At 66.6% G+C, this 56832-nt stretch carries 51 protein-coding genes and 4 pseudogenes (1 of these 55 only partly in view); 29 read left to right on the top strand and 26 right to left on the bottom strand.

Translation table 11 applies throughout. From position 1 onward, the window contains the following. From D3872_RS01150 to D3872_RS01115, 8 genes and pseudogenes are all read right to left on the bottom strand, one after another. Nucleotides 1-842, bottom strand: partial view of an outer membrane protein assembly factor BamB family protein gene (locus tag D3872_RS01150; protein ID WP_119809075.1) — the beginning only. The gene continues 1177 nt to the left of window position 1, outside the view; the window shows 842 of its 2019 coding nt (coding positions 1-842); it begins with the start codon at nucleotides 840-842; its stop codon lies off the left edge, out of view. A gap of 155 nt (nucleotides 843-997) precedes the next feature. After that, entirely contained in the window at nucleotides 998-2050 is a 1053-nt protein-coding gene (locus tag D3872_RS01145; protein ID WP_119809074.1) for a LacI family DNA-binding transcriptional regulator, read from the bottom strand. A 141-nt stretch (nucleotides 2051-2191) separates the two neighbouring features. Then, nucleotides 2192-2606 (bottom strand): annotated as a pseudogene (locus tag D3872_RS01140) (DDE-type integrase/transposase/recombinase); the annotation flags it as partial. A gap of 68 nt (nucleotides 2607-2674) precedes the next feature. Further along, the gene (locus D3872_RS01135) at nucleotides 2675-3424 is read right to left on the bottom strand and encodes a FadR/GntR family transcriptional regulator (RefSeq protein WP_119809073.1); all 750 of its coding nucleotides are present in this window, start codon (nucleotides 3422-3424) and stop codon (nucleotides 2675-2677) included. 202 nt (nucleotides 3425-3626) lie between these two features. Beyond that, on the bottom strand, nucleotides 3627-4115 hold the full coding sequence (locus tag D3872_RS01130) for a hypothetical protein (protein ID WP_119809072.1): 489 nt from the start codon (nucleotides 4113-4115) through the stop codon (nucleotides 3627-3629). Beyond that, nucleotides 4115-4453 (bottom strand): DUF6152 family protein, encoded by a 339-nt coding sequence (locus tag D3872_RS01125; RefSeq protein WP_119809071.1) that lies wholly within the window; start codon nucleotides 4451-4453, stop codon nucleotides 4115-4117. The genes D3872_RS01130 and D3872_RS01125 overlap by 1 nt, the downstream gene beginning before the upstream one ends. Nucleotides 4454-4498: 45 nt before the next feature. Then, entirely contained in the window at nucleotides 4499-5920 is a 1422-nt protein-coding gene (locus D3872_RS01120; RefSeq protein ID WP_119809070.1) for an aminotransferase-like domain-containing protein, read from the bottom strand. Then, complete coding sequence (locus tag D3872_RS01115) at nucleotides 5917-6129, bottom strand: DUF2970 domain-containing protein (RefSeq protein WP_119809069.1); 213 nt, start codon at nucleotides 6127-6129, stop codon at nucleotides 5917-5919. The genes D3872_RS01120 and D3872_RS01115 overlap by 4 nt, the downstream gene beginning before the upstream one ends. A 212-nt stretch (nucleotides 6130-6341) precedes the next feature. Here D3872_RS01115 and D3872_RS01110 point away from each other — a divergent pair, with 212 nt between their 5' ends. The 11 genes and pseudogenes from D3872_RS01110 (at nucleotide 6342) to D3872_RS01060 (ending at nucleotide 16669) form a co-directional block, all read left to right on the top strand. Continuing rightward, nucleotides 6342-7055 carry a c-type cytochrome gene (locus tag D3872_RS01110; RefSeq protein ID WP_119809068.1) on the top strand — a complete coding sequence of 238 codons (714 nt, stop codon included), beginning with the start codon at nucleotides 6342-6344 and terminating at the stop codon, nucleotides 7053-7055. Between the two features lie 17 nt (nucleotides 7056-7072). Beyond that, nucleotides 7073-8359 carry a c-type cytochrome gene (locus D3872_RS01105; protein ID WP_119809067.1) on the top strand — a complete coding sequence of 429 codons (1287 nt, stop codon included), beginning with the start codon at nucleotides 7073-7075 and terminating at the stop codon, nucleotides 8357-8359. A 166-nt stretch (nucleotides 8360-8525) separates the two neighbouring features. Then, complete coding sequence (locus D3872_RS01100; protein ID WP_119809066.1) at nucleotides 8526-8828, top strand: flagellin; 303 nt, start codon at nucleotides 8526-8528, stop codon at nucleotides 8826-8828. Between the two features lie 118 nt (nucleotides 8829-8946). Further along, on the top strand, nucleotides 8947-9351 hold the full coding sequence (locus tag D3872_RS27210; protein WP_307719385.1) for a flagellin: 405 nt from the start codon (nucleotides 8947-8949) through the stop codon (nucleotides 9349-9351). A 326-nt stretch (nucleotides 9352-9677) separates the two neighbouring features. Then, on the top strand, nucleotides 9678-11831 hold the full coding sequence (locus D3872_RS01090; protein WP_119809065.1) for an alpha-amylase family glycosyl hydrolase: 2154 nt from the start codon (nucleotides 9678-9680) through the stop codon (nucleotides 11829-11831). A 100-nt stretch (nucleotides 11832-11931) separates the two neighbouring features. Continuing rightward, entirely contained in the window at nucleotides 11932-12663 is a 732-nt protein-coding gene (locus D3872_RS01085; RefSeq protein ID WP_119809064.1) for an SDR family oxidoreductase, read from the top strand. Nucleotides 12664-12687: 24 nt separating this feature from the next. Further along, nucleotides 12688-13146, top strand: coding sequence for a universal stress protein (locus D3872_RS01080; protein WP_119809063.1), 459 nt, complete (start codon nucleotides 12688-12690; stop codon nucleotides 13144-13146). A 114-nt stretch (nucleotides 13147-13260) separates the two neighbouring features. Next, nucleotides 13261-14472, top strand: a pseudogene (locus D3872_RS01075) (sensor histidine kinase); the annotation flags it as partial. Between the two features lie 95 nt (nucleotides 14473-14567). Next, nucleotides 14568-14822 (top strand): annotated as a pseudogene (locus D3872_RS27330) (PAS domain-containing protein); the annotation flags it as partial. Between the two features lie 124 nt (nucleotides 14823-14946). Next, nucleotides 14947-16020: a PAS domain-containing sensor histidine kinase gene (locus D3872_RS01065; RefSeq protein ID WP_119809060.1), complete on the top strand. Its 1074-nt coding sequence runs from the start codon at nucleotides 14947-14949 to the stop codon at nucleotides 16018-16020. A gap of 16 nt (nucleotides 16021-16036) precedes the next feature. Beyond that, nucleotides 16037-16669 (top strand): response regulator, encoded by a 633-nt coding sequence (locus tag D3872_RS01060; RefSeq protein WP_182915634.1) that lies wholly within the window; start codon nucleotides 16037-16039, stop codon nucleotides 16667-16669. 20 nt (nucleotides 16670-16689) lie between these two features. Here D3872_RS01060 and D3872_RS01055 read toward each other — a convergent pair whose 3' ends face one another. Next, nucleotides 16690-17649, bottom strand: coding sequence for a DMT family transporter (locus tag D3872_RS01055; RefSeq protein WP_119809058.1), 960 nt, complete (start codon nucleotides 17647-17649; stop codon nucleotides 16690-16692). 267 nt (nucleotides 17650-17916) lie between these two features. Between D3872_RS01055 and D3872_RS01050 the strand changes: the two genes are divergently transcribed. After that, nucleotides 17917-18201 (top strand): hypothetical protein, encoded by a 285-nt coding sequence (locus D3872_RS01050; protein WP_119809057.1) that lies wholly within the window; start codon nucleotides 17917-17919, stop codon nucleotides 18199-18201. A 117-nt stretch (nucleotides 18202-18318) separates the two neighbouring features. On the opposite strand, the gene D3872_RS01045 is transcribed toward D3872_RS01050, so the two are convergent. Both D3872_RS01045 and D3872_RS01040 read right to left on the bottom strand, forming a co-directional pair. Next, entirely contained in the window at nucleotides 18319-18639 is a 321-nt protein-coding gene (locus tag D3872_RS01045; RefSeq protein WP_119809056.1) for an EAL domain-containing protein, read from the bottom strand. A gap of 211 nt (nucleotides 18640-18850) precedes the next feature. After that, nucleotides 18851-20173: a hypothetical protein gene (locus D3872_RS01040; protein WP_220476848.1), complete on the bottom strand. Its 1323-nt coding sequence runs from the start codon at nucleotides 20171-20173 to the stop codon at nucleotides 18851-18853. A 112-nt stretch (nucleotides 20174-20285) separates the two neighbouring features. Between D3872_RS01040 and D3872_RS01035 the strand changes: the two genes are divergently transcribed. Further along, nucleotides 20286-21266: a diacylglycerol/lipid kinase family protein gene (locus D3872_RS01035; RefSeq protein WP_119809055.1), complete on the top strand. Its 981-nt coding sequence runs from the start codon at nucleotides 20286-20288 to the stop codon at nucleotides 21264-21266. Nucleotides 21267-21270: 4 nt separating this feature from the next. On the opposite strand, the gene D3872_RS01030 is transcribed toward D3872_RS01035, so the two are convergent. Then, a complete protein-coding gene (locus D3872_RS01030; RefSeq protein ID WP_119809054.1) occupies nucleotides 21271-22938 on the bottom strand; it encodes a L,D-transpeptidase family protein in 1668 nt (555 codons plus the stop codon). A gap of 159 nt (nucleotides 22939-23097) precedes the next feature. Between D3872_RS01030 and D3872_RS01025 the strand changes: the two genes are divergently transcribed. The 5 genes from D3872_RS01025 (at nucleotide 23098) to D3872_RS01005 (ending at nucleotide 29385) form a co-directional block, all read left to right on the top strand. Continuing rightward, on the top strand, nucleotides 23098-23418 hold the full coding sequence (locus D3872_RS01025) for a hypothetical protein (RefSeq protein WP_119809053.1): 321 nt from the start codon (nucleotides 23098-23100) through the stop codon (nucleotides 23416-23418). A gap of 107 nt (nucleotides 23419-23525) precedes the next feature. Beyond that, nucleotides 23526-25982 carry a penicillin-binding protein 1A gene (locus tag D3872_RS01020; RefSeq protein ID WP_119809052.1) on the top strand — a complete coding sequence of 819 codons (2457 nt, stop codon included), beginning with the start codon at nucleotides 23526-23528 and terminating at the stop codon, nucleotides 25980-25982. Between the two features lie 175 nt (nucleotides 25983-26157). Next, on the top strand, nucleotides 26158-27192 hold the full coding sequence (locus D3872_RS01015; protein WP_119809051.1) for an SGNH/GDSL hydrolase family protein: 1035 nt from the start codon (nucleotides 26158-26160) through the stop codon (nucleotides 27190-27192). Next, a complete protein-coding gene (locus D3872_RS01010) occupies nucleotides 27180-29027 on the top strand; it encodes a carbamoyltransferase family protein (protein ID WP_119809050.1) in 1848 nt (615 codons plus the stop codon). Before D3872_RS01015 ends, D3872_RS01010 begins: the two co-directional genes overlap by 13 nt. Continuing rightward, complete coding sequence (locus tag D3872_RS01005) at nucleotides 29014-29385, top strand: hypothetical protein (protein ID WP_119809049.1); 372 nt, start codon at nucleotides 29014-29016, stop codon at nucleotides 29383-29385. Before D3872_RS01010 ends, D3872_RS01005 begins: the two co-directional genes overlap by 14 nt. On the opposite strand, the gene D3872_RS01000 is transcribed toward D3872_RS01005, so the two are convergent. The 3 genes from D3872_RS01000 to D3872_RS00990 all read right to left on the bottom strand — a co-directional run bounded on the left by D3872_RS01000 (nucleotide 29370) and on the right by D3872_RS00990 (nucleotide 31915). After that, entirely contained in the window at nucleotides 29370-29882 is a 513-nt protein-coding gene (locus D3872_RS01000) for a hypothetical protein (protein WP_119809048.1), read from the bottom strand. The genes D3872_RS01005 and D3872_RS01000 overlap by 16 nt on opposite strands. A gap of 139 nt (nucleotides 29883-30021) precedes the next feature. Beyond that, on the bottom strand, nucleotides 30022-30546 hold the full coding sequence (locus tag D3872_RS00995) for an acyltransferase family protein (RefSeq protein ID WP_119809047.1): 525 nt from the start codon (nucleotides 30544-30546) through the stop codon (nucleotides 30022-30024). Nucleotides 30547-30679: 133 nt separating this feature from the next. After that, nucleotides 30680-31915, bottom strand: a complete 1236-nt coding sequence (locus D3872_RS00990; protein WP_119809046.1) for a metal-dependent hydrolase — start codon at nucleotides 31913-31915, stop codon at nucleotides 30680-30682. Nucleotides 31916-32041: 126 nt separating this feature from the next. Between D3872_RS00990 and D3872_RS00985 the strand changes: the two genes are divergently transcribed. Continuing rightward, the gene (locus D3872_RS00985) at nucleotides 32042-33004 is read left to right on the top strand and encodes a ribose-phosphate diphosphokinase (protein WP_119809085.1); all 963 of its coding nucleotides are present in this window, start codon (nucleotides 32042-32044) and stop codon (nucleotides 33002-33004) included. 13 nt (nucleotides 33005-33017) lie between these two features. Next, nucleotides 33018-33665: a dienelactone hydrolase family protein gene (locus D3872_RS00980; protein ID WP_119809045.1), complete on the top strand. Its 648-nt coding sequence runs from the start codon at nucleotides 33018-33020 to the stop codon at nucleotides 33663-33665. A 24-nt stretch (nucleotides 33666-33689) separates the two neighbouring features. Here D3872_RS00980 and D3872_RS00975 read toward each other — a convergent pair whose 3' ends face one another. The 3 genes from D3872_RS00975 to D3872_RS00965 all read right to left on the bottom strand — a co-directional run bounded on the left by D3872_RS00975 (nucleotide 33690) and on the right by D3872_RS00965 (nucleotide 35718). Then, complete coding sequence (locus D3872_RS00975; protein ID WP_119809044.1) at nucleotides 33690-34004, bottom strand: pyrimidine/purine nucleoside phosphorylase; 315 nt, start codon at nucleotides 34002-34004, stop codon at nucleotides 33690-33692. Between the two features lie 82 nt (nucleotides 34005-34086). Continuing rightward, nucleotides 34087-35127: a hypothetical protein gene (locus D3872_RS00970; protein ID WP_229459097.1), complete on the bottom strand. Its 1041-nt coding sequence runs from the start codon at nucleotides 35125-35127 to the stop codon at nucleotides 34087-34089. 81 nt (nucleotides 35128-35208) lie between these two features. Next, entirely contained in the window at nucleotides 35209-35718 is a 510-nt protein-coding gene (locus D3872_RS00965; protein ID WP_119809083.1) for a SixA phosphatase family protein, read from the bottom strand. A gap of 115 nt (nucleotides 35719-35833) precedes the next feature. On the opposite strand from D3872_RS00965, the gene D3872_RS00960 reads away from it, so the two are divergent. The 5 genes from D3872_RS00960 (at nucleotide 35834) to D3872_RS00940 (ending at nucleotide 42111) form a co-directional block, all read left to right on the top strand. After that, nucleotides 35834-36427, top strand: a complete 594-nt coding sequence (locus D3872_RS00960; protein ID WP_119809043.1) for an ANTAR domain-containing response regulator — start codon at nucleotides 35834-35836, stop codon at nucleotides 36425-36427. A 259-nt stretch (nucleotides 36428-36686) separates the two neighbouring features. Next, nucleotides 36687-37988 (top strand): MFS transporter, encoded by a 1302-nt coding sequence (locus D3872_RS00955; RefSeq protein WP_119809042.1) that lies wholly within the window; start codon nucleotides 36687-36689, stop codon nucleotides 37986-37988. 14 nt (nucleotides 37989-38002) lie between these two features. Continuing rightward, nucleotides 38003-40537: a nitrite reductase large subunit NirB gene (nirB, locus tag D3872_RS00950; protein WP_119809041.1), complete on the top strand. Its 2535-nt coding sequence runs from the start codon at nucleotides 38003-38005 to the stop codon at nucleotides 40535-40537. Between the two features lie 15 nt (nucleotides 40538-40552). Continuing rightward, nucleotides 40553-40900, top strand: a complete 348-nt coding sequence (gene nirD, locus D3872_RS00945; protein WP_119809040.1) for a nitrite reductase small subunit NirD — start codon at nucleotides 40553-40555, stop codon at nucleotides 40898-40900. Next, nucleotides 40897-42111 carry an NAD(P)/FAD-dependent oxidoreductase gene (locus D3872_RS00940; protein WP_119809039.1) on the top strand — a complete coding sequence of 405 codons (1215 nt, stop codon included), beginning with the start codon at nucleotides 40897-40899 and terminating at the stop codon, nucleotides 42109-42111. The genes nirD and D3872_RS00940 overlap by 4 nt, the downstream gene beginning before the upstream one ends. Before the next feature lie 13 nt (nucleotides 42112-42124). Here the strand turns inward: D3872_RS00940 and D3872_RS00935 are convergent, their stop codons facing one another. Then, nucleotides 42125-43171: an RNA-guided endonuclease InsQ/TnpB family protein gene (locus tag D3872_RS00935; protein WP_119809038.1), complete on the bottom strand. Its 1047-nt coding sequence runs from the start codon at nucleotides 43169-43171 to the stop codon at nucleotides 42125-42127. Between the two features lie 119 nt (nucleotides 43172-43290). Between D3872_RS00935 and D3872_RS00930 the strand changes: the two are divergent. The 4 genes and pseudogenes from D3872_RS00930 (at nucleotide 43291) to D3872_RS00915 (ending at nucleotide 51157) form a co-directional block, all read left to right on the top strand. After that, nucleotides 43291-45979: pseudogene (locus D3872_RS00930) on the top strand (molybdopterin-dependent oxidoreductase). An 87-nt stretch (nucleotides 45980-46066) separates the two neighbouring features. Beyond that, on the top strand, nucleotides 46067-47176 hold the full coding sequence (locus D3872_RS00925; protein ID WP_119809037.1) for a DUF3667 domain-containing protein: 1110 nt from the start codon (nucleotides 46067-46069) through the stop codon (nucleotides 47174-47176). Between the two features lie 155 nt (nucleotides 47177-47331). Then, nucleotides 47332-48105, top strand: coding sequence for a hypothetical protein (locus D3872_RS00920; protein ID WP_119809036.1), 774 nt, complete (start codon nucleotides 47332-47334; stop codon nucleotides 48103-48105). A gap of 106 nt (nucleotides 48106-48211) precedes the next feature. Then, the gene (locus D3872_RS00915; protein WP_119809082.1) at nucleotides 48212-51157 is read left to right on the top strand and encodes a putative bifunctional diguanylate cyclase/phosphodiesterase; all 2946 of its coding nucleotides are present in this window, start codon (nucleotides 48212-48214) and stop codon (nucleotides 51155-51157) included. A 15-nt stretch (nucleotides 51158-51172) separates the two neighbouring features. Here the strand turns inward: D3872_RS00915 and D3872_RS00910 are convergent, their stop codons facing one another. The 7 genes from D3872_RS00910 to D3872_RS00880 form a co-directional block, all read right to left on the bottom strand. Further along, nucleotides 51173-52519, bottom strand: coding sequence for an erythromycin esterase family protein (locus D3872_RS00910; protein ID WP_119809035.1), 1347 nt, complete (start codon nucleotides 52517-52519; stop codon nucleotides 51173-51175). 6 nt (nucleotides 52520-52525) lie between these two features. Beyond that, nucleotides 52526-53575 (bottom strand): SRPBCC family protein, encoded by a 1050-nt coding sequence (locus D3872_RS00905; protein WP_182915633.1) that lies wholly within the window; start codon nucleotides 53573-53575, stop codon nucleotides 52526-52528. Continuing rightward, nucleotides 53559-54281, bottom strand: coding sequence for a phosphoribosyltransferase (locus tag D3872_RS00900; RefSeq protein WP_119809033.1), 723 nt, complete (start codon nucleotides 54279-54281; stop codon nucleotides 53559-53561). The genes D3872_RS00905 and D3872_RS00900 overlap by 17 nt, the downstream gene beginning before the upstream one ends. Before the next feature lie 102 nt (nucleotides 54282-54383). Then, nucleotides 54384-54860: an Hsp20/alpha crystallin family protein gene (locus D3872_RS00895; RefSeq protein WP_119809032.1), complete on the bottom strand. Its 477-nt coding sequence runs from the start codon at nucleotides 54858-54860 to the stop codon at nucleotides 54384-54386. 127 nt (nucleotides 54861-54987) lie between these two features. After that, nucleotides 54988-55827: an S-formylglutathione hydrolase gene (gene fghA, locus D3872_RS00890; protein WP_119809031.1), complete on the bottom strand. Its 840-nt coding sequence runs from the start codon at nucleotides 55825-55827 to the stop codon at nucleotides 54988-54990. Between the two features lie 85 nt (nucleotides 55828-55912). Next, on the bottom strand, nucleotides 55913-56494 hold the full coding sequence (locus D3872_RS00885; RefSeq protein WP_119809030.1) for a chromate transporter: 582 nt from the start codon (nucleotides 56492-56494) through the stop codon (nucleotides 55913-55915). Next, nucleotides 56491-56832 (bottom strand): chromate transporter (locus D3872_RS00880; RefSeq protein WP_147373752.1); only part of this gene is annotated, 342 nt, incomplete at its 5' end. The genes D3872_RS00885 and D3872_RS00880, both read right to left, overlap by 4 nt.

Here is a 56832-nt window from a genome sequence, read left to right as displayed (position 1 = left end):
TCCAGGCGAATTGCAGCGATCGCCGAGGAGCCGGAGGCGCCGGCCACGAGCCGGTCGCCGACCAGCTTGACCCAGCGCACGCTGCTACCCTCCAGCATCTCCTTTGGCGTGATGTTGGTGAACTTGCCGCTGGCGCGATCATACGCAAACAGCGCTGCACGTGTCGCTGCCGTCCCGTCGATCATCAAACCGGTGCCGATAAAGACCGTGGTCGCCGTCGCCGCCACCGAGCGGATGCCGACGGGCGTGTTCGCCGCCGGGTTCGGTACACCCAGACTGCGGATGGCGCCGGTCGCCGGATCATACTCCCACAGCGCCGGGCCGGGGATGTCCTTCCCCTGAGTGGTACCGGCCGCGTAGACGCGGCCATCCGGGGCAACGGTGATCGCCCGGAGATTGGGATCGCCCGTCTTGCCGAGCGTGACGGCTGGCATCTGCGGGTTCGAGACATCCCAACGGAAGAGGTTCGGACCATGATCTTTCTGCAGGACGCCCGCATAGACGTACTTGCCTGACGGGTCGGCTGCGATCGCCTGGATCGAGTGACCGCCCGCGAGGTCGGTCCTTGCGGTGACGCGGCCGGACGGGACGTGGAATGCGATGATCCTGGGCGGTTCGACATTGCGCGAGCCTATATAGACCGTGTCGCCGATCATCACGCCGCTCATCAAAGAGAATTGGCGCACCGCGGGGCCGAGGTCGAGAATCTCGGGACCACGCGCCTCTGGAGATGCCGCCCAGGCGCAAGCGGCGCCCAGCGACAATGCTCCGGTGGCAGCGATGGCCGCGGATGCCCCGGCAGCCCGCAACAGCGTCCGGCGGTGAATGGTTGAATCGGTCATGGTCGCTCCTCTGTGATTTTGGCGCCTTCAAGCAGCGAGCTTCGGCGCCTCCCGCACGGCGCGATCACTGCATGTCGCAGTAAAATCGCGCCGCGTTACCAAGTTTTGTGCAAATAGTGACTATGGAATGTTATTCCATGCCCTTGCCGGTTGCTTCAGGCCCCGGCGCGGCGTGTGCGGGGACGCTTGCCGGCGACCGGTCCCGCGGATTCGCGAATAATGAATTCGCTTGGAAATTCAATGCGTTGGCGACGTCCCGGTTGTCCCTGGATACGGCGCATCAATTCCTGAACCGCAGCATGCGCCATCGCGCCTATCGGTTGGCGCAAGGTGGTCAGGCCGGGCTGCACAGCGCGTGCCATTGGAATGTCATCGAAGCCGATGATCGAGACATCTTCTGGAATGCGCAGTCCTTTTTCGCGCACGGCAGTCATGGAGCCAATTGCCATGCAGTCGTTTGCGGCAAAAATCGCCGTGGGAGGATCGGGCAGGGCCAGCAGGGCGCGTCCAGCCTCCAGCCCGGAAGTTTCATTGAAGTCGCCTTCCTGGATCAGTTCCGGCGCCAGTGGCAAACCAGCGCCTTCAAGCGCACTGGAGTAGCCGAGCTCGCGCTCCGGACTTTGCCCGGTGTGCGCCGTACCTCTGATAAATGCGATCCGGCGGTGCCCCAGTTCTATGAGGTGGCTGACCGCATCGTGCGCACTACTTTGGTTGTCGGCCCGGACTACCGGCAAGCTGGTCTCACGGCAGTAATTCAACAGCACGATAGGGTGATCTGCATCCGTTTCCAGCTGCTTCAGGTAATCGGGCGATACGCGCGGGAGTACATAAATGAGCCCGTCCCATAAGCCGTGCAGCAACTGGCTCGCTTTCTGCCCCTTGCCATGCTCCAGTCCGCTTTGCGAGCTGTAGATGAACAAGTCCATATCGTACTTCCGGACCTCGTCGCTGACCGCCGTAGCGAACGCGTTCACGACAACGGATGAAAGGTCATTGACGATCACGCCGATCACGTTGGTGCGCCCCCCCTTCATCAGCCGGGCCAGGGCATTTGGCGCATACCCCAGTTCCTGGACGGCCTGGCGCACCATTTCGCGTGCTTTCTTGGATGCGCTTTCATCTTCATTGAGCGCGCGCGAGGCAGTCATGACGGATACCCCTGCCTTCTTCGCCACATCCACCAGGGTGACAGCCTTTTTCTTCTTCATTGCACTTTCTCTCAAATCCAGTTCGCTATTTCTGTTAACGTTACCGAACTTCGTTTAAAATTGCAAGCTGATCTTTTTCCTGTGCGTCCACCAACGTTGGCCTGGCACTGAGGTGAACTGTCAATAACGGACACTCGTGTTTCAAGCCGCCAGCTTGGTTTGCTGAAATTCTTTAGCAAACAAAGCTGGCGGAACATTTCCAAGTCGCGAATGCCGTCGCTGGCGGTTGTAGAAGCGATCGATGTATTCATGGATTGCGGCCTGCGCCTGTGCTGTCAAGGCTTGCGTCATTCGCTCTCCCATCGCATAACCCAACCAGTTCACAAGTGAACACATCCTTTACGCCAGCGACGTAGAGCCAACCTTCGCCAGTGGCCACGTGCGTAATGTCGGTCACCCAGGCCTCGTTCGGGCGGCATGGTGCGAAGGTCTGATTCAACAGACTGTCAGCGACAGGCAGGTCGTGATTCGAGTTGGTGGTGGCCTTGAACTTGCGCTTCTGCTTGCAGCGCAGGGCTAGCTCCTTACGCAGGCGGGCAATGCGGTCACGGCCCAGCTCAGGTGGTGTGGCAGGGGAGCAGTTTAAAATAGCTGCCCCCTATGCCGATGACAGGAGGGAACCGGTCAGGCTTTGCCGCCCTCGGCCATTTCCTGCGCGCGGCGCAGCCGTTCGCGGCTGTTGCTGAGGTGGGTACGCATCGCGGCGCGCGCCGATTCCGGATCCTTGCGCGCGATGGCATTGAAGATGTCTTCGTGCTCGTTGATCACCCTCTCCATGTAGATCACCGGGTCCTCCTGCGCCAGCCTGGCCGAATTGAGGCGGGCGCGCGGGATGATGTTTTTCCCCAGGTGGCCCAGGATGTCGTGGAAGTAGCGGTTCGACGAGGCCTGCGCGATCATCAGGTGGAACTGCTGGTCGGAGGCGACGGTTTCGCCGCCGGTGCGCACGCACGCTTCGAAGCTGTCCAGCGCGGCTCGCAGTTGCTGCAGCTGTTCATCGGTGCGGCGGCTTGCGGCCAGCCCGGCCGCTTCGGTTTCAAGGCTGATGCGCAACTCGAGGATGGCCAGCACGTCGCGCATGGTGATCACGGTGTTCGGGTCCAGGCCCAGCATGCCGGCGGGAGGGGGCTCGAGCACGAAGGTGCCAATGCCGTGGCGCGTCTCGACCAGGCCGGCGGCCTGCAAGTGCGAAATCGCTTCGCGCACGACGGTGCGGCTGACGCCCTGCAGCCGCATGATCTCCGATTCGGTCGGCAGCTTGTCGCCCGGATCGAGTGCGCCGTCGCGGATGCTGTCGGTGATGTAGGCGACCACGCCCTGAGCGAGATTGCGGTGCTTCTTTGGCGGCGCCGATGGCAGGGTGGTAGAGTTCATATGGGCTGGGAGGGGGATAAAAACGGGAAGATCCCGGATTGCCGTTTCCGAATGTGCAGATTATACAATGACATCCGTTGTCGGATGTCTGGTGACGATCCCGGATAGATCGGGGACAGACCGGGTCACGCTGACCTCGATCTCGACCAGATGGTGGTCTGTCCCCGATCCTAAGCGCCTTGACGCCCAGGCAGAGGAGCGGCTAGGTATAGGCCAGCAAGCGCCCGCAGCAGATCACGGCGATCCAGATTGCCAGCGATGCCGCCGCCTGGACGCGCGCCAGCGGCGGCGCGGCCACTTGCGTATTCCACGACGCCGCGCCCCGGTACACCCCGAGGTGAAACCATGCCGCATTCAGCCCGGCCAGCGCAATGAGAGAGAGCTTCAGCTGGAAGACCGGGTTGCCGGCGAAATCATGGGGATGGGCCGAAAACATCATCAGCCCGGCCGGCACGATAAGCCCCAGGCTTGCGACCGCCCACGGAAGCAGGTGGCGCGCGAGCGCCTGCACCGGCAGCGCGCGGGCGAAGCCGAGCACGCGCAGGTCGAACAGCGCGACCGACCCCACCAGTATTGCGAAACCGGTGATGTGGAAGATCTCGACGATCGGGTACATCCAGGTGCTGCCGCGCATCGCGGCGGCCAGCGGGGTCGCTTCCAGCCAGCCAAGGAGGCCGGCCGCGCCTTCCATCAGCGCAGCTCCGTGGTCTTGTCGCCTATGGTGATGCGTTCGGCGCGAAGTTCATCCGGCTTGGTGCGGTGGGGGTAGCCGTGCACGGTGGCGGTGTTCCCTTTTGCCAGGGCGTCCTTCGCCAGCCCGCGGTTTTCCATGCGGCTTGGCGGCGCCAGCACGACCAGCCAGGTCTTGGCGGCGGTCTTCAGGCGTACGTAGCCGTGCGGGTGGGTGTAGCCGGATTCTTCGATAGTGCCCTTCAGCTGCAAGGGCTTGTCGGCATCGTATTCGCTCCAGCCATGGTGGGCGCTCGCCTGGGTGGCGAACAACAGCGTTAACATGGCAAGCCATTTCATCGCGCTTTCTCCTTGAGGTGAACCAGCGCGGTCAATTCTATGCCACTACTGGCCGCCACGGGTGGAAAGCAGGCGCCCCAGCGTTGCCATCGCCGCTTCGGCGCGCGCATCCCAGGGATGGCCGTAGTTCAGGCGCAGGCAATTGGAGAACTTGCGCTGTGCGGAAAACATCGGCCCCGGCGCCACGCTGATGCCGAGCGACAGCGCGCGGCGGTGGATTTCCAGTGTATTGACGTCGCCCGGCAGCTCGATCCACAGGAAGTAGCCGCCGGACGGACGGGTGGCGCGCGTGCCAGCCGGGAAGTGGCGCACCACGGCCTGCATCATTGCTTCCTGCTGGACCGCCAGCGCGTGGCGCAGCTGGCGCAGGTGCTTATCGTAGCCGCCCTTGGCGAGGTAGTCGGCGATCGCAGCCTGCGCCGGCGCGGACGCCGACAGGGTGCGCGTCAGCTTCAGCCGCGCCACCGCCTTGGCATAGCGGCCGGGAATCGCCCAGCCCACGCGGTAGCCCGGCGCCAGGCTTTTCGAGAACGAGGAGCAGTGCATCACCATGCCGCTTTTGTCCCAGGCCTTGGCGGGCAGCGGACGCCGGTTGCCGAAATAGAGTTCGCCGTAGACGTCGTCCTCGATCAGCGGCACGCCGTGCGCTTCCAGCAGCGCGACCAGCGCCTGCTTTTTCTCGTCCGGCATCACGGCGCCCATCGGGTTCTGGAAGTTGGTCATCAGCCAGCACGCCTTCGGCTTGTGCCGTTCTAGCGCCGATGCCAGTCCCGCCATGTCGATGCCTTCGCGCGGGTGGGTCTGGACCTGGATCGCCTTCACGCCGAAGCCTTCCAGCGCCTGCAGCGCGCCATAGAACGCGGGCGACTCCACGATGACCGAGTCGCCGGGACGGGCCACCGTGTGCAGGCACAGGTTCAGCGCCTCCAGCGCGCCGTTGGTGATGACGATTTCGTCGGTGTGCACATGGACGCCGTCGGCCAGGTAGCGCAGCGCGATCTGGCGCCGCAGGCTGGCGTTGCCGGGCGTGAGGTCGTCGACCGTGCTCCACGGGTCCATCGCCTGCACGCTGGACGCCATCGAACGGGCCAGGCGCGGCAGGGGGTACAGCAGCGGGCTGGGGAAGGCCGACCCGAACGGGACGACGTCGCGCATCTTGGTCGATTCGAGGATCTCGAATACCAGCTCGCTGACCTCGATGGGCGTGGAGTCGTCGTCCGGGCGCGCCGCCGTTTCCGGTTCCGGCAGCAGCGTCTTGGCGCCGGCGGTGACGTAGTAGCCCGAGCGTTCGCGCGCGCGGATCAGGCCGCGCGCCTCCAGCAGGTAGTAGGCTTCGAACACCGTGGACGGGCTCACGCTGCGGCTGGCGCTGGCCTGGCGCACCGATGGCAGGCGGTCGCCCAGCTTCAGTACCCCGGTACGGATCGACTGGGCGATCTCCTCGGCGAAAGCCTCGTAGCGTTTCATGCCACTGCCGACTGGGCCACGAAGACCAGCAGGGCGATGAACAGCGCCGCGCCAATCAGGGCGGCGATGATGACGTAGAACGGGTTCATGCCGCCCTCGACGTCGTCGTCGAAGTCGCTTTTGCGGCGCAGCCCGATGAACGACCACGCAATGGCCTTCATCGTCCCGCCAAAGGAGCGGCCCCTGGGTTTGCTGTCGGTTTGTTTCATGGTAGACCTCCTGTAGCCACCGATTATCCCGGTTGCCGCTGCGCTGGTACAGATGCAGTTTGTATTGAAAACAGCATATCAGATGAATGTGTGCCGGGCGTGGCGCGAGGAGCTAGGGAGTTGGTCGAACCATATCAGTAAGCAACTGATACGCAAAAATAAGGCACGGCTGCCTCTGTTCTGCCGGGCTCGCCGCATCGAAAATGGAGGCCATGAACATTTCCAAACAATTCCTGCGAACTTGCGCGGCCCTGCTGGCGCTGGTGACAAGCGCCGCCATGGCGGCGCCGGCCCGGTCGCCAGCCGTTCCCGACACGATCGCCCAGCGCGCCCTGGCGTGCGCGGCCTGCCATGGCAAGGAGGGCCGCGCCACCAGCGAAGGCTTCTTCCCCCGCATCGCCGGCAAGCCGGAGGCCTACCTGTACAACCAGCTGCTCAATTTCAGGGACGGCAAGCGCCAGTATCCGGCGATGACCCACATGGTGGCCCACCTGTCGGACGCCTACCTGCGCGAGATGGCTGCGTATTTCTCGGCCCAGCATCCGCCGTATCCCGCCCCACAGCCGGCCGGCGCGGCGCCGGCCGAGCTGGCGCGCGGGAAGGCGCTGGCACTGGCCGGCGACCAGGCCAGGAAAATCCCGGCCTGTGTGGCGTGCCACGGCCAGAAGCTGGCCGGCGTGCTGCCCGCCATTCCCGGCCTGCTGGGACTCCCGCGCGACTACCTGAATGCCCAGTTCGGCGCATGGAAGACGGGCGCGCGCAAGGCTGCCGCGCCCGACTGCATGGCGCAGGTAAGCCGGCGCTTGACGCCGGACGACATCGCGTCCGTGTCGGCGTGGCTGGCGTCGCTGCCGGTTCCCGCCGACATGGCCCCCGCGCCCGCCTCCCCGGTCAAGCTGCCGCTCGCTTGCGGCAGTGCCCATTGAACACGAAGAGCCGTGATATGAAACGTATTTTGATTGGCGCCCTTGTGGCGATCATCCTTGTGCCGCTGGCGATCGTCGGCGTCGAACTGGCCAGCGAGCCGCAACGCGCCCATGCGGCGGCGCCGGTTGCCGACCAGGCCGCGCAGGCGGTGCGCGGCGCCTACCTTGCGCGCGCCGGCAACTGCATGGCCTGCCATACTACGCGCGGCGGCAAGGAATATGCGGGCGGGCGGGCCATCGAAACCCCGTTCGGCAACATCTATGCGCCCAACCTCACCCAGGACCAGGAAACCGGCATCGGCAGCTGGACCCCGGACGACTTCTGGCGCGCCATCCACAACGGCAAGTCGAAGGACGGCAGCTTCCTCTACCCGGCCTTCCCGTATCCGAACTACACCAAGGTCACGCGCGCAGATTCCGACGCGCTGTACGCCTACTTCAAGACCATCCCCGCCGTGCGCCAGCCAAATCTGGAGCACGAGCTGGCATTCCCCTACAACCAGCGCATCCTGCTGGCGTTCTGGCGCACGCTGTACTTCACGCCGGGCGAATTCGAACAGCAGCCGGCGCGATCGGCCGAGTGGAACCGGGGCGCCTACCTGGTGCAGGGCCTCGGTCACTGCAGCGCGTGCCACACGCCGAGGACGGCGCTGGGCGGCAGTATCGGCGAGGCCGTTCTTGGCGGCGGCATGATTCCGGCCATGGACTGGTACGCACCGGCGCTGGGATCCGGCGATGAAACCGGGTTGGGCGAATGGGAAGCGGCCGACATTGCCAGCCTGCTCAAGACCGGCGTGTCGGCGCGCGGCGCCGTGTTCGGCCCGATGGCGGAAGTGGTCAGCGGCAGCCTGCAACACCTGAGCGGCGCCGACGTCGATGCGATGGCGGCCTACCTGAAGTCGCTGCCGACGACCGGCGCCACGGTGCACGCCAAACCGGCGGCGGCGCTGGCGGGCGACGCCGAGGCGGTGCTGCGCGCCGGCGCGAAGCTGTACGAGCAGAACTGCGCCGCATGCCACGGCGCCGGCGGCAAGGGCGCCGCACCGGCCTACCCGCCGCTGGCCGGCAACCGCTCGCTGGCGCTCGATACCGCCACCAATCCGGTGCGCATGGTGCTTAACGGCGGCTTCGCTCCCAGCACCGCCGGCAATCCGCGCCCCTACGGCATGCCGCTTTTCGGCAGCACCCTGAACGACAGCGAAGTGGCGGCGGTGGTCTCGTACATCCGCACCAGCTGGGGCAACGAGGGCAAGCTGGTGTCGCCGCTCGAGGTCAGCCGGCTGCGCGGGGCGCCGGTGCACTAAGCGGCGCACCGATTGCGGCCTTTCTTGCAAAGGCCTCAAGATTTCCGGGGAGGTGCCGTTACTGATGCAAGATTGCAAACGGTTCTTCCCCTGATGTCGATATCGATTTCAACCAACGTCATATCGCTGCAAGCGCAGCGGCGCGCCTCCGGCATGGGGGGAGGATATGGCGCGGACCATCAACCGGCTGTCTTCCGGCTTGCGCATCCAGAGCGCATCGGACGACGCGGCCGGCATGGCCATGGCGGAACGGATGTCGGCAGGCTTGCGCGGCAACGCTGAAGCAAACCGCAACATTAACGAAGCGGCATCGACATGGCGGACTTCCCGTCGACCAACCAGCCGGACGGCGGCACCGCGCCGATGTACAGCGACCGCATCATCGCGCACGAGATGGCGCATGCCATCATGTCGCGCGCGACCGGCTTCCAGTTCCCGCAGTGGTTCACCGAAGGCACAGCCGAACTGATTCACGGCGCCGACGAGCGCCTGCGCAATGCGGTGTCGGGCCTGGGCGCCGCCGCCGTGGTGGCCGAAGTCGCCGGCGGCTTCAGCTACGGAAGCGCCTATGCGGCCCTGCGAAAAGCGTGGTGCAGGACAGCAGCACGCGTCCGTGGAACGACCCGCTGGAAGGCTTCACCGAGATTTTCCCCACAACCACCGCCAGTACCGGCATGCGCGACATCCAGGTGCAGGTGGGCGCGAACGCGAGCGACACCATCAAGCTGAGCCTGGCCGCGATGAACGCCTCCGCGCTCGGGCGCGACGACCTCAACCTGAAGCGCAGCGCGATCGCCATCGCCCACATCGACGAGGCGATCGCCTTCGTCACTCAGCAGCGGGTGGTGGTGGGGTCGTCCAGCAAACGGCTGGAAGTGGCGGCCAGCGCGGGGGGCACGAACACCGAGGCGCTGCAGGCCAGCCGCTCGCGCATCGTCGACACCGACTATGCTGCCGAAACGGTGGCGCTCACGCGCAGCCAGATCCTGTAGCAGGCCGCGAATGCGATGGTGGCGCAGGCCAACAACCAACCGCGCACCGTGCTGGCGCTGCTGCGCTGACCGTGAAGCGATATTCGCCGATGCCACGAACCCGCTGCAACGCGGGTTTTTTTTCGTCTGTCCGTCCTGAAATGGTAGGGAAACTACGGCAATAATAGGTGACAATCGCAACACTATATGCGAATTCAATTGCCGAAGTAGTTAAACTACGGCATTCTTTACTAGCCCTCCAGGACCTGTCCATACGACGCGGCCACCAGAGCCACGTGGCGGGAACCGGCGGCGACAACCGACAACACTACAAAAGGAAGAAGGTTATGGAGACAAGACTGACCACATCGTTCCGCACCATCGGGCTCACGGCCGCAGCACTGGCCGCCGCAGTGGCCGCAATCCCCTCGTACGCCGCGCCCGACACCAGCGTGACCAACAAGCAGGGCTACAACACCGACGTCATCTACCAGATCGTCACCGACCGCTTCGTCGACGGCAACGCGGCCAACAACCCCACCGGCGCCGCGTTCAGCGCCGGCTGCACCCAGAAGCGCCTGTTCTGCGGCGGCGACTGGAAGGGCATCCAGAACAAGATCGACGACGGCTACCTGACCGGCATGGGCATCACCGCGATCTGGATTTCTCAGCCGGTCGAAAACATCACCGCCATCATCAACTACTCCGGCACCGACAACACCGCCTACCACGGCTACTGGGCGCGCGACTTCAAGAAGCCCAACCTGGCCTACGGCACGCTCACCGACCTGACCAACCTGATCAATGCGGCCCATGCGAAGAACATCAAGGTCATCATCGACTTCGCGCCCAACCACACTTCGCCAGCCTCGCAGTCCGACCCCAGCTTCGGCGAAAACGGCAAGCTGTACGATAACGGCGTGCTGAAGAGCTCCTACAGCAGCGACAGCGGCAACTGGTTCCATCACACCGGCGGCACCAGCTTCGCTAACCTGGAGGACGGCATCTACCGCAACCTGTTCGACCTGGCCGACATGAACCACAACAAGACCGAGGTCGACGCCTACTTCAAGGCCGCCATCAAGACCTGGCTCGACCTCGGCATCGACGGCATCCGCATGGACGCGGTCAAGCACATGCCGTTCGGCTGGCAAAAGAACTTCATGGCCTATGTGCACGGCTACAAGCCGGTGTTCACCTTCGGCGAATGGTTCCTGGGCGAGAACGAGGTCGACCCGGCCAACCACTACTTCGCCAACCGCAGCGGCATGAGCCTGCTGGACTTCCAGTTCGGCCAGAAGGTGCGCCAGGTGTTCAAGGACGGCAGCGCCGACATGACCAGTCTGAACCAGATGATCAGCGACACCGCGGCCCAGTACAGCCAGGTCAACGACCAGGTGACCTTCATCGACAACCACGACATGCCGCGCTTCAAGGCGGCCGGCGCCAACAACCGCAAGCTGGAACAGGCGCTGGCGTTCACCCTGACCTCGCGCGGCGTGCCGGCGATCTACTACGGCACCGAGCAGTACATGGAAGGTACGGGCGACCCGGACAACCGCGCCAAGATGACCGCCTTCGGCACCGCCACCACCGCCTACAAGCTGGTGGCGAAACTGGCGCCGCTGCGCAAGTCGAACCCGGCGATCGCCTACGGCAGCACCACCGAGCGCTGGCTCAACAACAACGTCCTGATCTTCGAGCGCAAGTTCGGGCCGAACGTGGCGGTGGTCGCGATCAACCGCGACCTGGTCAACGCCACCAGCATCACCGGCTTCATCGCGGGCCTGCCGGCCGGCAGCTACACCGACGTGCTGGCCGGGATCGGCATGAACGGCAACAACATCACCGTCAATGCGGGCGGCGGTGTCAACAACTTCTCGCTGGCGGCGGGCGCGGTCGCAGTGTGGCAGTACACCGCGGCCACTACCACACCGACCATGGCCCACGTCGGTCCGATGATGTCGATGCCCGGCAAGACCGTCACCATCGACGGGCGCGGCTTCGGCGCCACCACGGGCACCGTGATGTTCGGCGCCACAGCCGTCACCGGCGCCGCGATCCTGTCGTGGGAAGATACCCAGGTCAAGGTGCAGGTGCCGGCGGTGGCGGCGGGCATCTACGCGGTCGGCGTCAAGAACGCAGGCGGCGTCGCCAGCGGCGTCTACAACGCGTTCGAGATCCTCAGCGGGCCGCAGGTGTCGGTGCGCTTCGTGGTCAACAACGCCACCACGGTGCCGGGCGAGAACATTTACTTGTCGGGCGACAAGTTCGAGCTGACCAACTGGAGCGCGGCTACCCCGATCGGGCCTTTGTTCAACCAGGTGATGTACAGCTACCCGACCTGGTATACCGATGTCAGTGTCCCAGCCTCGTCCACGGTCAGCTTCAAGTTCATGAAAAAGAGCGCGAACCCGACAGTATGGGAGGGCGGCAGCAACCATACCTTCGCCACGCCGGCCAGCGGCAGCGCGACGGTGAACGTGAACTGGCAGCCGTAGCCGGGACTTGCCTGTCCGGTAGCCTTACGCAAGGGTACACACGTCCGTTTGCGGTGCTAGTATGTATCTATAGACATCGCAGTCACAACGAGGTGCAGCCATGAAAGCTATCGTTACCGGACACACCAAAGGCTTGGGCATGGCCCTCGCCGCCGACCTGCTTGCGCGCGACATCCCGGTGCTCGGGCTGGCGCGCACTTTTTCCAACGAAATGGCGGCCCGCGTTCCCGGCCTGCTGCAGCAAATCGCCCTCGACCTGGCCGACACCCACGCGCTGTCGGGCTGGCTCAACGGTGGCGACCTGCGCCGCTACCTGGCCGGGGAAACCTCGGTGCTGCTGATCAACAATGCCGGCACGGTACAGCCGGTCGGCGGCCTGGCCGACCAGGACCTGGCCGCCGTCGGCAACGCGGTGGCGCTCAACGTGGCCGCGCCGATGATGCTGTCGGCGGCGGTGGTGGCCGCCAGCCCCGGCGCCGAGAAGCGCATCCTGCACGTATCGAGCGGGGCGGGGCGCAGCGCCTACCCGGGCTGGAGCGTCTATTGCGCCTCCAAGGCGGCGCTCGACCAGCATGCGCGCGCGGTGGCGCTGGACGCGCTACCCGGCGTGCGCATCTGCAGCCTGGCGCCGGGCGTGATCGACACCGCCATGCAGGAAGAAATCCGCGCCACGCCGGCCGAACGCTTCCCGATGCGCGAGCGCTTCGTCGAGCTGCAGCGCGCGGGCGAACTCAGCCCGCCCGAAATGACGGCCCGCGCCGTGATCGAATACATGCTCGGCACCCGTTTCGGCATCGAACCGGTGGACGACCTGCGCACCGCCACTCCCTGAGCGCCGGCACAGCTGGAGGACGCCATGTACAAGCATATCCTGGTGCCCAGCGACGGCTCGGCACTGTCGCGCAAGACGGTCCACAGCGCCATCCTGTTCGCGCGCGAGGCGGGCGCGCGCATCACGGCGCTGCACGTGCTGCCCGAACCCGGCGCGGCCGAACTCGAAGCCTGGCTGCACCACGACCCCCACTACGCCGAGCACCGCGCCAAGCTGTTCCAGAACCTGGGGCGGGCCTGCCTGGCCTACGTCACCGACCTCGCCGCCTCCGAAGGCGTGCCGTGCAATGGCAAGCTGGTGTCGGGCCAGGAACCCTACCGCGCCATCGTCGATACCGCGCAAAGCGAGCAATGCGACCTGATCTTCATGGCCTCGCACGGCGCCCGCGGCGACGGCGCCGAGGTGCCGGGCGGCGAAACGCTCAAGGTTCTCATCCACAGCAAGGTGCCGGTGCTGGTCCACAAGCCGTCCCTGCACGCCTGAACCAGGGCGCCGTTCGCTTCCCGCCCGCTCCCTTGAGCGGCGCAGGCGAACACGGTATGCTACGGGCGCGCTGGCAGATTCGCCGCGCCTTTCCGTCAACCCTACACGCGTCCCATGCCCGAGCAGCCACATCCGATCACGCAGCATGGCGGCGACCCGGATTCCTGCTACTTCACAGGCGAGGGCGACATGGTGCGCCTGGTTAACGAACTCGACTGGGAAAATACCGCGCTCGGCCCGATTTGCAGCTGGCCCGAGAGCATCCGTTCCGCGGCAAGCATCGCGCTCGGCTCCACCTTCCAGCTGGTGGTGCTGTCCGGGCCCGAGATGATCTATATTTACAATGACGCGTCCAGCAGCATCTTCGGCGCGAAGCACCCCTGGGCGCTGGGCAAGGCGGCATCGGAGGTATGGGCCGAGGCCTGGGACACGATCGGCCCAATGCTGCATTCCGTGGTCGACAGCGGGCGGGCCCTGCGCCACGACGACATGCTGATGGTGCTTGGCCGCCATGGCTTCCCCGAGGAGTGCTACTTCACCTTTTCGTACAGTCCGATCCGCGGCGCGGAGGGTATCACGGGCATCTTCATTTCCGTGCTGGAAACCTCGGAACGGGTGGTCAACGAGCGCCGCCTGCGCACGCTGGGCGAACTTGCCGCCGCCGTCGCCAGCGCCCGCGGCGCGCTGGCGCAGAACCTGTACGACCTGCCTTGCACCGCGCTCTACCTGGTCGATGCGGACAGCGGGCGCGCCAGGCGCTCTTTCGTGACCGGCGTGGTCGGGGAGGATAGCGCTTTTCCCGGAAAAATCGACCTGGACGAGTGCTGCGTGCCGGTCGCGCGCGCGTTCGCTACCGGCACGCCACAGGAATTCGATGCGGCCGGCATGCTGGTTGCGGGCGCCACCTGGCCGGAGCCGCCGCGGCAGTTCATCGCCTATCCGCTGCGGCCGCCCGGCGCGTGCCGGCCATGCGGGATCTTCGTAGCGGCCGCCAATCCGCGCCAGCCTTTCGACAACGCCCACCGCTGCTTCCTCGACTTCGTCGCCGGCCATGCCGCCACCGCTGTCGCGAATGCCGAGGCGGCGCGCTTCGAGCAGGAGCGGCTGGACGCGCTGGCCGAACTGGCGCGCGCCAAGAACGCCTTCTTTGCCAACGCCAGCCACGAGCTGCGCACCCCGCTGACCCTGATCCTGGGGCCGCTCGAATCGCTGCTGGCGTCGCCGGCGGCGCAGGCGTCGCCGGACATGCGCGAGATCGTCGGCATGGCGCACCGCAACGCGCTGCGCATGAAGCGGCTGGTCAATTCGCTGCTTGATTTCGCCAGCATCGAGGCCGGCCGCATGGCCGTCCAGCTGGTCCCAAGCGACATCGGCGAGCTGACGCTCGGCCTGGCCGGCCTGTTCCCACGCTCGATAACGTCATCGAGGGCACCAGCGACGCCTTCATCGGCGTCGACAACGAGCTGCGCATCGTCGCCATCAACGCGGTCGGCGTGTCGATCATCGCGCAGCCGCGCGAGGCCATCATCGGGCGCACGCTGGCCGAGCTCGAGCCGGAAGCGGAGCCGGTCGACGAGGCGATCAGGCGCGCGATCCGCGAGCGCCGCACCATCGGCCTGCAATTCCTGCAGGCGCGCTCGGGGCGCTGGTTCAGTGTGCGCTGCTATCCGTCGGCCATCGGCGTGATCGTCTTCGCCAACGAAATCACCCGCCAGAAGCAGGCCGAGGAGCGCCTGCTGCTGGCCCACCAGGAGCTCGAACACCGGGTCGAGGCGCGTACCCATGAACTGAACAGCGCCAATGCGCTGCTGGAAGCGGTGTTCGGGCGCCCCCCCGGCCGCGATCGCGATCTCCGACCGCAGCGGGCGCATCGTGCGCACCAACGCCGCCTTCGAGCGCCTGTCCGGCCTGAGCGGGCCGAAACTGCGCACGCTGGCGATGGACCGCCTGGCCGATCCGCAGGGCGCCGCCGGGCGCCAGGCCCGCATCGCCAAGCTGCTGGCGGGCGAGGTGCAGGACACCGTGCTTGAGATGCGCTACCGGCGCGCCGACGGCAGCATGCTGTGGGGCGAGGACTTCGCCGCCACCATCGGCGGCGACGACGGCAGGCCGCGCCTGGTGGTCGAGATCCTGCGCGACATCACCGGCCGCAAGCGCGCCGCCGACGAGATCCTCGCTTCGCGCCACGAGCTGCGCTGGCTGTACGAGTGGCTGCAGCGGGTGCGCAACGACGAACGCATCGCGCTGGCGCGCGAAGTGCACGACCAGCTGGGCCAGATCCTGTCGGCCGCCAAGATCGACATCAAGCTGCTGCTGGAGGGCATCCAGGCCAGCAGCACCGGGCTGCCGCGGCGGCGCCTGCTGGCGGAGCTGCGCAGCGCCACCCGCACGCTCGACCAGGCGATCGACTCGGCGCGCTCGATCGCCACCGAGCTGCGGCCGCCCGAGATCGAGAACCAGGGCCTGTACTCGGCGGTGCAGTGGCACGCGCGCGATTTCGAACGGCGCACCCGGGTGCGGGTCGAGCTGCGGCTGCCGGCGCCGCGCGGCGGGCCGGATTGTCCGGCGGCGGTGGCGCTGTTCCGCATCATGAAGGAAGCCCTGACCAATGTGCTGCGCCACGCGCGCGCCACCGAGGTGGCGATCAGCCTGCACCGGCGCGGCGGGTGCATCCTGCTGCGGGTGCGCGATAATGGCGTCGGCATCGCCCCCGAGCGCGTGCGCGCGGCCGGCACGCTCGGCCTGGTCGGCATGTGCGAACGGGCCGAGCTGGTGCACGGGCGGGTCGCAGTGCGCCGGCTGGCATCGGGCGGCTCGCTGGTGTCGGCGCTGCTGCCGGTGCCCGCCGCGAGCCATGAGAAGCACCCATCGTAAGAATATGGAGACCAGATTGACCAGGATAGTAATCGCCGACGACCATGCGCTGATCCGCGAAGGCGTTAAAAAAATCATCCGCTCGTCCAAGGACCTGCGCATCGTCGGCGAGGCCGCCGGTTTCGAGCAGCTGGTGGAACTGGTGCCGGCCGCCGCGCCCGACCTCGTGATCCTCGACCTGTCGCTGCCCGGCTACGAAGGGCTGGCCGGGCTGGTGGAGCTGAAGAAGAATTTTCCCGCACTGCGGGTGCTGATCCTGTCGATGTTCCCGGAGGAGCAGTACGCGGTGGCGGCGCTGCGCGGCGGTGCCGCCGGCTACGTCACCAAGGCGATGGCGGCGGAGGAACTGATCCTGGCGATCCGGCGCGTGATGGGCGGCGGCAGCTACATCAGCGAGCACCTGGCCGGCCTGCTGGTGATGGATGCGGTCAACCCGCAGCAACAGGCGGTGCACGAAGCGCTGACCAAGCGCGAGCTGGACGTGCTGCGCGTGATCGGGTCGGGCCGCCAGGTCAAGCAGGTGTCGGCCGAACTTGGCATCAGCGTCAGCTCCGTCAATACCTACCGCGCCCGCATCTTCCGCAAGATGGGGCTGGCGTCGAACGCCGCGCTGATCCGCTATGCGCTAAAGTACGGGCTGGTCGCGTAGGCAGTTTCGCCGGCGCCGGGCTAGGCCGACACCGGCAGCGCCTGTTCCTCGCTGGCGTGGACCCGCACCGACCAGGCCACGCCGATCACCAGCAGCACGATGGCGGCGATTTCCAGCGGGCGCGGGAACTGCTGCTTGTAGATGAAGCCGTACAGCAGCGCGAACAGGGTCTCGAACAGGATCAGCTGGCCGGACAGGGTCACCGCCACGCGCCGGCTGGCGACGTTCCACAAATGGTTGCCGATCACCGAGGCGCCCAGCGCGAGCAGGGTATTGACGGTCCAGAACAGTGTCCAGTCGCGGCCGCTGGCGGTGCCCGCCGCGCCGGTCACGTCGCCGTGCCAGATGGCGAACGCCGGCGCCGCGAGAACCAGCGCGATGGCGCCGGTGGCCAGTCCGTACAGGGCCGACCATTCGGCGCTGCTGAAGTGCGGGTTGCGCTTCAGGTAGCGCGCGTTGTCGAGGGTGTACCAGCTCCAGCAGGCCAGCGCGCCGGTGGCGCACAGCACCCCGGCCAGGGTCTGCCACAGGCTGGCGCCGGCAGCCTGGGCGTGGCTCAAGGCGTCGATATTGATGCAGGCGATGCCGGCCGCGGCCATCGCCAGCGGCAGCGCCAGCCGGCGCAGCGGCACCGAGCCGTGGTCCTTGTGGCCCATCAGCGTGACGGCGATCGGCAACATGCCAATGATCAGCGAGGTCGGCGTCACGCCGGCCAGCTTGACCGCCACCGCAAGCAGCATGTAGTAGACGATGTTGCCGGACAGGGCGTGGCGCGCCAGCGCCGCGTAGTCGCTGCGGTCGAGGCGGGCGAACAGCGAACCGAGCCGGGGCGCCATCAGGCCCAGCGCGATGGCGCCGTAAGCGGCGTAACGGCCGAGTGCCATTTCCAACGGGGAAAATGCCTTCAGTATTTCAGGCGCGATGAACACCATGCCCCACAAGGCTCCCGCCAGCAATCCGCACAACACGCCATTCCACATACAGCTCTCCATCGATAAGCCCGATAGTGTCTCACAAGCAGCGCGAAAGCGTTGCCGGCGGCAAGATCCGGTGGCCGCTGGGAAGCTTCTGCTTGCCGTCTGGATTCGACCTTGGCGCTGCGCCAAGTAAGTGTGTTGCGTTTGCGCCTGAGGCCAAAGATTCAAGCGTAATCTGCTAGCGTTGGCGCCTGTTCGTTCTATACTCATTGATAACAACTGATGCGGACTCATCAATGAAGAACGCACGAGTGAGGGGAGAAAATAATAATGTCGGAAAGATCGTTTGCAGTCTGGAGCGTCGGGCTGGCGCTCGTGTTCGCCATCGTGGTGCCGGAACCGGGACAATCGCATGCGCCGGTGGTTGAGCTGACGCTGAACCAGCCGGCGATGACGCTGGAATCGCCGCCCGCCGTCGCGCTGGCGCCGCCGGCCGTGTCAGCGCGCGCACAGGCCCAGGCGCCGCGGGCGGCGCCGTACACGGTTGAACGAGCGGCGGGCGTGCAGCCGGAAACGCGAAAACCTATCTTGTGGGCGGTGCACGCGAGGCCGTAAGCCAGGCGTCGACAGTTCAGGCGGGGCTGGCGCTGCTTTCCAGGCGGCGCGAGAAATTCGCCGCAGCCAAGGGGCCGCCGAAAAAGTAGCCCTGGCCTTCGCCGCAGTTGCGCGCCTTCAGGAAGTCCACTGGCACTGCGCCTCCACGCCTTGGGCGACGATCCTGTACCGCAGGATGCCGCCCATGGCAATCGCCACCGAAGCGATGTCGCCGGCGTCGCCGCGCGCGCCGATGGCGCTGATGAAGGAGCGGTCGATCTTCAGCGCGTCGAGCGGAAAGCGGGTCAGGCAGCTCAGGCTCGAGTAGCCGGTGCCGAAATCGTCCACTGCCAGCCTGACACCGAGCGCCTTCAGGCGCGTCAGGATGTGCTTGCTCGAGTCGACGTCGCGCATCAGCACTTCTTCCGAAATTTCCAGTTCCAGCCGGGCCGGGTCCATCCCTGACCACCTGGTTTTATGAGGGGAACCATGTTCGACAATCGTTGTCGAACATGTTTCGATCCTGCCGTCGACGCCGCTTTAGTACAAGAGCTTGTCAGTGAATGCAGCACACGTTGAATGTGGCAAACATCGAGAATAATGCACGGCCATGCAAGGCGCCCGCGGCAGCGGGCGAAATGCGTTACTTTCGGTGAGCTTTGGGGCCGCTTCAGACCTGATAGACCGCCGCGAAACCGCCTCCCGGCGTGCGCATGTTGGTGGTCTGCCCCTGGTAGACACGAGCCGCATTCCACTGCACCTTGCCGCCGTAGCAGTAGCTGCGCAGGTCGAACTTGAGCTTCTCGCGGCCATGGGGCAGGGCGATGGTGCGTTCGCCCGGCGGCACCAGCGCCTGCGCCACATAGCCGCCACCGAGGATCTCGCCCCACACGCGCCGTGTCAGCTTGTCGCCGCGGTAGGCGGCGCGCCCGCCGAAGCCCCCGGCCGGCTTGAAGAAACGCTTGCGGCGCGTGCTCCACAGGCGCTCGGCGTGGCTTTCATGGACCAGTTCGGTGTGCGGGATGCCGGCCAGCAGCACGGCCTGGGTGATGGCCGGCACGTCCAGCGCCTGCAGGCGCGCCGGGTCGGACAGGATCGCCAGGTTGCGCTTGTCGGCGTACAGGGCATGCGCGCGCGGATGCGGGGTGACCACCGCCGCACGTGCCAGGTAGGCGGCGCGCAGGGCGGCGCTGGCGGGCGCCTCCAGCATGAAATCGGTCAGGCGGTTGTAGACCAGGTCGACCGGCATGCTGCCATGCAGCAGCCGGCCCTCGTGCCCGCGCAGTTCGGACGGATCGGCGATGACGGCGTCGATGCCGTGCCGCTGCAGCAGCTTGCGGAACAGCAGGAACTCAGGATACAGGAACTGGTTCTCGGGATCGCTGTCGACGATGGCGACGCTGCGCAGCGGCCCGTCGTTGCCGCCCAGGCGCCATTCCTCGCGGAACATCGCCACCACCTCGTGCTCGAAGCGCTCGGCCTGCTGCGCACCCGGCGTGCCGCCTGCCACCGCGCCGCAGGGCTGCTGCACCCGCGCCAGCGCCGCGTTCAGCAGCGCGCCGCCGGCGTTGGTGTTGATCTCGATGAGCGCGACGCCGTCTTCGCCCAGGTGGAAGTCGTAGCCGAAGAACACCCCGCGCGCGCCCGGATCGTGGCGCGCGATGGCCGGCGCCGACGCCAGCACTTCATCCTGCCAGGCCGGCAGCGCGATCACCGACTCGATCGCCGCGATCAGATGTTCCATGCGGGCGGCGTCGGCGCTGGAGACGAATACCGGATGAAAGGCGAACAGGTGGGGGCAGCGCTCGGCCACCAGGGCCGAGACTTCGGCGTCGCCGGTGGCGGCGTCGAGCGCCTGCGCCAGCGCGGACTGTTCGTGGCCCACGCACAGGCAGCTGTCGTTGAGCACGGCGGCCGGGGCCGCGCCGCAGGCGCTGCCGTCGGCGCAATCGGATGCTTGCTTAGCGGATAAGGTTGTCGAAATGGTTGTCATGGCGGCTTGCGTCGTAAGATAGCTATTGTACGGCTGCTTCAAGCCAGCCGTTCCGATACCTGGCGATGGTACAGTCGGTGCTGGGGGAAATTCCGGACAGGTCACAGAGAACATGCAAGACACCAATCCCGATCCCGCGGCGCCGCTGTACATCGTGCTGAACGCCGGGTCCGGCTCGTCCGAGACGGCGCTGCGCCGCGCCACCATCGAAGGCATCCTGGCCCAGGCCGGCCGCAGCTTCGAACTGGCCATGGTCGATGCGCCCGGCCAGCTTGAGCAGGTCGCCAAACGGATGGTGGCGCAGGCGAGGGCGGCCGGCGGCATCGTGGTGGCGGCCGGCGGCGACGGCACCATCAATACGGTGGCGCGCGAGACGGTGGCCAGCGGCTGCCCGTTCGGCGTACTGCCGCAAGGCACCTTCAATTATTTCGGCCGCACCCACAACATTCCCGAGGACCTGGGCGACGCCGTGCGCGCCTTGCTCACGGCGCGCGTGCAGCCGGTGCAGATCGGCATCGTCAACCAGCGCATCTTCCTTGTCAACGCCAGCATCGGCCTGTACCCGACCCTGCTGGAAGAACGCGAAGCCGACAAGCACCAGTTCGGCCGCAGCCGGCTGGTGGCGTTGCTGTCGGCGCTGAAGACGTTTTTCAGCCCGCACCGCCGGATGCGCATCAAGATGGTGCTCGACGGCATGGAGCGCTCGCTGCGTACCTCGACGCTGTTTGTCGGAAACAATCGGCTGCAGATGGAACAGCTGGGCATGGCGCCGATGGTGGAAGCGATCAAGGATGGGGAACTGGCGGCGATCGCGATCAAGTCGGTCGGCAAGCTCGGCATGTTCGGCCTGCTGGCGCGCGCCCTGGTCGGGCGGCTGGGCGACGCCGGCAACCTGCTCACTTTCAGCTTCCGCCAGATGACGGTCCGGCCGCGCAAGTTCTACGGCAAACGCAAGGTCAAGGTGGCCACCGACGGCGAAGTGACCTTGATGGACATGCCGCTGGAATTCCGCGTGCTGGAGGGGCAGCTGCTGTTGCTGAAACCGGGAGCCGGCACGGCCCGGGTGGCCGCCGGGGATGACAGGGCGGCCTGAATCGCTACTCCGCATCGACGCGCAGCGCCTGTTCCAGCTTCGCGTCGCGCAGGTAGACGTCGCGCGGGAACAGCGCGCGGCCCTCGCGGTCGACCATGGCCGTGGCATAGAACAGGATCACCGGCAGCGGGCCGCCCAGGTCGACCTTGCGGGTCGGGCCTGGCAGCATCGCCAGCTCGACGCTGCCGTCGGTCCACTCAGGCTGGTCGGCCAGCACGAAGCGCGCCAGCTCCAGCGGCTTCTCGACCCGGATGCAGCCATGGCTGAGGTCGCGCCGGTTGCGGTCGAACAGTTCCTGCGCGGCGGTCGAGTGCAGGTAGATGTTCATCGGGTTCGGCATGGCGAACTTGACCGCCCCCAGCGCGTTTTTCGGCCCCGGCCGCTGGCGGATGCGCAGCTTGCCTGCGCGCAGCGCGCCCAGCGTACCGCCGTTGACCGCGCTGGTGGCGCCGCCGCCCGCGGTGGACACCATTTCCATGTCGTTGTTGGCCAGGTAGCCTGGGTCCTGGAGCATCTTCGGGATCAGCTCCTCCACGGCTATGCTGCGCGGGACGTTCCAGTAGGGATTGAATTCCAGGTGGCGCATGCTGCCGATAAATAGCGGGGTCGGCGTCTTGAGCGCCTCGCCGACAATCACGCGCATTTCCAGCGCTTCTTCCCCGCTGGCGCCGGCGCCATGCTGGAAGGCCCACAGGCGGAAGGCGGGCAGGTTGACCGCGATGACGGGGCCGGGACGCAGCTCGGGGATCCAGCGCAGCCGTTCCAGCGCCAGTTCCAGCTGGCGCACCCGCCTCTCGAGCGGTACATTCAAGGCGGCCGATGTTTCGCGGCCGATCACGCCGTCCTCGGCCAGCCCGTGGCGCGCCTGGAACTGGCGCACGCCTTCGGCCAGCTCGGCCGAGTAGACCGGCTCCTGCGCCGGGCGCTCATCGGCCGGGAGGTCGCCCAGCAGGACCAGGCGTCCGCGCAGCGCGGCGGCGCCCGGATAGGGGCTGCCCGGCCGGAGCGTCTTGACCGCCGGCAGATCGGCGTGCGGCGTTTGGGCCAGGCCGCGGTAGTGGGCCAGCATGTCCTTGACGCGCGGATAGAACACGATCGCCGGTTCGGCCGACACGACCGCCGCCGCCAGCTGGCCGTTGCCGGCCAGCGCAGCGGACAGGATGCGCACCGGGTCGAACTGCTTCAGGCGGGTGTCGGGCGCGGCCGTGTGGTAGTCGGGACGCACCCGGCCGATGCGCAGGTCGGCCAGGTAGTGCAGGAAAGCGCGGGTGAGCGCGACGTCGAGCGCGGCGTCCGGCTGGCCGGCCTGCGCCACCCGCCGCTGCAGCACCGCGTGGCCGTAGTAGTTGGGCGACAGGCCGTGCGCGCCGGCCGCGCCGATCAGCGCGACCGCCTCGCGCGCCTGCGCCGCGTTCCATGCCGGCGCCCAAGCGCGCGGCGCGTAGAAACGCCGCATCCATTCTCGTTCGTCGTACTGGCGAACATGGCCGGGTACCTCGCGCGGCGCCTGCGCCGCCAGCAGCTGTATTTGCGCCCGCTCCGCCAGTACCGGTATCTGCGCCTGCGCCGGCAGTGGCTGGATTTGCACCTGCGCTCCCCCACCGGCCGGCACTGCGGCCAGGGCAAGGGCGGCCGCCAGCGCCAGCGGCCTCAGGAAGGTACGGTGTTTCATTGCGATAGGACACGATGTCCGCCTTCATCATAGTGCTTCCGGCCGCAGTTTGCCGCGGAAATGCACCGCAGGCGTACGGGGCCGGAGCCCGCCTTTATGCTATACATCGATCCGGGCGCGGCGCGCCTTGCCTGGCCAACGCACTGATAGGGAGCCAACATGCCGAACAAGCTGATCCGGATTTTCGACGAGTATGCAGACGCCGAAGGGGCGCGCGACGCGCTGCTGCAGGCGGGCTACGACAAGGACGCGGTGCGCGTCAGCGTGCGCGACGACGAAGCCGGCCCCGTCGAGGGCAACTTTGCCGTCGGCAACGCGATGCCCGATGAAGACAAGACCTACGCGCGCAATTTTGAAAAGCCGGCCCAGCGCGGCACCGTGATGGTGGAAGTGAGCGCGGCCGACCGCGCCTCGATCGACGCGGCGTCGAAGGTGCTGGAAGACTTCGGCGGTCGCGACATCGACGCATTGACGCCCTGAACTGCCGGCTCGAAGATATTACTTCCGGCACACAACCGTTCCGTCGTTTCGTCCCGCGTCGGCTATACTCGGCCATTCGCAATGATTGAACAGTTGGCAAGGTATACATGGTGGACGATAACGACAAGCTGGCGCAGCGTTTGCGCCGGCACGCACTGCGCGCGGCCGGCGCGGCCCAGGCCAGGGCGAGGCAAGGCCATTCCCGCTTCAAGGCGTACCTGCTGCGCTACCCGCCGGCCCAGCGCGCGGTACTGATCGTCCTGTGGGGCATGGCGGCGCTGCTGGCCTTGCTGCTGCTATACGTCCTGATCCTGATCCCGCTGACCCCGGGCATCAGCGATTTGCGCCAGGCGCGCTCGGCCCAGGCCAGCGTGCTGGTCTCCAGCGACGGCAAGCAGCTCGCCACCTTCGAGCAGGGCTTGCAGGAGCGGGTCAGGCTGGACCAGGTTTCGCCGCACGTGGTGAAGGCGCTGGTGGCCACCGAAGACCACCGCTTCTACGACCATCACGGCATCGATTTCCGCCGCAGCGTGGGCGCGGTGCTGTACACGCTCAAAGGCGACTCCCAGGGCGGCTCGACCATCACCCAGCAGCTCGCGCGCAATATGTTCCCGGAAGAGATAGGGCGCTCGCGCAACCTGAACCGCAAGCTGAAGGAAATGATCACCGCGATCAAGATCGAGGCCACCTACACCAAGGACGAGATCCTGGAAGCCTACCTGAACACGGTGCCCTTCCTGTACAACACCTTCGGCATCGAGATGGCTGCGCGCACCTACTTCGACAAGCCGGCGGCCAGGCTCGACATCCTCGAAAGCGCGACCCTGGTCGGCATGCTCAAGGGCACCAAGTACTACAATCCGGTCACCAACGCGGAGCGATCGGTGCAGCGCCGCAACGTGGTGCTGGGCCAGATGCTCAAGCACGGCGTGATCAACGAGGCGCGCTTCAAGGCGCTGAAGAAGCGCCCGCTGCGCCTGCACTTCGAGCGCCAGCCGGAACGGGGCGGCACCGACAGCCACTTCTCCAGCTTCGTGCGCAAGTGGATGATCCAGTGGGCCGACGAGAACGACTACAACCTGCAACTGGACGGCCTGGTGGTCCAAACCACGCTCGACTCCGGCCTGCAGCAGGCCGCCCTGCGAGCGGTCGCGCGCCAGGGCGACGCGCTGCAGGCGATCGCCGATGTCGAGTGGAGCCAGCCGGGGCTGTCCTACACCTCGTCGACCAGCGCCTACGCCGGCATGCACCACGCGATCAACCCCTTCGAATACTTCTGGAAATCCAAGCGCGGCCTGCTCGACGCCTTCATCCGCGAGACGCCCGAATTCAAGCAGGCGGTCGAGGACGGCGAAGCGGCCAGGGACGCTCTCAAGCGCCTGAAGTCCGACCGCAAGTTCATGGCGGAACTGCGCGCCGCCAAGACCCGCCTGGAGACCGGCTTCGTTGCCATCGATCCGCAGACCGGCGAGGTCAAGGCCTGGGTCGGCAGCCGCGATTTCCGGCGCGACCAGTACGACCACGTGGCCCAGGCCGCGCGCCAGCCTGGTTCGACCTTCAAGCCCATCGTCTACGGCGCCGCGCTGGAAAAAGGCATGTCACCCGAGCGGCCCTATGTCGATGCGGTGCTCGACATCAAGGCCGGCGACGGCAAGGTCTGGCGCCCGACCGACATGAGCGGCTCGTCCGGCAACCGGATGACCTTGCGCGAGGGCCTGGTGTACTCGAAGAACACCATCACCGCCCAGGTGATGCAGGACGTTGGCCTGCCCGGCATCATCCAGCTGGCGCGCGACCTCGGCATCAAGGACAGCGCGCTCGACTCGGTGCCGTCGCTGGCGCTGGGCACCAGCCCGGTGACCCTGCTGGAAATGGTCAGCGCCTATTCGACCATCGCGGCCCAGGGCGAGTACCGGCCGCCGGTGTTCGTCAAGCGCATCACCGACCGCGACGGCAAGGTCATCGCCGAGTTCGGCGGCGAGGCGCCGCGGCGCGCCATGTCGAACGAATCGGCGGTGACGCTGATCGACATGATGCGCGGCGTGATCAACCGCGGCACCGGCACCGGCGTGCGCTACCGCTTCGGCATCACCGCCGACGTGGCCGGCAAGACCGGCACCACCCAGAAGAACGCCGACGGCTGGTTCATCCTGATGCACCCGAACCTGGTGGCGGGCGCCTGGGTCGGCTTCAACGACAACCGCGTCGCTATGCGCAGCAACTATTGGGGCCAGGGCGGCCACAACGCCATCCTGGTGGTGGGCGACTTCTTCAAGGCCGCGCTCGAATCGGGCAAGGTCGATCCGCGCGCCGTATTCCCGGGCGCGCCGAAACCGGCGCCGGTGCAGGAAGACGAGCAGCCGGTCGAGGTCGAGGAGCAGCCGGGCGAGCTGTACGAGGGCGGCATCGCCCCGGCCGAGCCGGTGCTGGACGAGCCGGTCGAGGTCGAAGGCATCGACGAGGCGATTGAGGTGATCCAGGAGCCGCCGCCGCCGGATCCGCAGCGGCAGTTCGACCCGGTCGAAGTTCCGCAGCCGCAATCGATCGAGCCGCTGGAAAACTAGGCTGCGCGGGCGCGGAATTTCCGCGCGTAAGCGTATCGCTCCCGCGGCATCAAGCGCAGCGCGGGAAAGCGCCGCGGGCAGGCTGACGCTTGACCGTCAACAAACGCAGGAATGATTCTTTGACCAGAATTGGTCGGGAACCGGCCCCCGGTCCGGACATTCCTGCGGAGTTCCAATGAGACAGCTATATGAATACCATCCTGTTGTCGGTTACCGTTTCATCCCCAACCTCAAGGCGCGCATCCCCCACGAGGGCGGCGGCTACCTTGTCCACGCCAACGAAGACGGCTTCCGTTCCAACCGTCCCTTCGTAAGGCACGCCGCGCCCGGCGTGCGGCGCGTGCTGTTCTTCGGCGATTCGTTCACCGCCGGCGACGCCGTCAGCAACCACCAGCGCTACACCGACCTGCTCGAGGCCCGCCTCGAAGCGAAGCTGGGGCCCGTGGCCAGGGTCGAGAGCTACAACTTCGGCCTGTCGTCGACCGGCACCGACCAGCAATACCTGGCCTGGCGCGAGTACGCCCAGGGCATCGAGCACGACGTGCTGGTCATCGCCGTATTCGTCGAAAACATCCGCCGCGTGATGGCGCACTACCGTCCCCACCGCGACGCCGACGGCCGCGAGCGGATCTACGCCAAGCCTTACTTCGCCCTCGACCAGGGCAAGCTGGCGCTGCGCAACGTGCCGCCCCGTTCCACGCCCTTCGAGCTGGACGAACTGTCGCCGGCCGAGCAGGGCGCGGTCGACACGGGCGGGCGCTTCGGCTTCCTGCGCAAGGTGGTCAACGCGGTCGGCGCCAAGGACGCGGTGCAGCGCCTGACCCGCTACCAGCCGCTGCCCGCCTACGACGCCCCTTCGCATCCCGGCTGGCTGCTGATGCGCGCCATCCTGGCCGAATGGATACGCGCGGCGCCGAGGCCAGTGGTGCTGATGCCGCTGCCGCTGCCCCAGCACCTCGACGGCGCCTGCGACGCCGGACCCTACCAGGCCCGCTTCGCCGAGCTGGCCGCCGAGGTGAAATGCACCCTGCACGATCCGCTGCCTGCATTCATGGCCTACCCGGCCGCCGAGCGGCGCGCCTTCCGCTGGGAAACCGACATCCATTACACCCCCGCCGGCCACCGCGCGCTGGCCGATTCGCTGGCGCCGGTGTTGCAGCGCCTGCTGGTCCAGTCCACCGAAAGAAAGGGAAAGACATGTCCAGGCTGATACTCGGCATTTCCGCGTTTTACCATGACTCCGCCGCGGCCCTGGTGCGCGACGGCCAGATCGTCGCCGCTGCGCAAGAGGAACGTTTCTCGCGCAAGAAGCACGACCCGCGCTTCCCGCTCAACGCCATCAACTACTGCCTGGAGGAAGGCTTCGTCGACGCCGCCGAACTGGACGCCATCATCTTCTACGACAACCCCGTGGCGACCTTCGACCGCGTGGTGGAGAATGCGCTGGCGGCCGGCGAGGCGGGGCGCGAGCAGTTCATCCAGGCCGCCGGCCAGGTGCTGGGCGACAAGATGTGGCTGGACGAGCACGTGCGCCGCGCGATCGGTTCGCTGGGCCGCGAGGGCAGGGTGCTGTTCTCCGAGCACCACATGGCCCACGCCGCCAGCGCCTTCTATCCCTCGCCGTTCGAGCGTGCCGCGATCCTGACCATCGACGGCGTCGGCGAATGGGCCACCACCAGCCTGGGCAGTGGCGACGGCGGCACCGTGCGGCTGTTCTCGGAGATCAATTACCCGCATTCGCTGGGCCTGCTGTACAGCGCCTTCACCCACTTCTGCGGCTTCAAGGTCAACTCCGGCGAGTACAAGCTGATGGGGCTGGCGCCCTACGGCGAGCCGCGCTACTACGGCGCCATCAGGGAGCACCTGGTCGATGTGCGCGACGACGGTTCCTACCGCCTCGACACCTCGTACTTTGCCTACCTCGATTCGATGGCGATGACGGGCGAGCGCTTCGCCCAGTTGTTCGGCGGGCCGGCACGCAAGGCGGAAACCCCGATCACCCGGCGCGAGATGGACCTGGCCGCCAGCGTCCAGAAGCTGACCGAGGAAATCGTCATCAAGACCGCGCGCCACCTGCGCGAGATCACCGGCGAGGACAAGCTGGTGATGGCCGGCGGCGTGGCGCTGAACTGCGTGGCCAACGGCAAGCTTGTCGCCGAAGGCATCTTCGACGAAGTGTGGATACAGCCGGCCGCGGGCGACGCCGGCGGCGCGCTCGGCGCGGCGCTGCTGGCCCACCACATGTACTACGACCAGCCGCGCAAGGCGCCGCTGCGCGGACGCGACGCCCAGCAGGGCAGCCTGCTGGGCCCGCGCTACTCCAGCGCCGAGGTGCTGGCCTTCGTGGAGCGCCAGAAGCTGCCGCACCGCCAGGTGCGCGACCGTGACCTGCGGTTGGAAACCATCGCCGCGGCGCTGGCCGAGGGCAAGATCGTTGGCTGGATGTCGGGCCGCATGGAGTTCGGGCCGCGCTCGCTGGGCGCGCGCTCGATCCTGGGGGACCCGCGCAATCCGGCAACCCAGGCGACCATGAACCTGAAGATCAAGTTCCGCGAATCGTTCCGGCCGTTCGCACCCAGCGTGCTGAAGGAACGCTGCGCCGAGTATTTCGAGCTCGACGGCGCCAGCCCCTACATGCTGCTGGTGGCGCCGGTGCGCAAGGACAGGCGGCTGCCGATGGACATGGCGCGCTTCCATGGAGGCGACGACGACATGATGAGCGTGATTAACCAGCCGCGCAGCGATGTGCCGGCCATCACCCATGTCGATTATTCGGCGCGGGTGCAGACGGTGGATGCAGCGACCAGCCCGGAATTTCACGCGCTGATCCGCGCCTTCGAACGCCTGACCGGCTGCCCGATGCTGGTCAACACCTCGTTCAATGTGCGCGGCGAGCCGATCGTATGCAGCCCGGCCGACGCCTACCGCTGCTTCATGCGTACCGACATGGACTTGCTGGTGCTGGAAGACGTGCTGCTGTGGCGCCATGAACAGCCTGTACAGGAAGAAAACGACAACTGGAGGATGACTTATGAACTCGACTAAGGAAGCACAACTGGCGCAAGTGATGGGCGGCTTGTTCGACCAGGTGCTGATGCCGCTGTCGGAACGGATGCGCGCCGAAGGCAAGGCCGCGTTTCCGCTGGCGCCCGACGTCAGCTGGCTGAGCTACTACAACAAGCGCCGCCGCAGCGCGATGTCACACGACGATTTCACCAGCGCCGCCTGCCGCGACACTGACGAACTGGCGCGCCGCCTTGCCACTTGCTGGCATGCGCTGGGCCGGCATGAGTTCGCGGCCCAGGCTGCCCGCTTCGGCGCAGCGGCGGCGCAGGCGCGGCCGCTGGTGATGGAAGGCGAGGCGAAGGCCGAGCTGTCGCCCTACATCTACGCGATGTTCTGAGGAAGGGGCCGCGGGCGCAGGAGCAGCGCCTTGAGGCGCTTGCGCACGCGGTAGGTCTGGGCTTCGAAGGGCAGGTGGAACAGCCAGGCCAGCAGCACGATCAGCACCACCATCGACAGGTAGGAACCGAAGTCCGACAGGCTGGCGGGATCGAGTTCGTCGGTGCCGAGCAGGCGGGCGTGGATGTGGCGCAGCGCGAAGATCAGCGGCACGTGGATCACGTACAGGGTGAACGAGAACTCGGAAAAGAAACGGCCGATGCAGTCGAGTGCGCGCACCGCATGGCTCCCAGGGTTGACCGGCGACTGCAGGCTGCACAGCACGGCCATGAATACCATGCTGTACAGCAGGTCCTGGACGAAGGAACCTTCCAGCAGGATGTTGTTGCTGCCGTTGAGGCGGAAGTACACGGCCACCAGTGCGAAGGCGGCGGCGAGGCCATTTGGCGGCGCCGCTCGGCCTGGATATGATGCGCGGAACAGCCGGGCCTCAGCCACACGTAAAGTACAAGGCAGGATGGCGGTATTTCAGCTTGGCAGGCGATCAGGCACGCAGGGTCGCCGCGCCGGCTTCTGGCAGGCGTGGGCGGCGAATCAGCACGGCGCACGGGAAACACGTAGTAGCAGGTTTCGTAGGTCAGGCTCCACAGGCGAAGTTGCCGGCCGTAGCGGGGCACGGCAGGTCTGAAGGCCGAACATGTTTACCGGCGACGAAAGCCAGCAGCGAATACTCGCTGGTGCTGGCGACGTCGGCCAGCGCCGGATTAACCTCGCCGATCATCATGCCGATCAGCAGCGACGCAATAAAGGCCGGCACCAGCACGATCCACAGCCGGGTGACGCGGTCGATGGCGTAGGAGGCCACCGCGCGCGGCTCGCCCAGCTTGTTCATCAGGCTGCCGCCCACCAGCCAGCCGGACAGCAGGAAGAAGATCACGACCGCCTGGTGGGCGAAGCCGGTGAAGAAGGCCAGCACCTGGTAGCCGATGCCGGGATCGGCCATGGTCGACAGGCCGGGGTAGAACTGGGCGCGCACGTGGGCGGCGGCCACTTGAACCGCGGCGAGGCCGCGCAGCACCGAGATCGCGACCGAATGATGGTAGCCGGTGTCCAGGTTGGTCCTGGACAGGAATCGGACTCGTGCGACGTCGTTCGACAGCATGTTCTCTCCAGCCGGTAGCGCCCTTGGTACCTCATTCTAGAAGGCCATGCCGCGGCGGAGGTTGAGTGGGCACAATGACAAGGCTGGGCCGGGCCGGACGGCGCAGCCTTCCTTGTCGCAAGCCCTTGCGCTTCTACAATTTTGGCTGGAGCAAATCCTCGCGCGGGTGGCCCCATGCGGGTACGCCGGACGGGCAGGGTGCGCCCGCGAAATCGGCGTAGCGGATGGTGGAGAAATTGCGTGCGGGATCGACACCGTAGCGCACGTCGGTGGCGTCGGCCGCATTCATCGCCGGTGTGCGGGCGAAGCGCAGCCAGGCGTCGAAGTGGCAGCTTGAAGCCTGGCGGCCGCGCAGATCGGCCAGCGGGGTTTCCTGCTGCCACACCAGTGCCAGCGCCGGCGTCAGCGTCTGCTGCTTATCCAGTTCGGCAAAGCCGGCCGGACATGCGCTGGCCGGCATCACCGACGGAGCCAGGCTGAGCACGCCGCGGCGCAGGCGGAACAGGCCGGCGGCGTCTTGCCGTTCGACCGACACGACACTCCAGCACAGCGGATTGGATGGGAAGGCCGACATCGCCACGTCGACCGTCTGCGCACCCGGGTCGCGCGCGCGCCACTCCGTGGCGATGAGGCCCCTCCCGTAGGACGAAGCCGCCGCCTGGATGCCGGCGAAAGTCAGGCAGGCGCCGAAAGCGGCAAGCAGCACCGTCCGGCTGTGCGGGCGCGCGCGGTCTTGCGCCACGGCGAACAGTGCGCCCAGTGCCAGCAGCGCCGCCGCGGAAACCCAGTGCAGGTGCTTGGAGGAAGTGAACACGATGGGCGTAGCGGCGATCAGCGCAAGCAATACCCAGCGTACCAGTTTGCTGTTGGCCATCATCGCCAGCGGCACGCCCAGGACCACCCAGAAAACGGGCTCGACGATGAACACCATGTCGCCGTACAGCCAGCGCGCATCGAAGGGATAGAACGGGTGGATGCCGTAGGAGTTCATGTAATCCATCAGCATGTGCAGCAGCAGGCCGGCGACTATCGCCAGCCCCAGGCCGAGGCAGGCGTGGCGGCTGGCCGCCAGTACCCGGCGCGCCGAGAACCATAGCAGCCACAGCAGCGCGGCCAGCAGCAGTGCCTGCGGCAGCGCGTACAGCAGTGTGTGGGTGTGGCCGCGGTGGTGCAGCAGGTAGCCTAGCGGCGCCGGCAGCAGCCTGGTCAGCACCAGGTCGAGATCGGGGAAATTGCAGGCGGCCCAGCCCGACACCAGCAGCAGGCGGTGGCGCGCCTGCTGCTGTGCCGGATCGGCTTCGTCAGGCAGGCTGCGGTGGATCAGTGTGCCGGCGGCGAGGCCGGCCAGGGAGTGGGTGATGTTATCCATGCGCAAATATTACTGGTTTTGCCACGGGCAATGTGCAAGCGCGCGCGTGCGCGCCTGCCTATGCAGGATAATTGACCGGGTGCCGGCCACTGGAATGCCGGCCACTGCGAGGACGCCATGAAGACGCTGATCGATGACGAGCTGTGCCTGTTCGCGCTCAATACGAGCCGGACCTTCGGCGAGCGGGTGGCGCAGCACCTGCGCCTTCCGCTCAGCCACCACGAGGAGCGCAATTTCGAGGATGGCGAGCACAAGGCGCGGCCTTTGGTGCCGGTGCGCGGACGCGACGTGTACGTCATCCATTCGCTGCACGGCGAGCCGGGCGAAACCGTCAATGACAGGCTGTGCCGGCTGCTGTTCTTCATCGGCGCGCTGCGCGACGCCGGGGCGCAGCGCGTCACCGCCGTGGTGCCCTACCTGGCCTATTCGCGCAAGGACCGCCAGACCAAGGAGCGCGACCCGGTCACCACGCGCTACGTCGCCGGCCTGTTCGAGTCGGTTGGCACAAGCGCGGTGGTCACGCTCGATGTGCATAACCTTGCCGCCTTCCAGAACGCCTTCCGCTGCCGCACCTTCCACCTCGAGGCCACGGGCCTGTTCGTGCACTTCCTGCTGCCGATGCTGACCGGTATGCAGGCCACCGTGGTGTCGCCCGACAGCGGCGGCATGAAGCGGGCCGAGGCCTTCCGCCAGCAGCTGGCCGAGGCGCTGGGCCGGCCGGTGGAAATAGCCTGCGCGGAAAAACACCGCAGTTCAGGCGTGCTCAGCGGCAGCATGCTGGTGGGCGAGGTGCGCGACCGCATGGTGATCCTGTTCGACGACCTGGTGAGTTCGGGCTCGACCCTGGCGCGCGCAGCCGCCGCCTGCCAGGAAGCCGGCGCCACCGGCGCCATCGCGCTGGCCACGCACGGGCTGTTCAGCGAACGCGCGGGCCTGGTGCTGGCCGATCCCTTTATCGAAAGGGTGGTGGTCACCGACAGCGTTGCGCCGGGCCGGCCGGGCGCGGCTGCGCTGGCGGCCAAGCTGGCGGTGGTCGGCAGCGCGGCACTGGTGGGCGACGCGATCGCGCAATTGCACGGCGGCGACTGAAAGGAGGCAGATCATGGACGGACGCAAGGAACTGGTCAGCATTCCGATCGACGGCGAGTACGTCGAAGGACTGCTGGCGCTGCCCGGAGGGGCACGCGGCATCATCCTGTTTGCGCACGGCAGCGGCAGCGGCCGCCTCAGCCCGCGCAACAACTACGTGGCGGGCGAGCTGCGCAAGGCGGGCCTGGGCACTCTGCTGATGGACCTGCTCACGCCGGCCGAGGAACCGACCACGGCGGCGCGCTTCGACATCGGCCTGTTGGCGCAGCGGCTGAAGCTGGCGGCCGACTGGCTGTCGAAGGATCCGCATACGTCGGTATTGCCGCTCGGCTTGTTCGGCGCCAGCACCGGCGCCGCCGCCGCGCTCCAGCTGGCAGCGCGCGAGTCGCCGGCCGTGTATGCCGTAGTGTCGCGCGGCGGCAGGCCCGACCTGGCCGGGCGTGAGGTACTGGCGCGCGTACGTGCGCCGACGCTGCTGATCGTCGGCGGCCTCGACGGTCAGGTCATCGAACTGAACCAGGCGGCGTACAGTTTGCTGACCTGCGAGAAGCGGATGGACATCGTGCCCGGCGCGACCCACCTGTTCGAAGAGCCGGGCACGCTGGAGCAAGTGGCGCGGCTGGCCTGCGGCTGGTTCGTGCAGTGCCTCGGCCGCGCCTAGCCTTGCCGGACGAACGTCACCCGCCTATTTCCTGCCCATGTGGGTGACGTAGTGCACCGGCCCGGCTGCCTCGACGTCGAAGCGCTCCTGTGCCTTGACGTGGAAGCGCTGCCCGCCGGCGAAGTCCTTCGTGTCTCCATTAATGCTGACGCTCCCCTTGCCCTCGACGACCTCGAAGGTCTCGTCGGTGTCGGCGGCGAAGGTGACCCCGCCCGGCATGATCACGCCCACCGTCTTGGTCTCGCCATCCGGAAAGGTCAGCGTGTACGAAATGCACTTACCGTCGGCGAAGATGTTCGCCTTTTTTTCCATTGAAACGTGTTCGAAGTGCGTGCCCATGGTTTTTCCTTCCGAAAGATGACGCTCCCTGCATGTCAGACCGGCGCAAGGGGTTTTCGTTCAGGCGTTCACTGGCGCCAACTCATTGGCGCCAATTCTGGTGCTGCTCGGCCAACTGCAGCCAGTTCATCGCGCTGGCCGCCCATTTGCGCGAGTACTGGAATTGTACTTCCTTCAGGTGGGCGATGGCGAGCGCAGCGCGCACGATGGCGCGGTAGCTCTGGTAGAAGTGCAGGAGGGCGGGCGCCGGGTGGTCGTGCGACAACGCCCGGTACTGCTGGAACAGTACCGCGGCCATGTCGCGCGCACCGAGTCGTTCGGTTTCCAGTGCGAGGAAGGCCAGCTCGTCGGCGCGGTCGATGGTGCGTAGCTCGCGCGAAAATTCCAGGCAGTCGATCACGACGGGCGTGGGGTAGAGGCAGATATGTTCGGGACGCAGGTCGCCGTGGCCTTCCACCACCTTGCCATCGGCGACGCGCCCGTCGATGCGCTCAGCGAGCCGGTCGAGCGCGCTCAACTGGCGGTGGCATACCAGCCGCACATGGGCGGCGGGCAGGCCGTAGGCTGGTTGCAGCAGTTCGTGGGAGCTGGCCGCGATCTGGCGCGCGTAGCGGTCGCGGCAGGCCGAGCCGTCGATGTCGACCGGCTTGAGCGATTCGAAGAAGGCCACCAGCCGCCGCGCCACGCACTGCATGTCGCGTGCGCTGCACTGGCCGTGGCGCAGCACGTAGTCGAGCATGAAGCGCGACGGCAGGCGCCGCATGCGCACCAGCCAGTCGACAGCTTCGCCGTCGCCGCCCAGCTGCAGGTGGCTGCCGCTGTCGAGCGTCAGCGGCACCACGCCGAGGTAGACCTCGGGCGCGAGGCGCCGATTCAGGCGCACTTCCTCGTCGCAGAAATGGTGGCGCACGGCCAGCGTGCGGAAATCGGCGCCGCCGTAGCACACCGGCTTTTTCAGCTTCCAGGCCTCGCCTTCGGTCAGGAAAACCCAGGCCATGTGGGTTTCCATCGTTTCGACCCGGTAGGGCGCGTCGGGATAACTGGAGGGATGGCGCAGGAATGCGACCTTGGCCTCCAGCGGTACGGGCCCGGCGGCGGGCGATTCGGGCGTGCTCGACATCATGCGGCTCCTTCACGGGCGCGTTCAGCCACACCGGCGGCACACGTCCCGCGCGTCTGGCCCTGACCTGACGCGCGGCGGCGCCTAGCTCGAAGGCGGCGAACTGAGCAGGACCGTGGTGACGCTGCCGTCGCTGCCGACGATCAGCTGGTAGACGCGGTCGAATTCATTGTCGCCGATATCGGCGCCGGACGCACCGCCAAGAAGGCTGACAAGTTTCGGCACCGTGTTCGAGTGCCCGACCACCAGTGCGTTGCCGCCTGTGGCTTTCAGCTCGGCGATCATCTTTTCAGGCTTGCCGGCGTCGTACTCCTTTACCGGCAACGCAAGCAGCGCCGCGGTCGGCGCCGCGGTCTGGCGCGTGCGCGCGGTTTTGGTGCTCCAGACCTGGCGGATGCCGGTCTTCCTCAGTATCGCGGCGATATTGTCGGCGCGCGCGCGTCCCTGCGCGGTCAGGTCGGGATCGCCGTCATTGCCCGCTTTCTCGCCGTGGCGCACCAGGTAGATGAAGGCCGGGGCCGCGGCAAAGGCGGCGGGGGCGAGCAGGGACAGCAACAGCAACAGCGCGCCGAAATATCGTTTATTCAATGTCATCGAATGGTTTGTCAGTGGCAGATACGCCATGTATAGCAACAGAAGCGTGTTCTTGCAAGGGCCGTTGGCGCGCATCTTGCATAAGTAGCCGTAACTCTATTTTGTATTGGCATCCATGACCCGACGATTTTCCCTCCTGCGCACCGTGGTGGTCGCGTCCGCCGACGATTCCGCCAGCGTGCTGCGCACGCGCCTGCTCGATGCCGGCTGCGAAGTGCTGGCCACGCTGGCGCCAGACGCCGCCCTGTCCGGCCACCTGGCGCGCCTGCGCCCGGCGCTGGTCGTGCTGGACGCAGCCTCCGACGCGCGCTCGCTGCCGGCCCTGGTGGCGGGCGCGGGCGGCGCTGCCCGTATCCCGGTGGTGGTGTTCACCGACGACGACTCCGAACCCAGCATCGAGGCGGCGATGGCGGCCGGCGTATCGGCCTATGTGGTTGCCGGCATGCAATCGGTACGGCTGCGCGCGGTGCTGCAGGTGGCGCTGGCGCGCTTCCGCCACGAACAAAAGCTGCACGCCGAGCTGTCCGACGCCAGGCACAAGCTGGCCGGGCGCAAGGTGATCGACCGCGCCAAGGGCATCTTGATGGCCCGCCACAAGCTGACCGAAGACCAGGCCTACCAGAAGTTGCGCACCATGGCGATGAGCAAGAACCTGAAGCTGGAAGACCTGGCGCAGCGCCTGCTGGACGTCGAGGACCTGCTGGGCTAAGCGTATTTTCTGGTGCGGCGCATCATTTTCGCGCACGTAATGCACCAGCGTGCAGCGAAAGTCACAGGAGGCCCGGCGAGATAGCCCCGTAAAGACCGTGGCACGGCGCTTGCTAAAGAGAAGATATCGGATCAACGGCGATCCCGGCAGTACAACAGGGCTGGTCCAACGGCGGACCGGCAGGACAACGGCGTCCGCATCTCCGGGCAAGCGGCCCGGAGACCGCGGGCGCCTTTCAGTTTCAGGAACGGGATAAAAGATGGCCTCCAAAGCAAATAAGATCGCGCTGTTCACGATCAACACTCCCCAGATGCGTGCCTTCCACCTGACATGGATGGCGTTTTTCGTCTGCTTCTTCGCCTGGTTCGCCTGCGCACCGCTGATGCCGGTCATCAAGGGCGAGTTCGGTCTTACCGTCGGGCAAATCGCCAATATCAACATCGCCGCCGTCGCCATCACGATCCTGGTGCGGCTGGTGGTCGGCCCGATGTGCGACCGCTTCGGCCCGCGCAAGGCCTATACCTGGCTGCTGGCGCTGGGCGCGATTCCCGTGCTGGGCGTGGCCGCGGCGCAGAGCTACGAGAGCTTCCTGTTCTTCCGCCTGCTGATCGGCGCGGTCGGCGCCAGCTTCGTCATCACCCAGTACCACACCTCGGTGATGTTCGGCCCCAAGGTGGTCGGCACCGCCAATGCGGCAGCCGCCGGCTGGGGCAATGCGGGCGGGGGCGCGGCCCAGGCCCTGATGCCGCTGCTTCTCGGCGCGATGATCATGCTGGGCGTGTCCGAGGGCTACGGCTGGCGCGCCGCGCTGCTGGTGCCGGGCGTGCTGATGCTGGTGATGGCCGCCGTCTACTGGCGCTTCACCCAGGACTGCCCGGAAGGTAACTACGCCGAGCTTCGCGCCGCCGGCGTCAACATCGAAGCGGGCAAGAAGGGCGGCTGGGCGAGCTTCAAGGCGGCCGCCGCCAACTACCGCGTCTGGATGCTGTTCGTGACCTACGGCGCCTGCTTCGGCATCGAGATCTTCATCCACAACATCGCAGCCGTCTACTACGTCGACAACTACAACCTGACCCTGGCGCAGGCCGGCATGGCGGCCGGTAGCTTCGGACTGCTGGCGCTGTTCGCCCGGGCGCTGGGCGGCTGGGTCTCGGACCGCATGGCGCTGAACGGCAACCTGAACCGCCGCGTAACGCTGCTGTTCATCCTGATGATCGGCGAAGGCGCCGGCCTGCTGTGGTTCGCCAACGCCGGCACGGTAGGGTTCGCGGTGGTGGCGATGCTGGTGTTCGGCCTGTTCACGCACATGGCTTGCGGCGCCACCTACGCGCTGGTGCCCTTTATCGACGGCAAGGCGCTGGGCGGCGTGGCCGGCATCATCGGCGCCGGCGGTAATGTCGGCGCGGTACTGGCCGGCTTCCTGCTGAAAGGCACCGGCGACATCCGCCAGACCCTGTTCGTATTGGGCGGCCTGGTGATGCTGTCCGCACTGTGCGCGGTAGCGGTGCGCTTCAGCGCGAATCCCGACGAACAGGCGCTTTCCGCCTCGGCTACGGCTTGAATAAGGAACTGAACATGGAAATCATCGTCATCGGCCACGGCATGGTGGGCCACAAACTGGTCGAAAGCCTGGCCGACAGCGCCCCGGCCGGCACCCACATCACCATCCTGTGCGAGGAACCGCGCCCGGCCTACGACCGCGTGCACCTGTCGGAATTCTTCGCCGGTAAGACGGCGGACGAGCTGTCGCTGGTCAAGCCGGGCTTCTTCGATCGCACCAACGTCACGCTGCGCCTGAACGCGCGCGCCACCGCGGTCGACCGCGCCGCGCGCACGGTCGCGCTGGAAAGCGGCGTGGTGCTGGCCTACGACAAGCTGGTGTTCGCCACCGGCTCGTATCCCTTCGTGCCGCCGCTGCCTGGCAAGGACCGCGAGGGCTGCTTCGTCTACCGCACCATCGAGGACCTGGAAGCGATGAAGGCATGGGGCGCGCGCTCGAAGTCGGGCGTCGTCGTCGGCGGCGGCCTGCTGGGCCTCGAATGCGCCAAGGCGCTGCGCGACCTGGGCCTGGAAACCCATGTGGTCGAATTCGCGCCGCGCCTGATGGCGGTGCAGGTCGACGACGGCGGCGCGCGCATCCTGCGCACCCGCATCGAAGGTCTGGGCGTCACCGTCCATACCCAGAAGAACACGCTGGAAATCTGCGACGGCGGCGAAGCCACCCACCGCATGTGCTTTGCCGACGGCAGCGCACTGGAAACCGACATGATCGTGTTCTCGGCCGGCATCCGCCCACGCGACGAACTGGCGCGCGCCTGCGGCCTGGAAGTAGGGCTGCGCGGCGGCATCGCCATCGACAACCGCTGCCTCACCTCCGACCCGGACATCTACGCCGTCGGCGAGTGCGCGTCGTGGAACGGCACCGCCTTCGGGCTGGTCGCGCCGGGCTACGACATGGCGCGCGTCGCCGCCAAGCACCTGCTGGGCGAAGCGTCGGAATTCACCGGCGCCGACATGAGCACCAAGCTCAAGCTGATGGGCGTGGACGTGGCCAGCATCGGCGACGCGCATGCCGCCACCCTGAATAGCCGCTCCTACCAGTTCATCGACGAGCGCAAGCAGGTGTACAAGAAGATCGTCGTGTCCGAGTGCGGCAAGTTCCTGCTGGGCGCGGTGCTGATCGGCGACGCCGCCGAATACGGCACCCTGCTGCAGATGATGCTCAACAAGATCACGCTGCCGGACGCCCCCGAGTTCCTGATCCTGCCGGAAGCCGACGGCAAGGCTCGTCCGGCGCTGGGCGTCGACGCGCTGCCGGACAGCGCGCAGATCTGCTCGTGCAACGACGTGTCGAAAGGCGCGCTGTGCGCGGCCGTCTGCGGCGGCGCCACCACCATCGGCGCGCTGAAAAGCTGCACCAATGCCGGCACCTCCTGCGGCGGCTGCGTGCCGCTGGTGACCCAGGTGATGAAGGCCGAGATGGCGAAACAGGGCATGGAGGTCAACAACCACCTGTGCGAGCACTTCCCGCATACGCGCCAGGAGCTCTACCACATCGTCAAGGCCGGCAAGATCCGCAGTTTCCCCGAGCTGCTGGCGCGGCACGGCACTGGCCTGGGCTGCGACATCTGCAAGCCGGTGGCGGCCAACATCCTGGCCTCGACCTGGAACGACTTCGTGCTGACGCCGGTGCATGCCAGCCTGCAGGATTCGAACGATTACTTCCTCGGCAATATCCAGAAGGACGGCACCTACTCGGTGGTGCCGCGCATGCCGGGCGGCGAAGTGACCGCCGACGGCCTGATCGCGGTGGGGCTGGTGGCCAAGAAGTACGGCCTGTACACCAAGATCACCGGCGGCCAGCGGGTCGACCTGTTCGGCGCCCGCGTCGACCAGCTGCCGGCCATCTGGGAAGAGCTGATCGCGGCCGGCTTCGAATCCGGCCACGCCTACGGCAAGTCGCTGCGCACGGTGAAGTCCTGCGTCGGCTCGACCTGGTGCCGCTACGGCGTGGACGACAGCGTCGGCTTCGCGATCCGGCTGGAGAACCGCTACAAGGGCCTGCGCACGCCGCACAAGATCAAGTTCGGCGTGTCCGGCTGCACCCGCGAGTGCGCCGAGGCGCAGGGCAAGGACGTGGGCCTGATCGCCACCGACAGCGGCTGGAACCTCTACGTATGCGGTAACGGCGGCATGAAGCCGCGCCACGCCGAACTGATCGCGTCCGGCCTGGACGAGGAAACGGCGGTGCGCTACATCGACCGCTTCCTGATGTTCTACGTGCGCACCGCCGACCGCCTGCAGCGCACCAGCGTGTGGCGCGACAACCTCGAGGGCGGGCTGGAGTACCTGCAGGACGTGATCGTGAAGGACAAGCTGAACCTCGCCGCCGAACTCGAAGCCGACATGCAGCACGTGGTGGATACCTATGCCTGCGAATGGAAGGAAGCGGTCAGCGACCCGGAAATCCGCAAGCGTTTCCGCCACTTCGTCAACAGCGACGAGCCGGACCAGAACGTCGTCTTCATGCCCGAGCGCGGCCAGATCCGTCCGGCCACCATCGAGGAGCGCAAGCGCGTCATCCCGCTTGCCGTCGTAACAACCGCCTGACCGAAGGAGATCATCATGCATCGAGACATACAGCTCAACCAGTGGACGCCGGTGTGCGGCGTCGAAGACATCGTGCCCGACACCGGCGTGTGCGCGCTGGTCAACGGCGAGCAGGTAGCCGTGTTCCGCGTCGGCGCAGGCGACCAGCATGTGTTCGCGATCTCGAACTTCGATCCGGCCAGCGGCGCGGCGGTACTGGCGCGCGGCATCGTCGGCAGCGTCGGTTCGCGCACGGTGGTCGCTTCGCCCATCTACAAGCACCACTTCGACCTCGAGACCGGCGAGTGCCTGGAAGCTCCCGAGCATTCGGTGGCGCGCTACGCGGCGCGCATCGACGGCGGCAAGGTGTGGGTAGCGGCATGAAACCCGCACTGGTCGTGGTCGGCAACGGTATGGCGGGCATGCGCACCGTCGAGGAACTGCTCAAGCTGACGCCCGACACCTACGACATCACCGTGTTCGGCGCCGAGCCGCACGTCAACTACAACCGCATCCTGCTGTCGCCGGTGCTGGCGGGCGAGAAGGATGCCGAAGACATCGTGCTGCACACGCGCGAGTGGTACCGCGACAATGGCATCACCCTGCACGCGGGCGACCCGGTGGTGGCGATCGACCGCAGCCGGCGCCTGGTGCGCTCGCAGTCCGGGCTGGAAGTGCGCTACGACCGCCTGCTGCTGGCGACCGGCTCGCGCCCCTTCATCGTGCCGGTGCCGGGCAAGGACCTGCCCGGGGTGGTGGGTTTCCGCGACCTGGGCGATGTCGATACGATGCTGGAAGCGGCGCGCAGCGGCGGCCGCGCGGTCGTCATCGGCGGCGGCCTGCTGGGCCTGGAGGCCGCCAACGGCCTGCAGCGGCGCGGCATGGACGTCACCGTGGTGCACGTCACCGACAGCCTGATGAACCAGCAGCTCGACAAGCCGGCCTCGCTGATGCTCAAGAACGCGCTCGAACGCAAGGGACTGCGCTTCCTGCTCGACGCCCATACTGTCGAGATCGCCGGCGGCGACAAGGTGCGGCGGGTAGCTTTCAAGGACGGCAGCGAGATCCCTGCCGACCTGGTGGTGATGGCGGCAGGCGTGCGTCCCAACATCGAACTGGCGCGCGACAGCGGCGTTCACTGCGAACGCGCGATCGTGGTCGACGACACCCTGCAGACCTACGATCCGCGCGTCTACGCCGTCGGCGAATGCGTGCAGCACCGCAGCGCCACCTTCGGCCTGGTGGCGCCGATCTGGGAGCAGGCCAGGGTATGTGCGGCCCACTTGGCCGGCGCCGGCCACCGCCGCTATGTGCAGGAAGCCACCGCGACCAGGTTGAAAGTGACCGGGATCGAACTATACTCGGTAGGCGACCTGATCGGCGGCGAAGGCAGCGAGGACCTGGTGCTGCGCGACCAGCGCCGCGGCATCTACAAGCGCCTGATCGTGGAGAACGACCGGATCCGCGGCGCCGTGCTGTACGGCGACGTGCAGGACGGGCCGTGGTATTTCGACCTGATCCGTTCGGGCACCAATATTGCGTCGATGCGCAGCCGCCTGCTGTTCGGCGAAGCACTGTGCCTCGACGCGGCTTGACGTCCTCCCCGACCTAAAGGACGGAGATTCCTACAGCTAGCGTCGCACGTCCGCGACGGAGAATGTTTAACGCAGCATTGAGATCACGATCATGTACCGCTCCGCAATCACAACAACGCCATTCTCTTATTCCAAGGTCTGCGATACCTTTCGGCCTCGAATCGGGAACAGCGCCGCAATCCGAGCAGATCTGGGTGGTAAAGCATTCGTTCACTTCTTCAAACCAGGCGCCATGCTTAACAGCCTTGTACGCCAGTTGTGTGCGGAAGGACGACCAGCCAACATCGTAGACGGACTTCGCCATGCTGGTCTTGGCGAGCGCGGATGCATTGATATTTCCAACCACAATATAGTCGAACGCGCGGACAATGGCGCTGGTGCAGGTGTGCAGGTAATGACGGCGGCGATTGGCAATCTTTGCGTGGATCGCCGCAACCCGCTTCTTCTTACGCGCGCGCTGGGCCACCGCCAGCGCCGCCTCGCTGGCACGGTAGATGTGCGGCGCCGCGAGGCGGCTGCCGTCGCTCAGTGTGGCCAGGTCTTTCAGGCCAAGGTCGATTCCCACACCGCGCACCGGCATGCGGACAGGCGGCGCGGGTACTTCAAGGACGATATTGAGGAACCAGTTGCCGCGCCGGTCGCGCGAGAAGTTGGTCCCGTCGGTGATTTTTCCCTCGGGCAGCGCGCGCGAATGGAATACGCGGAAGGTATTGCCGGCGAAGCGGAAGGCATTGCCTTCGCGTTTCAGTTCACGTCCTTTCAACGGCACCCAGCCCAAGGTCTTCCTGCCGCGATAGCGAAGGTAGGGCCGGCGCGACTGGGAGCGCGACTTCGCATACTGCTGGCATACGTCGTTGACCGTACCCGAGTGAAGGCCAAGCTCCTTGCTGCACCCCGTCGTGAGCTTGATCAGGTCGAAACCGGTATGCCAGCGGCGGCCGAAACGCAGCGCATCCTTTTGCCTGTCGTTGCAGTAGTTCCAGACGAAGTTGACTGCCCGGGCCTGCTTGTTCAGCAAGCCGGTCAGCGACTTGACGCGGTAGCGGTAAACCAGTTTCATCCAGGTTCGACAACGATTGTCGACCATGGTTCCACTCTTAAACCTAAGGCATCGACTGCTGCGCAGTCGGCTCCTTTCACTCCCCGTCCTGAAGGACGAGGTTTCTCGGAGCAAGTCTGATGAATCTCGCACCAGTACCGCTGGCCGTACGCACCACCTGCGCTTATTGCGGCGTCGGCTGCGGCGTACAGGCCACTCCGCAGGCCGACGGCAGTTTTGCCATCGGCGGCGACCCGCTGCACCCGGCCAATGGCGGCAAGCTGTGCGTCAAGGGCTCGGCCCTGGGCGATACGCTGGGCCTCGAAGGCCGGCTGCTGTACCCGCAGTTGCGCGAGGACGGCGCCATGCGCCGCGCCAGCTGGGACGAGGCGCTGGACCGTGTGGCTGGCGGCCTGCGCGCCATCATCGACGAGCACGGCCCGGACGCGGTGGCGCTGTACGTGTCGGGCCAGCTGCTGACCGAGGACTACTACGTCGCCAACAAGCTGATGAAGGGCTACATCGGAAGCGCCAACATCGATACCAACTCGCGCCTGTGCATGTCGTCGGCGGTGGCGGGGCACAAGCGCGCCTTCGGCGCCGACCTGGTGCCGGGCTGCTACGAAGACTTCGACCAGGCCGACATGATCGTGTTGGCCGGCTCCAATACGGCCTGGTGCCATCCGGTGCTGTTCCAGCGCATCGCGCGCCTCAAGGAAGCGCGCCCTGAAGTAAAAGTGGTCGTGATCGACCCGCGCCGCACCGCCACCTGCGACGTGGCCGACCTGCACCTGCCGGTCAAGCCGGGCACCGACGTGTGGCTGTTTAACGGACTGCTCAGCTACCTGGCGCGCACGGGCGCGGTCGACCAGGCCTTCGTCGACGCCAGCACCAGCGGCTTCGATGCGGCGCTGGCCGCGGCATCGGCCGACTGTTCCGATCCGTTCGATGTGGCGCGGGCCTGCCGCGTCGATCCGACCCAGCTGCTGGGCTTCTACGAGGCATTCGCGTCGACCAGAAAGGTGGTCACCGCCTTTTCGCAGGGCGTGAACCAGTCGTCGGCAGGTACCGACAAGGTCAACAGCATCATCAACTGCCACCTGGCGACCGGCCGCATCGGCCAGCCGGGCATGGGGCCGTTCTCGCTGACCGGCCAGCCGAATGCGATGGGCGGGCGTGAAGTGGGCGGGCTGGCCAACATGCTGGCCGCCCACATGGACCTCGACAACGCGGTACACCGCGACGTGGTGCAGAGCTTCTGGGAATCGCCCGCGATGGCGGACAAGCCGGGACTGAAGGCGGTCGACCTGTTCCAGGCGGTGGAGCAGGGCAAGGTGAAGGCGGTATGGATCATCGCGACCAACCCGCTGGTCAGCATGCCGGACGCGAACCAGGTGCGGCGCGCACTGGAAAAATGCGAGCTGGTGGTGATGTCCGACATCGTCACCGGCACCGACACCGGCGCCTATGCCGACGTGCTGCTGCCGGCGCTGGGCTGGGGCGAGAAGGACGGCACCGTGACCAACTCCGAGCGCCGCATCTCGCGCCAGCGCGCCTTCCTGCCGGCGCCGGGCGAAGCGCGCGCCGACTGGCAGATCCTGTGCGGGGTGGCGCAGCGCATGGGCTACGCCGGCTTCGACTATGCCGGTGCGCACGAGGTCTTCGACGAACACGCGCGCCTCTCCACCTGGCGCAACGAAGGCGATTCGCCGCGCCGGTTCCGCATCGACGGCCTGGCGGGCCTGGGTGCACAGGGCTATGACAAGATGGAACCGGTGCAGTGGCCGGTGGCGCGCGGCGCCGATGGCAAGCCGGAAGGCACGGCGCGCCTGTTCACCCATGGCCGCCTGGTGGCGGTCAGCCCGCGCGCGCCGGTGCATGCGCCGGACGAGGACTACCCGCTGGTGCTCAACACCGGCCGCGTGCGCGACCAGTGGCACACCATGACGCGCACCGGCAAGGCGGCCAAGCTGGCAGGCCACACGCCCGAGCCCTTCATCGACCTGCATCCGAACGACGCGCTGCTGTACGGCGTGCGCGAGGGCGAACTGGCGCGCGTATCGAGCCGCTGGGGCGCGATGGTGGCGCGGGTGCAACACGGCGGCGGCATCGCGCGCGGCGGCGTGTTCGTGCCGATCCACTGGAACGGCCAGACCGCGTCCGACGCGCGCGTCGGCGCCGTGGTCAATCCGGCCCCCGGCCGTCGACCCGGTGTCGGGCGAGCCGGAATTCAAGCACACGCCGGTACGCATCGAACCCTTCGGCGTGGCCTGGTACGGCTTCATGCTGACCCGCGGCGAGCCGGTGCTGGACGGTGTGACCCACTGGACCAAGGTTCAGGGAGGCAGCTTCGCCCGTTTCGAACTGGCCGGGCGCGCGGCGATCGGCGACCACGGCGAGTGGGCGAGGGCGCTGCTGGGCGTGACCGACCCCGACGCCGACTGGCTGGAGTACCAGGACGCGGCCGGCGGCGTGTATCGCGCCGTCCACCTCGTTGACGAAAGGATAGAGCAGTGCCTGTTCATCGCGCGCCGTCCCGACCTGCCGGCGCGCGCCTGGCTGGCCGGGCTGTTCTCGCTGGAGGCGCTGGGCCGCGACGAACTGCGCAGCGTGCTGGCCGGCAGGCCGGTCGGCGGCGCCGCCGATACCGGGCCGACGGTGTGCTCCTGCTTCGGGGTCGGGCGCACCACCTTGCTCAACGCGATCCGTATCCACAAGCTGGAAGATGCAGGCGCGGTGACGGCCTGCACCAAGGCCGGCGGCAACTGCGGTTCCTGCGTGCCGGAGATCCGCCAGCTGATCAAGGAGGCGGCCGCGCTGCCCGAATAAGCGCCGGGGCATTCCTATCGATGTGGTGAAAATGCTACTATCTGTCCCAAAAAACGGGCGACAGCCTTTTCATCGGGGGATTCGTACATGACAGCAGACATCGAGACGGCCGGCGCCATGGTGACGGCCGGCCTTGTCGCGCACGAGATTGACGGCGCCGGCGCACCAGCCACGGCACGCGCAAGCGAGGTGCACCCGGCCAACTGCGCCAATTGCGGCGCTGCCCTTGTGGGCAGTTTCTGCCACGTCTGCGGCCAGCGCAGCCACCTGCACCGTTCGCTGCTGCACCTCGGCGAAGAGGTCCTGCACGGCATCCTGCACTTCGACGCGAAAGCCTGGCGCACCTTGCCGCTGCTGGTGGCCAAGCCGGGCGAACTGACGCGCCGCTACATCGACGGCCAGCGCACACGCTTCGTGTCGCCGCTGGCGCTGTTCCTGTTCATGATCTTCTTCCTGTTCTTCGTGGGCTCCTACTTCAGCGCCGGCAGCACCAACATCGGCGACACCGCAGGCGGGGCGAAGGCGAAGGCCGAACTGGTGGCGGAGGTCGCCAAAGCCAAAGCGGCGCTGGAAGCGAAGACGAAGGAGCTGGCGGCCGCCAGGGCCAGTGGCAGCGCCACCGAATCCCTGGCCGAGCAGGCCGGCGAGCTGAAATCGGACCTGGCCGGCCTGGAAGCCGCGCTGCGCGTGGTGGTGGTGGCGAACAGCACCCAGCCTGCCGCACCCCGCGCGCAGGGGCAGCGCAACTGGGATGAGCTGAACGTGACTACCGGCCTGTCGATGATCGACAACGCGGTCCGGCACGCCAAGGAAAATCCCGACCTGGCCATCTACAAGATCAAGAACACCGCCTACAAGTTCTCCTTCCTGCTGGTGCCGATCTCGCTGCCGTTCCTGTGGCTGATGTTCTTCTGGCGCCGCGGCGTGACGATGTACGACCACGCGGTGTTCTCGCTGTACTCGCTGTGCTTCATGTCGATGCTGTTCGCCACGCTGTTCCTGCTGAAATACGTGGGGCTGGGCGGGGCGGTGGCGCCGATGCTGCTGCTGGTGCCACCGGTACACATGTTCCTCCAGCTGCGCGGCACGTATGGATTGACAAAAATGCAAACACTGTGGCGCACCGCGGTGTTGCTGTCGGTGGCGGCGACGGTGTTCTTCTTATATCTGATCGTGATCCTGCTGCTTAGCATGTAGATAAGTGCTGTGGTTTAATATATTTCCGTATGGAAATTGTGGAAATTTAATAAACAGAGGGGGAAATGCCAGTCTTCTTGACGCTTAGAAATTGATGATGGGCTTGATAATTCATAAACGCATTCACCACTTTATGAATTACAAGGAGCATCGAAATGGACCATAACCTGCCTGTCTTTTCCCGCCCTTCCGGCATCGCTCCCGACGCTATTGCCGGCATGAAGACCGAACGCCTGCCGTTCACCATCAAGCGCGTGCGCACCGAAGAGGAGCTGATGAAGGCGGTGCAGATCCGCCATGCAGCCTATGCGCGCCACCTGCCGGAATTCGCGCGCACCCTGGCGTTGCCGGAAGAATGCGACTTCGACAGCGACGCCGTGATCCTGCTGGCCGAGTCCAAGCTGGACGGCTCGCCGATCGGCAGCGCTCGCATCCAGACCAATTTCCTCCAGCCGCTGCACGTCGAGGAATCGGTCGAACTGCCGCTGTGGCTGATGACCCGCCGCTTGGCCGAAGTGACCCGCCTGGGCATCGACGAAGGCCGCATCGGCCGGGTGGTGAAAGTGGCGCTGATCAAGGCCTGCTTCGAGTACTGTGAGCGGAACAAGGTGGAGTGGGCAGTCGTCACCGGCCGCGCGCCGATCGACCGCCAGTACGAACAACTGTTGTTCGCGGACGTCTTCCCGGGCGGCGAGCACATCCCGCTGCGCCACGTCGGCAACATGCCGCACCGCGTGATGGCTTTCGAAATCGAAACCGGCGAGGAGCGCTGGACCGCGGCCAAGCATCCGATGCTGGGGTTCTTCCGGCACACCCACCATCCGGACATCGACGTCGGCGCCCCGGCATTCCCGGAGCTGGGGCAACCGGCACTGTTGCGTGCAGGTACCCCTCCGTTGTTCGCAGCGGCCGAAAAAGCTTTCGCATAAGAATGATATTGAATGACGCTGCCAGTCTGAGCATGTATCCTTGTAGGAATATTCTGGTCCAGGGCTTACAATGGACCTGTATTCCCCGCAGTTGGATAAAGCTCACATGTCAAAGCCGTCATTGTCGTTACGTACTTTCATTTCGAGGCCCGCCCAGCGCGGCCTCGAATGGGTGCTGCGAGCACTCTCGCTGTATGCCTTACCGATCGGTATTGCCCTACTATCGTTGATCGCCTTGTTCGTGTGGGACAGCCACTATGTCGCGCGCGGCGATGAACGGCTGGCGCTGCGGGTGATGTCCGAGGCCGGCACGCCCGAAACCGGCGCGCCGCTGTCGCCGTCTTCCGCCCTGGCCCGCCTGCAGGGCCAGCCGCTGGTTACCCACCTCGACACCAAGCTGTCCGAAGCGCCGGTCTGGTTCACCCTGGCCCCGCATGCCGTCGACGGCGGCGTTCCGGTCATCGAATTCCCCTCGCGCCATGCGATCGACCTTGCCTGCTGGGACGCGGCCACGCTGCTTCCGCTCGGCAAGTCGAGCCGCAGCGGATCCGAAGGCGCGCTCGCCCCGGTCAAGTCCGGTTTTACCTTGTCGCCGGAACAGGCCAATGCGCCTGTGCTCTGCCGCGGCACCTTTGTCGGCCCGGCGCGCCTGACCGCGGTGCAGTGGTCCAAAGACCAGCTGGCGCGCTCGGTCGAGCAATATCACCGCAAGTCCGGCCTGCTCGACGGCGGCATGATCGTCCTCACCCTGTTCGTGCTGACCACCGCGCTGATCAACCGCCAGAGCCTGTATGTCCTGTTCGCAGGCTGGCTGATCCTGAACCTGCGCGTCGGCGCGCTGTCGGCCGGCTGGGATACCCAGTGGCTCGGCCAGGTGGTGCCGGCCGAATGGCTGCTGCTGAGCCGGTCGGTGACGATTGCGCTGTATTCGGTCGCCACGCTGACGCTGTACCAGACCCTGTTCCGGAAAGACCTGGCGCGCTCGCGCTTCGTCGCGCCGCTGCAGATCATGGAGTGGCTGTGCCTGCCGTTCCTGGCGGCCTCCGTCCTGCTGCCGTACACCACCTTCCTGCCGGTGATGTGGGCGGTGGGCGGCTTCGGCCTGCTGTGGATGACGATGGGGCTGCTCAGCATTATGTTCCACCTGCACAACCGTGTCGCGTTCTGGTTTGCCGCTTCGTTCGCGGTCACCTTCGTGTCCGGCTTTGCCGAGGTCATCTCCGCCGCGCTGGGCCTGCGCGAACTGCTGGGCGTGATCAACAGCGTCACCGCCGCGTTGGCGTCGAGCCTGCTGGCGGCGCTGGCGGTGGCCGAGCAGATGCGCCTGGAAACGGAAAAGCGCATCGCGGCGCAGGCCGAACTGCGCCACGCCTACGAGGCGATGCCGGTCGGCCTGTTCACCCTCGACATCTACGGCCAGTTCCTGAGTGCCAACCCGGCGGTCGACAAGATGCTGGGCATGGGCGGCGTGACGCCGGGCCGCACCCGCTTCAAGCAATTCTTCGAGGAAGACGTGTGGCGCCAGCTGCACGACCTGGTGCAGGCGCAGCCGGACGTCGACCTGGAAATCGAGAACCGCGAAGGCACGCGCCGCTTCCTGGTGCGCGCCACGCTGGCGCGCAACCGGATCGAAGGCGTGCTGCAGGACATCACCGAGCAGGCCAAGGCCACCGAGCAGCTGCGCTTCATGGCCAACAACGACCCGCTGACCAAGATCTACAACCGGCGCGGCATCGAGCGCATGTTCGACAACGCGGTGGTGCAGATGGCATCAGGCAAGCCGCTGGCGCTGGCCTATCTCGACCTCGACCGTTTCAAGCTGATCAACGACCTGTTCGGCCACTCGGCCGGCGACGAGGTGCTCAAGCAGGTCTGCGAACGCATCGCGATGATGCTGGGCGGCGGGCAGACGGTCGGCCGCGTCGGCGGCGACGAGTTCGTCATTGTCCTGCCGGATACGGCCATTCCGCTGGCGCAGCTGATCTGCCGCGGCATCGTCGAGCGCATCGGCGCCACGCCGTACCGCGTGGGCGACAAGGCCTTCCACGTGCGTGGTTCGATCGGCCTGATCGAGGTGAGCCTGGGGATGCAGATGAAGGATGCGGTTTCGACCGCCGACCGCGCCTGCCGCGAAGCCAAGGGCGGCCATTCCGACGGGCTGGTGGTGTACGAGCGCAACGCGGCCGCCTTCCATGAGCGCGAGGCCGAGCTGAACCTGGTGGCGCGCCTGTCGGCGGCCGATGCGACCGAAGGCATGTTCCTCGAAATGCAGCCGATCATGTCGCTCAAGTCGCCGCGCGCCTCGCTCAATTTCGAAGTGCTGCTGCGCATGCGCGACAGCGACGGCCAGGTGGTGTCGGCCGGACCGATCATTGGCGCGGCGGAGAAGAGCGGCCGCGCCGGCGTGATCGACCGCTGGGTGCTGGCGTCCACGCTGGCGTGGATCGCGCAAAACATCGAAAGCCTGAAGAACACCCAGTTCGTCTGCATGAACCTGAGCGGCGCGTCGCTGAACGATGAGCGCTTCGTGCAGGACACTTTCGACATCCTGGCCCGCTACGTGCATGTGGCGGGGCGGCTGTGCATGGAGATCACCGAGAGCGTGGCGCTGCACGACCTGGACAATACGCGCCGTTTCATCGACCAGGTGCGCAGTTTCGGCGTCAAGGTGGCGCTGGACGACTTCGGCGCGGGCTATACCTCGTTCTCCTACCTGAAGGAACTGCCGGCCGACGTGCTGAAAATCGACGGCAACTTCATCGTCAACATCAATGCGCATCCGGCCAATGTGGCGATTGTCGAGGCCATCGTCAGCCTCGCCGTCAACCTGGGCATGAAGACGATCGCGGAATGGGCGGAGGATGCGGCCACCGTGCAGACGCTGGCCGACATTGGCGTCGATTACGTGCAGGGTTACGCGATTGCGCGTTCGATGGCGCCCGAGCGGCTGCTGACGGGCGTATCGTCCGCCGCCTTCATCGACAACGACGACGTGGCGTTGCTGGTGCGCTCGCTGGGGAACACCAAGGGCATGAGCGGCTTGCTGATCTAGGCGGCGCGCAGGGCCCTACACACCTTCCGGGAAGGTCTCCGGCGCCTCGCCGCCGGTGGGGCGGCTGACTGTTTCGAGCGGCTCGACCGCCGAGGTCCGGTCGACATGCAGCATCATGTCGAACTGCTGCGGCAGCTGCGCATGGAAGTAATGGCTCTGACGCTCGGTACGCGGCAGGTACAGCACACCGATGGCGCGCTGCAGCCGGCGTTCCATCAGCGCCTCGCGCGCCGCGCTGTCGCTGCGCAGGTCGAGCATGAAGCGCTCGATCCCGGTCTGGTGGAACACCGCCTCGTAGCTGTCGGACAGGGCAGGGCGCACCGCCTTGAGCTCCGCCGGCCCGCCCCATTCGGACGCCGCCGTCACCGTGCCGTGGAAAGTCGAAAAGCCGACCAGGAAAGTGTTGGCCAGGCCGTAGCGCTCGCGCGCCAGCTGGCCGACATTCCATTCGCCGATGCGTCCCACCTCGGTCGCGCGGGCATCCCCGATGTGCGAGTTGTGTTCCCAGACGACGATCTTGGCCGGCTTGCCGCCGCGCGCACCGACATGGCCTGCCAGCGCGTCGAGTGTCTCGGCCATGTGGCTGTCGCGCAGGTTCCACGACGACACACGGCCCCGGAACATGGTGCGGTAGTACGCCTCGGCATTCTTGACCAGGCGCGCGTTCTGCTGGGCGTAGAAAAAGGCGTCGTGGGCATTGGCCGAATCGCGCTGCATGTATTCGAGGGCGCGATGCTGCAGCGCCTGCAGCTGGGCAATGACGGCCGCTTCGCACGACTCGGACAGGCCGATGCCGGCCGCGTAGGCGTAGCGCTCGCTGTCGTCCTGGTAGTGGTCGAAACAGGCGTAGCGCCTGCGCGCCAGCGCGGCGCCGGCCGGGTCGACCTGCTCGAGGTAGGCCAGCACTTCCTCCATCGACGTAAACAGGCTGTACAGGTCAAGTCCGTAGAAGCCGACCTTGTCGTCGGGTTCGAAACCGTCGTTGTAGTCGCGCAGCCAGGCGACGAAGTTGACCACGTCGGTGTTGCGCCACATCCAGCTCGGGAAGCGCTGGAAGCCCTGCAGCGCCTGGACGGCGTCGGCGTCGTCGCCCTGGTCGCGCACGTAGCGGTTGACCCGGTAGGCGTCCGGCCAGTCGGCCTCGACCGCTACGGCGTTGAAGCCTTTTTCCAGGATCAGGCGCTGGGTGATGCGCGCGCGTTCCTCGTAGAATTCATGGGTGCCGTGGGTGGCCTCGCCGATCAGCACGAACTGCGCATCGCCCACCCGCTCGAGCAGCGGCGTATAGTCGTCGGCCCCCCCCGTGAGCGGGAGGGCGGCCGACGCGATCGCCGCGCTGAGGGACAATGCGGTGGACGGCATGGCTGCCTAGTGCAGGAACCTGCCGTGGGCGGGTTCTTCCTGGCGGGCGCCGGCAGACGGCAAGGTTCCGCGCTCGACGTAGGCCTTCATCCGGGCCAGGTCTTCGTCCAGCTGGTGTTCCCAGTCGCTGCCCGGCGCCGAGGCCAGGCTGTAGCCGGCCGCTGCTTCGGGCGGGACGTAGGACATGTGCACGGTGACGCGGGTGCCGCCCCGCGAAGGCTGGAAGTCGACCGAGCCGGACTGTTCAATGCCTTCGCCCGGTTCGCTGCGCCATGCAAGCCGGTGCGGGCGCGACTGTTCGGTGAGCACCGAGTTGAACTTGTACTCGACCCCGCCCGGTCCCTTGACGACCCAGTGCGAGCGGCGGTCGCCGAGGTCGCGCACTTCGGACACGTTGGACATGAAGCGCGGGAAGTTTTCGTAGTGGCTCCACAGTTCGTACACCTGTTCCGGCGAGGCGTCGATGCGGATCGAGCTGCTGACCTCGACCACGCGGCCCTGGCGCGATCCGACCAGGCTGCGCAGCGGACGGTTGCTGGCGCCGCGCGCAAGCAAGGCAAGGCCGGCCAGGCCGGCGACGATGGCCAGCGGCGAGCGGCGTGCCAGCGCGTACAGGCCAAAGACGCCGCCGCCGACCACGGCGGCGCTGCGGGCGGCCGGCGTCCAGCTTCCGCGAGTCGCTTCCAGCAGCGGGGACATGGCGTCGGAGGCGGCTTCGGTAGCGCGGTGCATGGTGCTGCGCAGGCTGGCTTCGGCCGTGTGCAGGGCGTCCGTCGCCTGCGACGCAAGCTTGCCGCCGGTATCGGCGGCCTGATCGGCCAAGTCGGAACCGTATTCGCGCACGGTGCTGCCGTAGCTTGGCCCTTCGCCGATCTTGCGCACCACGCGTTCGAGCGCGTCGCCGCTTTCCTTGGTCAGTTCGCGCATTTTTTCGGCCGTATAGGCGCGCCGTGGCGCACCCCGCTCGGGATCGAAGATGTACATCAGCAACGCCCCGGCGGCGGCGCCGGTCAGCCATTTGCTCCACTCGATATTCTTGTCAGTCAGGACCCTCATGCCGTACTCCTTGTGCAGGTTTTCCATGAATGCCGACCGCGGCCGCGCTGGGATGTTCGCGCCAGGCAAGTGCAAGCAGATCCTGGACTTCAGAATCGCTGGTCTGGTCGAACACGCGGTACCACTGGCTGACGGCGAAGAACATCATCGGCCTGCTCAGGCAGATGAGTTCGTCGACTTCGCGTTCGAGCGCCTCGCAGGTGTCGGGAGCCCCCACGGGGACCGCTACCACGACGCGCGCAGCACCGAGTTTACGCGCGATCCGGATTGCGGCGCGCATGGTTGAACCTGTCGCAAGTCCGTCATCGACCAGCAAGGCCGTGCGTCCATGCAATGCCAAGGGAGGGTGGCCGCCGCGGTACTGGCGTTCGCGCCGTTCGATTTCGCGCAGCTCGCGCGCGCTGATTTCGTCGATCGTTTCGGACGGCAGGCCGTACTCGCGCACCACGTCTTCCTGCAGCACGCGCACGCCGCCGGCGCCGATGGCGCCGATGGCATACTCCTCGTGGCCCGGCATGCCGAGCTTGCGCACGATGAGGATGTCCAGTTCGAGGTCGAGTTCGTGCGCGATGGCGTAGCCTACGGGAACGCCGCCGCGCGGCAGCGCAAGTACCACCGTGCCCGGATCGCCCGCATAGCGCGCGAGTGCTTTTGCCAGCAGCCTGCCGGCATGGGTTCGGTTCTTGAATTCGGGTTCGTCGCGCATGGCCTCACCTTTGCCAGCGCCGCAGTGCAGGGACCGGCTATCTGCATTGAACGTGGGGCGCCACGCAAGCAGGAATACCCTGCCTGCGTCTGCGCCGGCTACTTACTGCACGGTCAGCTTGGTGGCCGACCCGCCTTGCTTCTTCGGCAGCGACAGGGTCAGCACGCCGTTTTCGAGGTGTGCCTGGGCTGCGGCTTCATCGACGTCCGAGGGCAGCGTAAACGCGCGCAAGTACTTGCGTGTGCTGCGCTCGGAATAGATGATGTTTTCGCCTTCGCGCTGTTCGGATTCGGTCTTGGTTTCGGCTTCCACCGTGACGCGCTGGTTTTCGATCGACACCTTGACGTCTTCCTTCTTGACGCCTGGCATCTCGGCTTCGACCTCGAACGACTTCTCGGTCTCCTTGACGTTCAGGCGCGGCGTGGTAATTCCTTCATTTGCCCATTGCGGCATCATCGATCCGCCAGCCATGGGAGCGAGCATGTCCTCGAACATGTTTTCGACCAGGCGGCCAAACGGATCTTCAAGCGCACGGGCGCGGTATGCCCCGAGGGGAGTGGGGCGACGGACGAGATTCATGGCTATCTCCTTGGTACTACGGGTGATCTGAATGTCCCTGAAGCACGGCCCGGAGGCCGTAGCTCACTCTGAATTTATAGGCCGCCGCACGCGAAAATCAAGCAAACACTGTCTCCCCGATGTCGCCTCAGCCCAGCCTGGCGCGGTGGAAACGCAAGTGCTCTTCGATGAAGGTCGAGATAAAGTAGTAGCCGTGGTCGTAGCCCTCGTGCCGGCGCAGTTCGAGTGGCTGGCCGGCCTTGGCGCAGGCGGCTTCGAAGACGTCGGGGTAAAGCTGTTCTGCCAGGAACTTGTCGGCCAGGCCCTGGTCTATCAGGATACCGCCGGGGAAAGGGGTATGCGACAGTTCCATCAGGGCGCTCGCATCGTAACGCTTCCAGCTGTTTTCGTCGCCGCCCAGGTAGCCGCTGAATGCCCTGCGGCCCCACGGGCAGCGTGACGGCGCGGCAATAGGCGCAAAGGCCGATACCGAACGGAACAGGTCAGGGTTGCGCAGGGCAAGCACGAGCGCGCCGTGCCCGCCCATCGAATGGCCGAAGATGCCGGTGCGCGCGCCGTCGACGGGCAGTTCGGCCACCAGCAGTTCGCGCAGTTCGAGGATATAGCTGTACATGCGGTAGTGGCTGTTCCACGGCGCTGAGGTGGCGTCGACATAGAATCCTGCGCCAAGGCCGAAGTCCCAGGCATCGGCTTCGCCGGGGATGCCGGCGCCGCGCGGGCTGGTGTCGGGCGCGATAAGGATCATGCCTTCCTGCGCCGCCACGCGCTGGGCGCCGGCCTTGATCATGAAGGTTTCTTCGGTGCAGGTAAGGCCGGCGAGGTAGAACATGGCCGGCAGGCGGGCGCCGTCGGCGGCGGCGGGAATGAAGACCGAAAAGCGCATCGGCAGGCCGGTCGCGCCCGACTGGTGGCGGTAGAAACGCTGGCTGCCGCCGAAGCAGGCGTGTTCGCTGATAAGTTCGAGCATGGAGGATACCGATGATTGAAGAGTGGCAAGTATGCCACGCAGGAGCTGGGCTTGCCTTAAGCCGGCGGCCGGCGCGAACGCCGAGTCACACCAGCTGGAACCAGCCCAGCACGGCGCCGGCGCCGAGCAACCATAGCAAATGGATCCGCGTGCGCCAGACCAGGATGCCGCTGGCCAGGGTCAGCAGCCAAAGCGGCCAGTTGGTGCCTGCGGCCTGCGCGGCGCTGCCGAGGATCCAGCTGGTCGACATCAGGAGCGCCACCACCACCGGCGCCATGCCCTGCTTGAAGGCGCGCACGGGGCGCAGCTCGCGGTTTAGATGGCTCCATCGCGCGGCCATGTAGGTCAGTACGGTCGATGGCAGCAAGATGCCGAGCATGGTGACAGCGACGCCCAGCAGCGCCGCGCCCGTGCTGCCTGCATTCATGCCGACATTCCATCCCATCAGCGCGACAAACAGCACGTTGGGCCCCGGCGCCGCCTGTGCCAGCGCGATCGAATGGTTGAACTGTTCCTGGGTCAGCCAGTGGTTCTGTTCGACCAGGTAGCGGTGCATCTCGGAGCTGGTGGAAATCGCGCCGCCAACCGACATCAGCGACAGCATCAGGTAGTGCCCGAACAGGCTGGCCCAGTCGCTCCAGCCCAGCACGATGACGTGGGTGCTCACGCCTTGAGCCTGCGGTAAGTCAGCACGCAGGCCAGCCCGCCGACGCCGAACAGCACGTAGGGCAAGGGCGCCCGCACCAGCGCCACCATCAAGAAAGCCACGGCGGCCAGCAGCACGCCCCAGGCCAGCGGCAGCGGATGCCGTGCCAGCGAGCCGGACAGCTTCAGACCCGCCGCGCCGATCATGCCTGCCGACACCGCGGCCATCCCCCGCAAGGCGCCGTCGACGCCGGGATGCCCGGCGAACTGCGCATGCACCAGCGCAAGCAGGATGACCAGCACCAGCGGCACCGCCAGCATGCCGCCCAGTGCCGCCATCGCGCCCGGCAGGCCAAAGTA

This window comes from Massilia cavernae, assembly GCF_003590855.1.
Lineage (GTDB): Bacteria > Pseudomonadota > Gammaproteobacteria > Burkholderiales > Burkholderiaceae_D > Telluria_A > Telluria_A cavernae.
Note: the sequence above shows the minus strand (reverse complement) of the source record. Positions and strands in the feature narration are given on the sequence as shown.

Coding starts and splice junctions, on each gene's coding strand:
- D3872_RS01145 (WP_119809074.1), bottom strand. CDS start 2,050: ATGAAGAAGAAAAAGGCTGTCACCCTGGTGGATGTGGCGAAGAAGGCA.
- D3872_RS01135 (WP_119809073.1), bottom strand. CDS start 3,424: ATGAACTCTACCACCCTGCCATCGGCGCCGCCAAAGAAGCACCGCAAT.
- D3872_RS01130 (WP_119809072.1), bottom strand. CDS start 4,115: ATGGAAGGCGCGGCCGGCCTCCTTGGCTGGCTGGAAGCGACCCCGCTG.
- D3872_RS01125 (WP_119809071.1), bottom strand. CDS start 4,453: ATGAAATGGCTTGCCATGTTAACGCTGTTGTTCGCCACCCAGGCGAGC.
- D3872_RS01120 (WP_119809070.1), bottom strand. CDS start 5,920: ATGAAACGCTACGAGGCTTTCGCCGAGGAGATCGCCCAGTCGATCCGT.
- D3872_RS01115 (WP_119809069.1), bottom strand. CDS start 6,129: ATGAAACAAACCGACAGCAAACCCAGGGGCCGCTCCTTTGGCGGGACG.
- D3872_RS01110 (WP_119809068.1), top strand. CDS start 6,342: ATGAACATTTCCAAACAATTCCTGCGAACTTGCGCGGCCCTGCTGGCG.
- D3872_RS01105 (WP_119809067.1), top strand. CDS start 7,073: ATGAAACGTATTTTGATTGGCGCCCTTGTGGCGATCATCCTTGTGCCG.
- D3872_RS01100 (WP_119809066.1), top strand. CDS start 8,526: ATGGCGCGGACCATCAACCGGCTGTCTTCCGGCTTGCGCATCCAGAGC.
- D3872_RS01090 (WP_119809065.1), top strand. CDS start 9,678: ATGGAGACAAGACTGACCACATCGTTCCGCACCATCGGGCTCACGGCC.
- D3872_RS01085 (WP_119809064.1), top strand. CDS start 11,932: ATGAAAGCTATCGTTACCGGACACACCAAAGGCTTGGGCATGGCCCTC.
- D3872_RS01080 (WP_119809063.1), top strand. CDS start 12,688: ATGTACAAGCATATCCTGGTGCCCAGCGACGGCTCGGCACTGTCGCGC.
- D3872_RS01065 (WP_119809060.1), top strand. CDS start 14,947: ATGCGCTGCTGGAAGCGGTGTTCGGGCGCCCCCCCGGCCGCGATCGCG.
- D3872_RS01055 (WP_119809058.1), bottom strand. CDS start 17,649: ATGTGGAATGGCGTGTTGTGCGGATTGCTGGCGGGAGCCTTGTGGGGC.
- D3872_RS01050 (WP_119809057.1), top strand. CDS start 17,917: ATGTCGGAAAGATCGTTTGCAGTCTGGAGCGTCGGGCTGGCGCTCGTG.
- D3872_RS01045 (WP_119809056.1), bottom strand. CDS start 18,639: ATGGACCCGGCCCGGCTGGAACTGGAAATTTCGGAAGAAGTGCTGATG.
- D3872_RS01040 (WP_220476848.1), bottom strand. CDS start 20,173: ATGACAACCATTTCGACAACCTTATCCGCTAAGCAAGCATCCGATTGC.
- D3872_RS01035 (WP_119809055.1), top strand. CDS start 20,286: ATGCAAGACACCAATCCCGATCCCGCGGCGCCGCTGTACATCGTGCTG.
- D3872_RS01030 (WP_119809054.1), bottom strand. CDS start 22,938: ATGAAACACCGTACCTTCCTGAGGCCGCTGGCGCTGGCGGCCGCCCTT.
- D3872_RS01025 (WP_119809053.1), top strand. CDS start 23,098: ATGCCGAACAAGCTGATCCGGATTTTCGACGAGTATGCAGACGCCGAA.
- D3872_RS01020 (WP_119809052.1), top strand. CDS start 23,526: ATGGTGGACGATAACGACAAGCTGGCGCAGCGTTTGCGCCGGCACGCA.
- D3872_RS01015 (WP_119809051.1), top strand. CDS start 26,158: ATGAGACAGCTATATGAATACCATCCTGTTGTCGGTTACCGTTTCATC.
- D3872_RS01010 (WP_119809050.1), top strand. CDS start 27,180: ATGTCCAGGCTGATACTCGGCATTTCCGCGTTTTACCATGACTCCGCC.
- D3872_RS01005 (WP_119809049.1), top strand. CDS start 29,014: ATGAACTCGACTAAGGAAGCACAACTGGCGCAAGTGATGGGCGGCTTG.
- D3872_RS00995 (WP_119809047.1), bottom strand. CDS start 30,546: ATGCTGTCGAACGACGTCGCACGAGTCCGATTCCTGTCCAGGACCAAC.
- D3872_RS00990 (WP_119809046.1), bottom strand. CDS start 31,915: ATGGATAACATCACCCACTCCCTGGCCGGCCTCGCCGCCGGCACACTG.
- D3872_RS00980 (WP_119809045.1), top strand. CDS start 33,018: ATGGACGGACGCAAGGAACTGGTCAGCATTCCGATCGACGGCGAGTAC.
- D3872_RS00975 (WP_119809044.1), bottom strand. CDS start 34,004: ATGGGCACGCACTTCGAACACGTTTCAATGGAAAAAAAGGCGAACATC.
- D3872_RS00970 (WP_229459097.1), bottom strand. CDS start 35,127: ATGATGTCGAGCACGCCCGAATCGCCCGCCGCCGGGCCCGTACCGCTG.
- D3872_RS00965 (WP_119809083.1), bottom strand. CDS start 35,718: ATGACATTGAATAAACGATATTTCGGCGCGCTGTTGCTGTTGCTGTCC.
- D3872_RS00960 (WP_119809043.1), top strand. CDS start 35,834: ATGACCCGACGATTTTCCCTCCTGCGCACCGTGGTGGTCGCGTCCGCC.
- D3872_RS00955 (WP_119809042.1), top strand. CDS start 36,687: ATGGCCTCCAAAGCAAATAAGATCGCGCTGTTCACGATCAACACTCCC.
- nirB (WP_119809041.1), top strand. CDS start 38,003: ATGGAAATCATCGTCATCGGCCACGGCATGGTGGGCCACAAACTGGTC.
- nirD (WP_119809040.1), top strand. CDS start 40,553: ATGCATCGAGACATACAGCTCAACCAGTGGACGCCGGTGTGCGGCGTC.
- D3872_RS00940 (WP_119809039.1), top strand. CDS start 40,897: ATGAAACCCGCACTGGTCGTGGTCGGCAACGGTATGGCGGGCATGCGC.
- D3872_RS00935 (WP_119809038.1), bottom strand. CDS start 43,171: ATGAAACTGGTTTACCGCTACCGCGTCAAGTCGCTGACCGGCTTGCTG.
- D3872_RS00925 (WP_119809037.1), top strand. CDS start 46,067: ATGACAGCAGACATCGAGACGGCCGGCGCCATGGTGACGGCCGGCCTT.
- D3872_RS00920 (WP_119809036.1), top strand. CDS start 47,332: ATGGACCATAACCTGCCTGTCTTTTCCCGCCCTTCCGGCATCGCTCCC.
- D3872_RS00915 (WP_119809082.1), top strand. CDS start 48,212: ATGTCAAAGCCGTCATTGTCGTTACGTACTTTCATTTCGAGGCCCGCC.
- D3872_RS00910 (WP_119809035.1), bottom strand. CDS start 52,519: ATGCCGTCCACCGCATTGTCCCTCAGCGCGGCGATCGCGTCGGCCGCC.
- D3872_RS00905 (WP_182915633.1), bottom strand. CDS start 53,575: ATGAGGGTCCTGACTGACAAGAATATCGAGTGGAGCAAATGGCTGACC.
- D3872_RS00900 (WP_119809033.1), bottom strand. CDS start 54,281: ATGCGCGACGAACCCGAATTCAAGAACCGAACCCATGCCGGCAGGCTG.
- D3872_RS00895 (WP_119809032.1), bottom strand. CDS start 54,860: ATGAATCTCGTCCGTCGCCCCACTCCCCTCGGGGCATACCGCGCCCGT.
- fghA (WP_119809031.1), bottom strand. CDS start 55,827: ATGCTCGAACTTATCAGCGAACACGCCTGCTTCGGCGGCAGCCAGCGT.